This is a genomic window from Robinsoniella sp. KNHs210 (assembly GCF_000686105.1).
Lineage (GTDB): Bacteria > Bacillota > Clostridia > Lachnospirales > Lachnospiraceae > Robinsoniella > Robinsoniella peoriensis.
In genome coordinates this window covers 4,797,058-4,854,728 of record NZ_JMLZ01000002.1, presented here as the reverse complement: position 1 = coordinate 4,854,728, position 57,671 = coordinate 4,797,058, and the positions used below count along the sequence as shown (strand labels likewise).

52 protein-coding genes (2 of these 52 only partly in view) are annotated in these 57,671 nt (G+C 41.9%); 8 read left to right on the top strand and 44 right to left on the bottom strand.

Annotation, left to right across the window (positions count from 1 at the left end; all coding sequences use genetic code 11):
- The 12 genes from CD03_RS0127615 to CD03_RS35065 all read right to left on the bottom strand — a co-directional run.
- Positions 1–1,611: the 5' portion of an NAD(+) synthase gene (locus CD03_RS0127615; RefSeq protein WP_027296393.1), read on the bottom strand. The gene continues 309 nt to the left of window position 1, outside the view; only the first 1,611 of its 1,920 coding nucleotides appear in the window; the start codon lies at positions 1,609–1,611; the stop codon falls past the left edge of the window.
- A gap of 55 nt (positions 1,612–1,666) precedes the next feature.
- Entirely contained in the window at positions 1,667–2,545 is an 879-nt protein-coding gene (hslO, locus tag CD03_RS0127610) for an Hsp33 family molecular chaperone HslO (RefSeq protein ID WP_027296392.1), read from the bottom strand.
- 125 nt (positions 2,546–2,670) lie between these two features.
- A complete protein-coding gene (locus tag CD03_RS0127605) occupies positions 2,671–3,429 on the bottom strand; it encodes a class I SAM-dependent DNA methyltransferase (RefSeq protein ID WP_027296391.1) in 759 nt (252 codons plus the stop codon).
- Between the two features lie 196 nt (positions 3,430–3,625).
- Entirely contained in the window at positions 3,626–4,126 is a 501-nt protein-coding gene (locus tag CD03_RS0127600; RefSeq protein WP_027296390.1) for a COG2426 family protein, read from the bottom strand.
- Between the two features lie 3 nt (positions 4,127–4,129).
- A complete protein-coding gene (gene hisC / locus CD03_RS0127595) occupies positions 4,130–5,191 on the bottom strand; it encodes a histidinol-phosphate transaminase (RefSeq protein WP_027296389.1) in 1,062 nt (353 codons plus the stop codon).
- Positions 5,188–6,384, bottom strand: coding sequence for a pyridoxal phosphate-dependent aminotransferase (locus tag CD03_RS0127590; protein ID WP_027296388.1), 1,197 nt, complete (start codon positions 6,382–6,384; stop codon positions 5,188–5,190). Before CD03_RS0127590 ends, hisC begins: the two co-directional genes overlap by 4 nt.
- Before the next feature lies 1 nt (position 6,385).
- The gene (locus tag CD03_RS0127585) at positions 6,386–7,285 is read right to left on the bottom strand and encodes a DUF2156 domain-containing protein (protein ID WP_027296387.1); all 900 of its coding nucleotides are present in this window, start codon (positions 7,283–7,285) and stop codon (positions 6,386–6,388) included.
- A 14-nt stretch (positions 7,286–7,299) separates the two neighbouring features.
- Positions 7,300–9,024: an ABC transporter ATP-binding protein gene (locus CD03_RS0127580; RefSeq protein WP_027296386.1), complete on the bottom strand. Its 1,725-nt coding sequence runs from the start codon at positions 9,022–9,024 to the stop codon at positions 7,300–7,302.
- Positions 9,025–10,371: a phosphoglucosamine mutase gene (gene glmM / locus CD03_RS0127575; protein WP_027296385.1), complete on the bottom strand. Its 1,347-nt coding sequence runs from the start codon at positions 10,369–10,371 to the stop codon at positions 9,025–9,027.
- A gap of 48 nt (positions 10,372–10,419) precedes the next feature.
- Complete coding sequence (prfA, locus tag CD03_RS0127570; protein WP_027296384.1) at positions 10,420–11,493, bottom strand: peptide chain release factor 1; 1,074 nt, start codon at positions 11,491–11,493, stop codon at positions 10,420–10,422.
- Between the two features lie 11 nt (positions 11,494–11,504).
- The gene (gene prmC, locus CD03_RS0127565; RefSeq protein WP_027296383.1) at positions 11,505–12,335 is read right to left on the bottom strand and encodes a peptide chain release factor N(5)-glutamine methyltransferase; all 831 of its coding nucleotides are present in this window, start codon (positions 12,333–12,335) and stop codon (positions 11,505–11,507) included.
- The gene (locus CD03_RS35065) at positions 12,332–13,546 is read right to left on the bottom strand and encodes a DUF1385 domain-containing protein (protein WP_334291705.1); all 1,215 of its coding nucleotides are present in this window, start codon (positions 13,544–13,546) and stop codon (positions 12,332–12,334) included. Before CD03_RS35065 ends, prmC begins: the two co-directional genes overlap by 4 nt.
- Between CD03_RS35065 and CD03_RS40215 the strand changes: the two genes are divergently transcribed.
- Positions 13,496–13,642, top strand: coding sequence for a DUF6783 domain-containing protein (locus tag CD03_RS40215; RefSeq protein WP_442969749.1), 147 nt, complete (start codon positions 13,496–13,498; stop codon positions 13,640–13,642). The two genes, CD03_RS35065 and CD03_RS40215, sit on opposite strands and share 51 nt — an antisense overlap.
- 45 nt (positions 13,643–13,687) lie before the next feature.
- On the opposite strand, the gene rpmE is transcribed toward CD03_RS40215, so the two are convergent.
- The 4 genes from rpmE to CD03_RS0127540 form a co-directional block, all read right to left on the bottom strand.
- Positions 13,688–13,897, bottom strand: a complete 210-nt coding sequence (gene rpmE, locus CD03_RS0127555) for a 50S ribosomal protein L31 (protein WP_027296382.1) — start codon at positions 13,895–13,897, stop codon at positions 13,688–13,690.
- Between the two features lie 250 nt (positions 13,898–14,147).
- Positions 14,148–15,863 carry a transcription termination factor Rho gene (gene rho, locus CD03_RS0127550; RefSeq protein WP_027296381.1) on the bottom strand — a complete coding sequence of 572 codons (1,716 nt, stop codon included), beginning with the start codon at positions 15,861–15,863 and terminating at the stop codon, positions 14,148–14,150.
- A 213-nt stretch (positions 15,864–16,076) separates the two neighbouring features.
- Positions 16,077–16,451: a TIGR04086 family membrane protein gene (locus tag CD03_RS0127545; protein WP_027296380.1), complete on the bottom strand. Its 375-nt coding sequence runs from the start codon at positions 16,449–16,451 to the stop codon at positions 16,077–16,079.
- 283 nt (positions 16,452–16,734) lie between these two features.
- A complete protein-coding gene (locus CD03_RS0127540; protein ID WP_027296379.1) occupies positions 16,735–18,762 on the bottom strand; it encodes an LPXTG cell wall anchor domain-containing protein in 2,028 nt (675 codons plus the stop codon).
- A 206-nt stretch (positions 18,763–18,968) separates the two neighbouring features.
- Here CD03_RS0127540 and CD03_RS35060 point away from each other — a divergent pair, with 206 nt between their 5' ends.
- Positions 18,969–20,288, top strand: coding sequence for an HlyC/CorC family transporter (locus CD03_RS35060; RefSeq protein ID WP_044289713.1), 1,320 nt, complete (start codon positions 18,969–18,971; stop codon positions 20,286–20,288).
- A 99-nt stretch (positions 20,289–20,387) separates the two neighbouring features.
- On the opposite strand, the gene CD03_RS36570 is transcribed toward CD03_RS35060, so the two are convergent.
- From CD03_RS36570 to CD03_RS0127505, 6 genes are all read right to left on the bottom strand, one after another.
- Complete coding sequence (locus CD03_RS36570; RefSeq protein ID WP_052378011.1) at positions 20,388–27,125, bottom strand: Ig-like domain-containing protein; 6,738 nt, start codon at positions 27,123–27,125, stop codon at positions 20,388–20,390.
- 142 nt (positions 27,126–27,267) lie between these two features.
- The gene (locus CD03_RS0127525; protein ID WP_156043046.1) at positions 27,268–28,173 is read right to left on the bottom strand and encodes an RNA polymerase sigma factor region1.1 domain-containing protein; all 906 of its coding nucleotides are present in this window, start codon (positions 28,171–28,173) and stop codon (positions 27,268–27,270) included.
- Positions 28,174–28,256: 83 nt separating this feature from the next.
- Entirely contained in the window at positions 28,257–29,513 is a 1,257-nt protein-coding gene (locus CD03_RS0127520) for a S41 family peptidase (protein WP_027296377.1), read from the bottom strand.
- 247 nt (positions 29,514–29,760) lie between these two features.
- Entirely contained in the window at positions 29,761–30,849 is a 1,089-nt protein-coding gene (locus CD03_RS0127515) for a PucR family transcriptional regulator (protein WP_027296376.1), read from the bottom strand.
- Positions 30,850–30,996: 147 nt separating this feature from the next.
- Entirely contained in the window at positions 30,997–31,875 is an 879-nt protein-coding gene (locus CD03_RS0127510) for a YitT family protein (RefSeq protein WP_027296375.1), read from the bottom strand.
- 4 nt (positions 31,876–31,879) lie between these two features.
- Positions 31,880–32,560, bottom strand: a complete 681-nt coding sequence (locus tag CD03_RS0127505; RefSeq protein WP_027296374.1) for a WecB/TagA/CpsF family glycosyltransferase — start codon at positions 32,558–32,560, stop codon at positions 31,880–31,882.
- Positions 32,561–32,855: 295 nt separating this feature from the next.
- On the opposite strand from CD03_RS0127505, the gene galT reads away from it, so the two are divergent.
- Positions 32,856–34,349, top strand: a complete 1,494-nt coding sequence (galT, locus tag CD03_RS0127500; protein WP_027296373.1) for a UDP-glucose--hexose-1-phosphate uridylyltransferase — start codon at positions 32,856–32,858, stop codon at positions 34,347–34,349.
- Positions 34,349–35,080: an elongation factor P 5-aminopentanone reductase gene (gene ymfI, locus CD03_RS0127495; protein ID WP_027296372.1), complete on the top strand. Its 732-nt coding sequence runs from the start codon at positions 34,349–34,351 to the stop codon at positions 35,078–35,080. Before galT ends, ymfI begins: the two co-directional genes overlap by 1 nt.
- 196 nt (positions 35,081–35,276) lie before the next feature.
- Here ymfI and CD03_RS0127490 read toward each other — a convergent pair whose 3' ends face one another.
- The 3 genes from CD03_RS0127490 to CD03_RS0127480 all read right to left on the bottom strand — a co-directional run bounded on the left by CD03_RS0127490 (position 35,277) and on the right by CD03_RS0127480 (position 39,635).
- Positions 35,277–36,092 (bottom strand): MerR family transcriptional regulator, encoded by an 816-nt coding sequence (locus tag CD03_RS0127490; protein ID WP_027296371.1) that lies wholly within the window; start codon positions 36,090–36,092, stop codon positions 35,277–35,279.
- A gap of 235 nt (positions 36,093–36,327) precedes the next feature.
- Positions 36,328–37,290, bottom strand: coding sequence for a C39 family peptidase (locus tag CD03_RS35050; RefSeq protein ID WP_081820393.1), 963 nt, complete (start codon positions 37,288–37,290; stop codon positions 36,328–36,330).
- Positions 37,291–37,373: 83 nt separating this feature from the next.
- Positions 37,374–39,635 carry a glycogen/starch/alpha-glucan phosphorylase gene (locus tag CD03_RS0127480; RefSeq protein ID WP_027296370.1) on the bottom strand — a complete coding sequence of 754 codons (2,262 nt, stop codon included), beginning with the start codon at positions 39,633–39,635 and terminating at the stop codon, positions 37,374–37,376.
- Positions 39,636–39,789: 154 nt separating this feature from the next.
- Here CD03_RS0127480 and CD03_RS0127475 point away from each other — a divergent pair, with 154 nt between their 5' ends.
- Positions 39,790–40,785 (top strand): LacI family DNA-binding transcriptional regulator, encoded by a 996-nt coding sequence (locus CD03_RS0127475; protein ID WP_027296369.1) that lies wholly within the window; start codon positions 39,790–39,792, stop codon positions 40,783–40,785.
- Between the two features lie 3 nt (positions 40,786–40,788).
- Here CD03_RS0127475 and thiD read toward each other — a convergent pair whose 3' ends face one another.
- Genes thiD through thiE form a run of 4 tightly spaced genes read right to left on the bottom strand, consistent with a single transcriptional unit; the run spans position 40,789 to position 43,114 of the window.
- Positions 40,789–41,568: a bifunctional hydroxymethylpyrimidine kinase/phosphomethylpyrimidine kinase gene (gene thiD / locus CD03_RS0127470; RefSeq protein ID WP_027296368.1), complete on the bottom strand. Its 780-nt coding sequence runs from the start codon at positions 41,566–41,568 to the stop codon at positions 40,789–40,791.
- Positions 41,565–41,807: a DUF6783 domain-containing protein gene (locus CD03_RS39665; RefSeq protein ID WP_334291704.1), complete on the bottom strand. Its 243-nt coding sequence runs from the start codon at positions 41,805–41,807 to the stop codon at positions 41,565–41,567. Before CD03_RS39665 ends, thiD begins: the two co-directional genes overlap by 4 nt.
- Positions 41,808–41,825: 18 nt before the next feature.
- A complete protein-coding gene (locus CD03_RS0127460) occupies positions 41,826–42,482 on the bottom strand; it encodes an HAD family hydrolase (RefSeq protein ID WP_027296367.1) in 657 nt (218 codons plus the stop codon).
- Positions 42,470–43,114: a thiamine phosphate synthase gene (thiE, locus tag CD03_RS0127455; protein WP_027296366.1), complete on the bottom strand. Its 645-nt coding sequence runs from the start codon at positions 43,112–43,114 to the stop codon at positions 42,470–42,472. Before thiE ends, CD03_RS0127460 begins: the two co-directional genes overlap by 13 nt.
- A gap of 352 nt (positions 43,115–43,466) precedes the next feature.
- Here thiE and CD03_RS39065 point away from each other — a divergent pair, with 352 nt between their 5' ends.
- Both CD03_RS39065 and CD03_RS40210 read left to right on the top strand, forming a co-directional pair.
- Entirely contained in the window at positions 43,467–43,589 is a 123-nt protein-coding gene (locus tag CD03_RS39065; protein WP_255348096.1) for a hypothetical protein, read from the top strand.
- A 351-nt stretch (positions 43,590–43,940) separates the two neighbouring features.
- On the top strand, positions 43,941–44,159 hold the full coding sequence (locus tag CD03_RS40210; RefSeq protein WP_442969730.1) for a DUF6783 domain-containing protein: 219 nt from the start codon (positions 43,941–43,943) through the stop codon (positions 44,157–44,159).
- On the opposite strand, the gene CD03_RS0127440 is transcribed toward CD03_RS40210, so the two are convergent.
- The 13 genes from CD03_RS0127440 to CD03_RS38105 all read right to left on the bottom strand — a co-directional run bounded on the left by CD03_RS0127440 (position 44,146) and on the right by CD03_RS38105 (position 55,934).
- The gene (locus CD03_RS0127440) at positions 44,146–45,138 is read right to left on the bottom strand and encodes a hypothetical protein (protein WP_027296364.1); all 993 of its coding nucleotides are present in this window, start codon (positions 45,136–45,138) and stop codon (positions 44,146–44,148) included. The two genes, CD03_RS40210 and CD03_RS0127440, sit on opposite strands and share 14 nt — an antisense overlap.
- Before the next feature lie 264 nt (positions 45,139–45,402).
- Complete coding sequence (locus CD03_RS0127435; protein ID WP_027296363.1) at positions 45,403–46,080, bottom strand: D-lyxose/D-mannose family sugar isomerase; 678 nt, start codon at positions 46,078–46,080, stop codon at positions 45,403–45,405.
- A 92-nt stretch (positions 46,081–46,172) separates the two neighbouring features.
- Entirely contained in the window at positions 46,173–47,102 is a 930-nt protein-coding gene (locus tag CD03_RS0127430) for a carbohydrate kinase family protein (RefSeq protein WP_044289710.1), read from the bottom strand.
- 130 nt (positions 47,103–47,232) lie between these two features.
- Positions 47,233–48,402: an ROK family protein gene (locus tag CD03_RS0127425; RefSeq protein ID WP_052378009.1), complete on the bottom strand. Its 1,170-nt coding sequence runs from the start codon at positions 48,400–48,402 to the stop codon at positions 47,233–47,235.
- Between the two features lie 55 nt (positions 48,403–48,457).
- Entirely contained in the window at positions 48,458–49,333 is an 876-nt protein-coding gene (locus tag CD03_RS0127420; protein ID WP_027296360.1) for an EamA family transporter, read from the bottom strand.
- Between the two features lie 32 nt (positions 49,334–49,365).
- Positions 49,366–50,748: an MATE family efflux transporter gene (locus CD03_RS0127415; protein WP_242849164.1), complete on the bottom strand. Its 1,383-nt coding sequence runs from the start codon at positions 50,746–50,748 to the stop codon at positions 49,366–49,368.
- A 73-nt stretch (positions 50,749–50,821) separates the two neighbouring features.
- The gene (locus CD03_RS0127410) at positions 50,822–51,589 is read right to left on the bottom strand and encodes a MerR family transcriptional regulator (RefSeq protein ID WP_027296358.1); all 768 of its coding nucleotides are present in this window, start codon (positions 51,587–51,589) and stop codon (positions 50,822–50,824) included.
- A 68-nt stretch (positions 51,590–51,657) separates the two neighbouring features.
- Complete coding sequence (locus CD03_RS0127405; protein ID WP_027296357.1) at positions 51,658–52,614, bottom strand: DUF1848 domain-containing protein; 957 nt, start codon at positions 52,612–52,614, stop codon at positions 51,658–51,660.
- Between the two features lie 125 nt (positions 52,615–52,739).
- A complete protein-coding gene (locus CD03_RS35045) occupies positions 52,740–53,441 on the bottom strand; it encodes an ABC transporter permease (protein WP_052378008.1) in 702 nt (233 codons plus the stop codon).
- The gene (locus tag CD03_RS0127395) at positions 53,438–54,328 is read right to left on the bottom strand and encodes an ABC transporter ATP-binding protein (RefSeq protein WP_330377411.1); all 891 of its coding nucleotides are present in this window, start codon (positions 54,326–54,328) and stop codon (positions 53,438–53,440) included. Before CD03_RS0127395 ends, CD03_RS35045 begins: the two co-directional genes overlap by 4 nt.
- 290 nt (positions 54,329–54,618) lie before the next feature.
- The gene (locus tag CD03_RS0127390; RefSeq protein WP_027296355.1) at positions 54,619–55,101 is read right to left on the bottom strand and encodes a hypothetical protein; all 483 of its coding nucleotides are present in this window, start codon (positions 55,099–55,101) and stop codon (positions 54,619–54,621) included.
- The gene (locus CD03_RS0127385) at positions 55,102–55,542 is read right to left on the bottom strand and encodes a LytTR family DNA-binding domain-containing protein (RefSeq protein WP_027296354.1); all 441 of its coding nucleotides are present in this window, start codon (positions 55,540–55,542) and stop codon (positions 55,102–55,104) included.
- 221 nt (positions 55,543–55,763) lie between these two features.
- Positions 55,764–55,934, bottom strand: a complete 171-nt coding sequence (locus tag CD03_RS38105; protein WP_156043045.1) for a hypothetical protein — start codon at positions 55,932–55,934, stop codon at positions 55,764–55,766.
- Positions 55,935–56,079: 145 nt separating this feature from the next.
- On the opposite strand from CD03_RS38105, the gene bcp reads away from it, so the two are divergent.
- Entirely contained in the window at positions 56,080–56,544 is a 465-nt protein-coding gene (gene bcp, locus CD03_RS0127375) for a thioredoxin-dependent thiol peroxidase (RefSeq protein WP_027296353.1), read from the top strand.
- Between the two features lie 141 nt (positions 56,545–56,685).
- Here the strand turns inward: bcp and CD03_RS0127370 are convergent, their stop codons facing one another.
- Positions 56,686–57,144 (bottom strand): hypothetical protein, encoded by a 459-nt coding sequence (locus CD03_RS0127370; RefSeq protein WP_027296352.1) that lies wholly within the window; start codon positions 57,142–57,144, stop codon positions 56,686–56,688.
- Between the two features lie 93 nt (positions 57,145–57,237).
- Positions 57,238–57,671, bottom strand: partial view of a MerR family transcriptional regulator gene (locus CD03_RS0127365; RefSeq protein WP_027296351.1) — the 3' portion only. The gene runs 385 nt beyond the window's last position; the window shows 434 of its 819 coding nt (coding positions 386–819); the start codon falls outside the window, past its right edge; it ends in the stop codon at positions 57,238–57,240.

Here is a 57,671-nt window from a genome sequence, read left to right as displayed (position 1 = left end):
TTCTGTCTTCTGGGAAATTTCTCCATCCTTTGGCGGCAATAACTCCGGGCTTACCGGTGTATCCAGGACATCCAGCAGTGTACGGCTTAATACTTCATCTCCGCAGGTGTCTGCATAGTAGCGCACCAGATGCCTAACCAGCGTCTTGGGAACGGAAGCATTAACCCCATACATGGACATATGATCCCCATTGTAGGTTGCCCATCCAAGTGCCAGTTCTGACATATCCCCTGTGCCGATCACAAGGCCTCCGCACTGATTTGCAATATCCATCAGTACCTGGGTCCGCTCTCTCGCCTGGCTGTTTTCGTAGGTTACATCATGGGATTCTTTGTCGTGTCCGATATCCGCAAAATGCTGGTTTACCGCTTCCTTAATATCTACTTCCCGGAGTGTAGCCCCCAGTTTCCGGGTGAGATCACATGCATTGGTATAAGTCCTGTCTGTTGTTCCAAAGCATGGCATGGTTACCGATATAATCTGGCTTCGTTCCATCCCCAGCATGTCAAACGCTTTAACCGTTACTAAAAGTGCCAGTGTGGAATCCAGACCACCGGAAATACCTACTACCGCAGATTTACAATTCGTATGTTTCAAACGTTTTTTCAGCCCCATTGCCTGAATGCACAGGATTTCTTCACAGCGTCTGTCTCGGTCAGCCTTGTCACTTGGTACGAAGGGACAGGGAGCAAAATTCCGGGTAAGCACTACTTCAACCGGCTGAAGGGAGAATGCGATCTTCTCATACTCATTCATTTTCTCTGCCATAAATGTAGTGTTTTTCCGGCGTTCACTACGTAGCCTTCGGATATCTATTTCTCCATATATTGTTTCATTTTGGAAACGCTTTGACTGGCTTAAGAGGGAGCCATTTTCTGCAATCAGGTTATGTCCTCCGAATACCAGATCCGTAGTAGACTCCCCTTCCCCTGCACTGGCATACACATATCCGCAGATAAGTCTTGCAGACTGTCCTCCAATTAAAGACTGGCGGTACTGGTCTTTCCCTGTTGTCTCATCGCTTGCAGAAAGGTTAACGATAATTGTGGCTCCCGCCAGTGCATGACCGGTACTTGGGGGATTGGGGGACCATAAGTCTTCACAGATTTCCGCTCCAATTCGCAGCCCTTCCATTTCCTTACAGCAAAAGATCTGCTTTGTACCAAAGGGAATAGGCATACCTTCGAACTCTACCCACTCTACTGCTTCGTTCCCCAATGCAAAATGGCGCATTTCATAGAACTCCCCATAGTTTGGCAAATGTCTCTTGGGTACCAGGCCAAGCAGCCTGCCATGGCTGATGACTGCAGCGACATTATAGAGTTTATTGTCTTTTTCCCAGGGAAGTCCTACAAATATGATGGCATCTCTATCTGCCGAATGGAAAATAATCCGATGCAATTCATGCTTCGCTTCATCCAGCAGCGTTTCCTGCCAAAAAAGATCCCCACAGGTATATCCGGTAATACAAAGTTCTGGAAAAACAATAATTTTAGCTCCATTTACACATGCTTCATCAATCAGCCTGCATATTTCCGATGCGTTTATGATACAATCCGCTACTTTTATCTCCGGCGTAGCGGCAGCCACTTTTATAAATCCGTGATGCATCCCTGATCCCGCCCTTCTTCTTTCTCTGATTTACTGTTCCATACATCGCTTCTGACTATTTGCTTTTTTTGAGGATCTGTTTTAATTCCTCCACAGAAAATTCATAGTTTGTATTGCAGAAATGACAATTTACTTCAATTGGCTTTTCATCATCAATCATTTCCTGAATATCTTTTTTTCCAATGCTGATAATCGCTTTTTCCACTCTGTGTTTTGTACAGTTACAGCAGAAGCTGGTCGGTACCTTGTCCGTGATCTGTACGCCGAAATCTCCCAGCAGTTTATCCAGGATCATCTCAGGCGTATCTCCTGCATCCAGCATTGAAGTAACGCTCGTCACCTCTGAGAGCTTTTTTTCCAATGCATCAATGACTGCATCATCTGTAAACGGCATTAACTGGATGATGAATCCTCCTGCCTGTTTTACCGTATTGTCATGTTCCATTAAAACTCCTAATCCAACCGATGACGGCACCTGTTCGGATGTGGCGAAATAATAAGTCAGGTCTTCTGCAATTTCACTGGTCTGCAAAACAGTCTGGCCCACATATGGCTCTTTTAATCCCATATCCTTGATTACCTGAAGTAATCCTACTCCTACAGCGCCCGCCACGTCTAATTTACCTTTTGCGTTAGGCGGAAGCATCACATCCGGTTTACCAACATAGCCTTTTACATTTGCTTTGCTGTCTGCCGTTACCGTAATTCCGTTTATCGGACCTCCCGCCTTTATCTGAAGGGTCAGGATATCCTTTTCCCCTTTCATCATGGTTCCCATCATCGCCCCTGCAGTTAACAGTCTGCCCAGTGCCGCAGTAGCTACCGGACTCGTGTTGTGGACACTCCTTGCCTTCTCAACTAAGTCCCTTGTAGTTGCTGCAAATGCCCTGATCTGATTATCCGCTGCAGTAGCTCTTACAATATAATCTGCCATTTCCATACTCCTTATTCCTGCTGTTATCACAGCAATTTATAAATTCATGTTGTCGGGTATATCATCCTTGCTGTTCCTATTTGATTGCCTTTTATTTTAGTTAGCTGTTGATTTTGGCTAGGTTTTTATTTTCGCTTGCCCTTTTCCCTGGCAATCACATAAATACGCTCACTGTCGTCACGGGGCTGTTCCCGTGTAAATGCATCATAAGCGCATATGTACTCCATTCCCGCATCAGCCAGTAACTGCTTCACGGTTTCCAGCTCATAAGCCTTCTGGTAATGGGTTTCTTCGTACTTTTCATAGAGCCCGGATTCTTGCCTTATGAATAGTGTTAAGTCATATTCATTCATCCGGTCTTCTTCATAATAGCTGTTTTCCCAGATAAAACTTCCTTCTTCCCTGTTTTCGGCAATCGTAGTATCCCCCATCAGACAGCTGTATTTATATATGGTATTTAAATCAAATATAAAAATCCCACCCGGATCCAGATAGTTATTTACCAACTGAAACACCCTGGTTAGTTCCTCTTCCGATAAAATGTAATTCATGGAATCACAGATGCTGACCACTGCCTTTACCGTTCCATAGAGTTCAAAATCTCTCATATCCTGCAATAGATAAAGAATATCCAGCCCGGATTTTGATTTTTTATCCATGGCTATTTCCAGCATTTCTGAGGAATTATCTACACCAATCATATCATAGCCTTTTTCTGCCAGTTCCTCTGTCAGGCTTCCTGTTCCACAGCCCAGATCCAGTACCAGGCCATCTTCTATCCGGTACTCCTTAAGAAGTGAGACCAGATAGCCGCTCCACTGCTCATAGGGCACATTGTCCATAAACAGGTCATAGACCGACGCAAAACTTGTATATGCATCCATTTCTTTCACCCCTTATTCTCTTTCCTTACCCAAAGTATAAAAATAACCGGGCAATCTGCATTGGTTGCCCCTACACATTTTACCCGATTATCGGTTAACTTTCACAGCATTGATCATGCCATAAATAGATATGCACATACAGTCCATAAATCAAAACACACACTTTGGTATAGTTTTTTAACTTTTGAATGATAAGCTAGCTTACAATTTTTCCAAGTACACCAAATGATAATATAGTCATAATAACACTTGCCAGGGCAATGCCCAGTATAATTGCCGGAAATGCTTTTTTAAATTTAATGCCCAGTAAAGAAGCTATTAATGCTCCTGTCCATGCGCCGGTTCCCGGTAAGGGAATTCCAACGAAAAGAACCAGACCCCAAAACTCGTATTTTTCTATTTTATCTTTCTTCCCAAGCGCTTTTCCTTCAAGCTTGTCCACCAGTGGCTTAAACAGCTTCGTCTGCTTCATCCAGTTAAAAATCGGTGTAATGAGAAGTAAAATAAATGGAATTGGAATGATATTACCTGCTACGCACAGCCAGATCGATCTCCACATATCCAGCTTTAACAGTGATGCTGCCAATAATCCGCCCCTCAGTTCCAGAATGGGAATCATGGAAATAATAAAAACAATTGCTTCTCTGGATACTACACCGGACAGATTGGTGGTAAACCATTGTACTAAAGATTCCATATATTAGTTCTCCTTCATGTATTCTTTGAAAAATCCAATAAGAGCATCCATCTCCTCATCGGTACCGATCGTAATACGCAGGTAATTGTCGATACGCGGACGATTGAAATATCTTACGTAGATATGTTTCAGTTTCAATGCCTGGAACAAATCTCTCGCCCAGTACTTTTCATGGGTTACAAACAGGAAGTTCGCCTGGGAGTCTGCAAAATGGAATCCCAGTTCTTCCATCTCCACTTTCACCCGTTCCCTGGTGGCAATAATCTTCCCAGTGACTTCCCGGAAATATACCTCATTCTTTAACACTTCGGCTCCGATTTCCAGTGACGGACGGTTCATGGTATAAGAATTAAAGGAATATTTTACATCATTTAAATATTTAATCAGTGTTTTATTTCCCATGGCATAGCCTATGCGGATTCCAGCCATGGAACGGGATTTGGAATAGGTCTGTACTACCAGAAGATTCTCATATTTGTCAATGAGAGAAAGTGCCGAAACACCTCCAAAATCTATATAGGCTTCATCAATGATCACAATTACATCTGCGTTCCTGCGGATAATATCTTCTATGTCTGCAAGATCCTGTAAAATACCGGTTGGGGCATTCGGATTTGGAATTACAATTCCGCCGTTTGGCTGCTCATAATCCTTTTTCTCAATCTCAAAATGTGCATTCAAAGGCTGGCATTTATACGGAATGCGAAGCAGGTCCGCCCAGACATCGTAAAAGGAATATGTAATATCGGGAAATAAAATCGGCTGCCTGGAATTAAAGAAGGTCATAAATGCCATTGCCAGTACATCGTCTGATCCTACTCCCACAAATACCTGGTCTTTATCTAAATGATAATAATCAGCAAGTGCGGAAACTAATACATCCGCAGAGGGATCCGGATACAGACGCAGTTCCTCCGGGTTTAATTCCTCCATCATCCTGGCTGCTTCCGGTGCAGGCGGATAAGGATTTTCATTGGTATTCAGTTTAATCATATCCGGCTGGTTTGGCTGTTCCCCCGGCGTATAAGGTATTACTTTTCTGATGTTCATCTCCCAAGCTTTCATACGTTCCTCCCGAAAAATTCCTGTGCAAGTTTTTCAAAATAAGGCAAAGCATTGACTATGGTATCCAATGATACGCAGTATGCGATCCGCACATATCCCGGACACGCAAAACTGCTTCCCGGCACAATCAGTATGTGGTATTTCTTAGCGGCTTCTACAAAAACCTTTTCATCTTCTACCGGTGATTTTACAAACAGATAAAAAGCACCTTCCGGCTTAATGCAGGAAAAGCCGAATTTTTTCAAGCCATCATAAAGTGTCCTGCGGTTTTTGTCATAAAACTGCACATCAATTTTTGCATCAATACATTTTCCGATTACCCGCTGAAACAGCGAAGGTGCATTGACATATCCCAAAATACGGTTTGCTACATTAGCTGCAGCGATTACCTGTTCACTGTCTGAGACCTGATCCGGAATAACCAGATATCCAATACGTTCACCCGGAAGAGACAGGGATTTACTAAAAGAATAGCCCACAATGGTATTCTCGTAATATTTGGTGACAAATGGTACGGCAACACCGTCGTATGCCAGTTCCCTGTATGGTTCGTCTGTCACCAGATAGATTACAGTCTGCAGTTCTTCCTGCTTTCTTCTTAGTATATCTGCAAGCTTAATCAGGGTATCTTCAGAATATACCACTCCGGTTGGATTATTCGGGGAATTGACAATCACTGCTTTCGTTCTTCCCGTAATCATCTCTTCAAACTTCTCCAGATTCGGCTGAAATGTATCGGTATCTGGTTCTACCGCTTTTAATATTCCATCATAATTGGAAACGTATGCACGGTACTCTCCAAAATATGGTGCAAAGGTAAGTACTTCATCTCCCGGATTCAGAATTGTCCGGAAAATGACATTCATGCCGCCGGCAGCGCCTACGGTCATGATGATATTTTCTTCATGAAAGGCGGTATCGAAACGGCGGTTTAAGGAATTTGCCACCGCTGTCCTGACGTCTTCAAAGCCTGCATTGCTCATATACCCGTGAACCATAACAGGATCTTCTCCTGTTATGATCTCTTCGATTGCCTGCCTGACTTCCACGGGTGCGGCAACATTGGGGTTCCCAAGGCTGAAATCGTATACATTTTCTGCTCCATAAACTGCTGCCATCTTTCCGCCTTCTTCAAACATTGCGCGGATAACGGAACTGTTTTCTACATAAGACTTCATCTTTTCTGCTATCATGTTATGCCTTCTTTCTTCTCACCAATCCCTTTTCAACCAGAAATACGGGATGATAGGATAACTTCGCCCGACGCAGACCTTCTTCGCCAACATCGTCTTCCCTGTTTACATATTTAAACTCCATAGCCTCATGCTGTACAAACTGCTGGTTGATCATGGGATAAGCACCTTCAATATCCGCATAAGCTTTTTCGATATGAACCACAATGGTATCGTCGCAGATTGGTTCAGCAAGGCAAAATGCCACCACTTCTCCATGTACCCTCAGAAGTCCGCCTCTCAATTCCAGTTCTTCGAATAGCCGCAGGGAATTCAGCGTTACACAGATTTCCGCATGTTTCTCCGGATCGGCTTCACAGCCGTTTAAATTTCTCCACTTAATTGCCATCTGGAAACAGTCCTCCAGATTATCCTTTGTAATGCTTTCATAAACCCAGTCCGGATAGAGACGCTTGAATTTATTTACATGGTTTTTCTTTCCATGATATTTCTTGCCGGAGAGATTTGCCAGCTTCTCGGATTCATATACATAATCCGCTTCGTCCCGGTTGTATTCTATTTCAAATTCGCCCGGGTATAGCGATTCTAAAACTTCAAATTGTTCCGGGGTTACCAGATGCATATGGAAATTTCTTCCCAAATCCGCACTGTGCGCCATAATGCTGTCTATCGCTTCTTTTACATTTTCCGGTTCTCCTACCGGAAAACAGTATGTGGGGTCGTGTTCCATGCTCTTAAAGACCAGTGTATCACAGACGATGGCATATTCCACCGGATAATGTCTGGACCATAAGTAAACATTCGCAAAAGTAAGTTCACAGCTTCTTGTCTTTTTCCTTCTGAGATATTTGTTGATCTCATCTCTGTTTTCTAACGTCGGCTGTTTAAATTCTATTTCCATAAAATCCTCTTTTCTTATTTGTTATAGAGCTTGGCATATACACCATTTTTTGCCAGAAGCTCCCTGTGAGTACCTTCTTCCTCGATTCCTTTTTCTGTCAGAACCAGGATTTTCTCTGCATTTTGAATCGTTGAAAGCCTGTGGGCAATCACAAAAGTCGTTCTGTCTTTTGCAAGTTCTTCCAGTGAGTCCTGAACGATCTTTTCGCTTTCATTGTCAAGCGCTGAAGTAGCCTCATCAAAGATTAGTATGGGCGGGTTCTTCAAAAATACTCGTGCTATTGATAATCTTTGTTTTTGTCCTCCGGAAAGTTTGACACCACGCTGACCGATGTCTGTTTCGTAACCATCCTGCAAAGACATGATAAATTCATGGGCATTTGCTCTGATTGCTGCCTTTATTACTTCTTCATCTGTTGCAGACGGTTTGCCGTAACGGATATTTTCCATTACATTTTCTGCAAATAAATAAACATCCTGCTGCACAATTCCGATATGATTTCTCAGATCCTGAAGCTTAATATTGCGGATATCAGTTCCGTCTAACAAAATTCTTCCTTCCGCAACATCATAAAATCTCGGTATCAGGCTGCATAGGGTGGTCTTTCCTCCTCCGGAACTTCCCACCAGGGCAATATAAGACCCCGCCGGAATGTCCAGGTTAATGTCATGCAGTACCTTATCCTGGTTCTCTTCGTACTGAAAAGAAACTTCTTCAAATCGGATATTTCCCTTTACATTCTTTAATTCCACAGCATTCGGTGCATCTGCAATATCCGGATCTACGTCCAGAATTTCAAGGAAACGTTCATATCCCGTATAACCGTTCTGGAACTGTTCCGTAAAATTCACCAGCTTCTTCACCGGTTCGGTGAAATTATTTATATAGAGCAAAAATGTGATTAAGTCCGTTACCGCTATTTTCTGTCCGGTTATCAAAATGGCTCCGGCAACCAGCACCACAATTGTTACCATGGTAGTCAACGCACCAAGACCGGAATGATATCCCCCCATATAACGGTAACTGGTTTTTTTACTCTCTACAAAACGGCTGTTGCCTTTTTTGAATTTGCCCATTTCCACATCTTCATTGGCAAAAGATTTAACCACCCGGATACCATTCAGACTGTCTTCAATCTGGCTGTTAATATCTGCAATTTTCGCTCTGTTTTCTTTAAATGCCCGCTTCATTTTGAAGTTAAAGTAAAAGGCGTAGGCTGCCATTATGGGAACAAACTCAAAGGTGATTACCGTCAGAGTCACATTAATATTCACCAGAATAATAATGGAACCTATAATCTTAATTGCAGAGATTACAAGATCCTCCGGTCCATGATGGAGCAGCTCACTGATATCAAATAAATCGCTGGTTACGCGCGACAAAAGCTGACCTACCTTCTGATTGTCATAGAAGGTAAAGGACAGCTTCTGGTAATGAGCAAATATCTCGTTTCGCATATCATGTTCCATACTGGCTCCCATTACATGTCCATAGTATGCGATATAATAATTACAGAAAAATTCTAGGGCTACCATCCCTAACATCAGGATTCCCAGCTTCAGTATCATATGAAGCGGCTCATTTCCCGGAAGATATACCACTACATTCGTAATGTATCGTACAATCAGAGGGATCGCCAGCGTAACGCCGGCGCCCAGGATTGCAAACAACATATCGGACCAGAACAGTCCTTTATATGGTTTATAATACTTCAATAACTTTTTTAATTTGTGATCCATTTATCCTACTATTAAGCCCTGCTGATTCATCACGTCGATCACCTGATTTACATATTTCTCACATAAATCATCATCTGCCGCTTCTACCATAACACGGATTACCGGTTCTGTTCCGCTTTCACGCACCAGAATTCTTCCGTCATCACCAAGTGCTTCTGATACCGCATCTACTGCCGCAATAACCGCAGGATTCTCCCTCGCTTCCTTCTTATCTGCTACTCTGACGTTCTTAAGGAGCTGTGGGTAAATCCGGACTTCTCCCGCAAGAGTTCCCAGGCTTACCTTTTTCTCTGTTACCACTTCCATGATCATAAGCGCTGTCAGAATGCCGTCACCAGTTGTGGCATGTTTACTGAAAATAATATGTCCGGACTGTTCTCCGCCCAGGCAATGGCCATTATTAACCATATTTTCATAAACATATTTATCTCCTACTGCTGTTTTTTCATACCGGATGCCAATCTTGTCACATGCCTTGTAAAGGCCTAAGTTTGACATAATGGTCGTAACAATAGTGTCATTATTCAATTTGCCTTCTTCTTTTAAATATTTTCCACAGACATAGAGGATTAAATCTCCGTCTATAACATTTCCCTTTTCATCAATTGCAATACAGCGGTCTGCATCACCATCAAAGGCAAAACCGATATCCAGTTTATTGTCTTTTACATAGTCCTGCAAAATATTGATATGGGTAGATCCGCAGTTTGTGTTAATGTTTGTTCCATCCGGTTCATTATTGATGACATAGGTTTTGGCGCCCAGTGCATCAAATACGCTCTTTGCAATTGCGGAGGAACTTCCGTTAGAACAATCCAGCCCAACCTTGAAGTTCTTAAAGGAGCGGGTAGCCAGTGATATCAGATAGCCGATATAACGGTTTCTGCCAGCTACAAAGTCTACGGTACGCCCGATATTTTCTTTTACAGCCAACGGCAGCTCTTCTAACTTGCCATCGATATATTCTTCGATCTGATTTTCGACCTCTGCTTCCATCTTCTGGCCCAGACCATTGATGATCTTGATACCATTGTCATAAAATGGATTATGGCTTGCTGAAATCATAATGCCGCAGTCAAATCCTTCTGTACGGACTACATAAGAAACGCTGGGTGTGGTGGTTACATGGAGTAAGTATGCATCTGCACCGGAAGCAGTCAGACCTGCCACCAGGGAATACTCGAACATGTAACTGCTTCTTCTCGTATCCTTGCCGATTACAATCTTTGCTTTGTGGTCTCTTCCGTAGTACCATCCCAGAAAACGGCCTACTTTAAATGCATGCTCTACTGTTAAATCAATGTTTGCTTCTCCTCTGAATCCATCTGTTCCAAAATATTTTCCCATACTTTAATCCTCCTCATTATCAGGGTTAACTTCGTTAATTCACACTGCTTACTGATCCTGCAGATTGGCAAGCTTCGCTGCCTGGTCTGCTGCTATCAGACTGTCTATTACCTCAGAGATATCTCCATTCATGACTCCATCCAGTCTGTGTAACGTCAATTTGATACGGTGGTCTGTAACACGCCCCTGAGGGAAGTTATAGGTTCTGATCTTCTCAGAACGGTCACCGGTACCAACCTGGCTTCTTCTGGCTTCTGCTTCCGCATCATGCTGTTTTTCCAATTCCATTTCGTAAAGTCTGGAACGTAGTACTTTCAATGCTTTATCTTTATTTTTAAGCTGTGATTTCTCATCCTGGCATGAAATTACAATACCGGTAGGTATATGGGTCAGGCGCACTGCAGAGTCAGTTGTATTGACACACTGTCCTCCGTTACCCGACGCACGGAAAACATCAAATTTACAATCATTCATGTCCAGATGGAAATCAATTTCTTCCGCTTCGGGCATAATTGCTACTGTAATTGTAGAGGTATGGATACGACCGCCGGATTCTGTTTCCGGAACACGCTGTACGCGGTGAACACCGCTTTCGTATTTTAATTTGGAATAAGCGCCCTGTCCATTGATCATAAATGTTACTTCTTTAAAACCGCCGATTCCATTTTCGTTAAAGCTCATCATATCTGTTTTCCAACGTTGGGACTCCGCAAATTTCACATACATACGATAAATCTCAGCTGCAAACAGGGCTGCTTCATCACCGCCTGCGCCTGCACGAATTTCAACAATAACGTTCTTGTCATCATTAGGGTCTTTGGGCAATAATAGAATCTTTAATTTATGCTCTAATTCTTCTATACGCGCTTTAGCGTCATTTAATTCCTCTTTTAACATTTCCCGCATTTCTTCGTCAGACTCTTCATCTAACATGGTGAGACTGTCCTCTACGGTCTGCTTACTGTCTTTATACTCCTTATAAGCATCTACGATCGGCTGTAAATCACTTTGCTCTTTCATTAACTTTTGAAAACGAGCCTGGTCATTTACCACAGAAGGCTCATTTAATTCGCCCATAATCTCTTCAAAGCGGATTAATAAATCCTCCAATTTATCAAACATGTTGTTTCCTCCTAATTCATTCTTCCTAAAACTACCCGGTCAAGTCCGGCAAGATCCTTTACAACTCTGACATCTGTATAATCTGCGCTTCGCATCATGGATGTCACCATCGCCGCCTGATCATAACCGATCTCAAAGAGCAGCCAACCGCCCGGATTTAAAAATGATCTGCTTTTTGTTACAATTTTCCGATAAAAATACAGACCGTCCTCTTTTCCGTCCAGCGCTGCCATGGGTTCAAACAGACGTACTTCTGCCATCAGTTTCGTGATTTCAGAAGTTGCAATATAAGGCGGGTTGGAAACGATAACATCGAATTTTCCTTCCACCTGACTGAACAGATCGCTTTTTCTGAAATCGATGCAGACTCCATGCCGCCTGGCATTTTCCCCTGCTACTTCCAAAGCATCCTGGGAAATATCAACCGCCATGCCTTTTTCTGCGCCCGACATCTTCATCAGACTGATAATAATACAGCCGGAGCCGGTACAGACATCCAGTACCTTCATCCCCGGCCTCAAAACTTTTAACGCTTCCTCTACCAGAATCTCAGTATCCTGTCTGGGAATCAGTACTTTATCATTTACCAAAAAAGACAATCCCATGAATTCCTGTTCCCCGGTAAGGTGCTGCAGCGGCACGCGCTTACCCCGGGCTACCAGCATTGTCTGATAGCGGGCGTACTGTACCGGCAGTATTTCCTCATCGCGGTTAAGCAGAAAATAGGTCTTGTCAATATTGCAGACGTTCTCCAATATATACCAGGCATCAAGAGCCGGATTGTCAACGCCCCGTTCCCTCAGATACGCTTCCCCTTTTTTAACTACTTCCTGCAGTGTCATGATATTGCTTCCTTGGTATAGGTTCCTGTCATTGTCTGACCAGGTTGATTGTCTTCTTTATCTTCTATATCTTCTTTTTCTTCTTCAAAAGACATTCCAAAATTCTCTGCCAGATATGCCTTCCAGTCAAATACTGCTTCTACTGAAGCAATCGCAACTTCTGCCATCTTGGCATCCGGTTCTCTTGTGGTCAGATTCTGCAGCAGCATTCCCGGTTTACTGAGCATGGTTACGAAACCATTATCGCTTCTCCCCGCCAGTCTGATGAATTCATAAGAAACACCGGCAATTACCGGTACCAGAAGAATCCGGACTACTACTCTCAGAATCGGAGAATCTACTCTTATAAATATGAAGAAGATCACACTTATGACCATAACGATCAGCAAAAAACTGGTGCCGCAGCGTTTGTGCTGCTTGGAACTTTTCAAAACATTCTCTACGTTTAATTCCAGCCCGTGTTCGATACAATTGATGCATTTATGCTCTGCACCATGGTACATGAATACACGCTGGATATCTTTCATTCTGGAAATCAGAAGAATATATCCCAAAAATAGTAAAATACGGACAACGCCCTCTGCAACCGCAATCAGCGTCATGGAATCCGTAAACTTATGAAAAAACAGGGAGATAAAATAAGGAAGAACCATAAACAGCCCAACTGCCAATATAATCGACAGCGTAACCGTAATTCCCATAAGCAGAGAATCTCCCTTTCCCTTTGTCGCCTTCTCAAGAGCCTTATCAAACTTCGTAGGCTCCGCTTCCTCATCTTCTTCAAAAAAGCTGGCCGAATATGTCAATGTCTTCATACCAAGCACCATAGAATCTACAAAATTAAAAACTCCACGGACGATCGGCAGAGACAATATTTTCTTGTTTTTGATAATACTCTTATAGTCTTCTACTTTAACTACAATTTCGTCATTTGGCTTTCTGACAGCGACTGCATACCGGTCGGCGTTTTTCATCATAACACCTTCCATAACCGCCTGTCCGCCGATATTTGATGATTTCATATTAACCCCCTTGGATATCGCAAGCTTACTTGTGATAACTCTAGAGCGTGTCGGAAAATTGCTTTCTGACAGCTGCGCTTCACAGTTTGCGGGAGATTTATCCCGAATAAAGGGTGCGCAGCTGGCTACGTAACCTGAATTCGGGGCAAATATGCCGCAAAGTGGGGCGTGCAGATGGTTGGAACGAATTCTAAGACACGCTCTGGCACCTTATGCCGCATTTTTCACGGCCCCTGTCGGGTAAATGCAAAATTTTATTTATCTTTCACAGTTCCCAACATTTAAAAATAGGTTGAGATTTCACAACCTCAACCTTATCTTTGTTCATACCTATTTGTCTGCATCAATACCATATTTCTTGTTAAACTTATCAATACGTCCACGAGCTGCTGCTGATTTCTGCTGTCCTGTGTAGAACGAATGACATTTAGAACAGATTTCCACGTGGATATCTTTCTTTGTTGATCCTGTTACAAATGTGTTTCCACAGTTGCATGTTACTGTTGCCTGATGGTAATCTGGATGTATTCCGTTTTTCATGATGGTTTCACCTCTTCTTCTTATTTTGTGAACTGCTTATCTATGCACATTTACCTCCCTACGCCGCCTATCGGTCGTGGTCTGCACAAATCAATTCCCGGTCAATGCTGCTCCTGGTGTTTCCACAGCAAGGTAACCCGGGCTAACCCTGTAAGTCCCTACAGTTTTAAAACAACGTTTGAATTATATCACACCGCATGTCAAAATGCAAGATATTTTAGCTAATTTCTACCATGATTTCTACCATGATCTAAATGAATTTTTGCTTTTTGACCATCTGTACGAATTCCTGATTATTTCGCGTACGTACGAACATATTCAGTATATTTTCTACCGCATCATCGGATTTCATACTATTAAGTGCTTTACGCATGATATAAACTGCTTCCTGTTCTTCCGGATCCAAAAGAAGATCTTCTCTTCTGGTTCCCGATTTTGGAATATCAATTGCCGGGAATACACGTCTTTCGGACAGTTTACGGTCCAGAACAAGTTCCATATTACCGGTTCCTTTAAATTCCTCATATACTACATCATCCATCTTGCTTCCGGTATCTACAAGTGCTGTTGCCAATATGGTAAGGCTGCCGCCTTCTCTCATATTTCTTGCTGCTCCGAAGAAACGTTTCGGCATATGGAGCGCTGCGGGATCAAGACCACCGGATAACGTTCTTCCACTTGGCGGAACAGTAAGGTTATAAGCCCTTGCAAGCCTTGTAATACTGTCCAGGAGAATCGTAACTTCTTTGCGGTGTTCTACCAGCCTTTTTGCACGTTCCATTACCATTTCGGAAACCCTTTTATGGTGTTCCGGCAGTTCATCAAAGGTAGAATAAATTACTTCTACATTACTGCCGCAGATTGCTTCCTTAATATCCGTAACTTCCTCAGGACGTTCATCGATCAGAAGAATGATCAGATGCATGTCCGGATTATTTTGTAATATGGATTTTGCTACGTCTTTCAATAAAGTAGTCTTACCTGCTTTAGGTGGTGATACGATCATTCCCCTCTGCCCCTTGCCGATAGGCGATATTAAATCTACAATTCGCATTGCAGTTCCTTTGGATGTGCGTTCCATACGCATTCTTTTATTTGGGAAAATAGGGGTCATATCTTCGAAGTTTAATCTTTTTGTTGCTTCTGAGGGATGGAAACCATTGATACTCTTCAGATATAAAAGAGCGCTGAATTTTTCCTGCTGGGTCTTGACTCTTGTATTGCCGGTGATAATATCTCCCGTTTTCAGATTAAATCTGCGTATCTGGGAAGGTGATACATAGACATCATTTTCTCCCGGAAGATAATTGGCACATCGGATAAAGCCATATCCATCGGGCAGTACCTCCAGGATTCCATTTGCCGTTATGCCGCTGTCAAGCTGTGACATATCCGTGCTTTTGCCTTCTGCACCTACGCTGCTGTCTGTTCTTTGCACGCTGTCTGTGCGCTGTACATTATCTGTTCTCTGCATATTTTCGGATCTCTGATTATTGTCCGTTCTCTGCATGTTTTCTGCTCTTTGAGTGTTGTCCGTTCTCTGCATGTTTTCGGATCTCTGATTATTGTCCGTTCTCTGCACGCTTTCTGCTCTCTGAGTATTATCCGTTCTCTGCACGCTTTCTGCTCTCTGAGTGTTGTCCGTTCTCTGCACGCTTTCTGCTCTCTGAGTGTTGTCCGTTCTCTGCACGTTTTCTATTCTCTGTACATTCTCTGTTCTCTGGGAACTTTCTGCTCCCTGCACATTCTCTGGCTTCTGAGATGACTCCATTTTTGATTCTTCTATAGTGGCAGACGCACCTTCTGTATTTTGAGCTGCATCGTTCACTGCACCTTTTTTTTCATCTTCTGCAAGCATGAGTTCTATCACCTGGCTTTTTTTCAGGGCTGAAATGTTTTTAAGTCCCCTGGATTTTGCCAATTCCTTCAATACCGCTACTGATAATGATTCATATTTTTCTCTCATTTAAGTACTATTTATAACCTTTGTTACAAATATCTCCTTTCCATATGCGATTTTTTTGATTCACAATTAAAATTCATAATCTGCGTTGATTTGGGGTTCGCGTCTGAAATGACTTTGATTCTTAATTAGACTCTCATATACTATAACACAATTTTTACCAAAAATCAAATTAGAGACGATGTTTTTTAAGCGTCGTCTCTAATTCCATATTTCTTACGATAACATGCCGCCCAGCATACCGCCTCCCATACAGAGCAGCAGCGTGGTAAACAGCTGTGGAAGCTCAGATTGCAGGCTCCCATTTGTAATCAGAGAAATCGCTGTGAGCATTAAGAAATATGCGCTGCCAATGAGAAGCCCCCATAGGAACTTCTGCTTTCCGGCACCTTTTCCCGCGATCCATCCCCCAATGAAGCTGGCAATTATGTAGATACCGATTATGCCAATGGACACTTTGCTCTGATTTAATTCCATTTTAAAAAGCAACAGAGCTAAAATCAGCAGCAGAATACCGGTTGTGAGGTAAGATACTACCAGGGATTTGATAACCAGCATGACTCCGGATTTTTTTGTTGCAGTGTTATCCATAGATTCGCCTCCTCCTAGAGCGTGTTTTTAAATTCATTCCCGCCATCTGCATGCCCCGCTATGCGGCATATTTGCCCGAATTCCGGTTTCTGCAACAAATGTGTCAGCTTCGGGCAGTACAACGGGCTGCAATGACGAAATTGGGCACATTCATACCACAAAACCAGGACATACTGGTTGATGCAATGAATTTTAAATCATGTTCTAGAGTAATATATGTGAAAAGAAGAGGTTTTATGCCGGTTTGATTGTGAATAAACAGGATAAACGCTATCGCAATTTACTATTGCATTCTTCTTTTGCCTCTCAGCACCAGGAAGATTACTCCTGCTGAAAGCAAAAGCCCAAGTACCATTACCGCTATCGGTGTGGCATCTCCCGTATTCGGGGACGCAGCTAGTGTACTACCTGCCGGCTGCGGCTTCAGATTTGTTGTATTACTGCCGCTCGTTCCGTTGTTGTTCCCATTGCTGTTATTTGATGTATTATTTGGTGTGCTGTTCGTATTATTGTTTGTGGATGGCGTGGAGGAAGGTGTACTTCCCCCTGTATAGTTATTGCTGTTATTGACTCCGATACCCGAGAGTAGTGTACCTCCTGCCACATCAAAAGGACTGAATGAGCTTGTTTCAAAACTCATGGTCTCTCCATTTATGACCGGGTGCAGAACTTCTGTTGTTCCATCTGCTTTATAGTGATAGATGGTCAAACCATTTGATAGGTCTGCATCCGGCACCGGCATGGTCACCGTAACTTTCTCTCCCGGTTCCAGTACATATGCCACGTTGCGGTACATATCCCACAACTTCAGGTCGTAAGGAACAATAATCTGGCCGCTTTCGCCGTTGTCTCTGGAATCGTTGATTTCAGCTGTAAACTGCACATACCAGGGAAGGCTGCCGGATACAGTGACACCGTTATGAGCGTGATTTAATTCACCTGCTGTATTCTGGGCCTGAATCATAAGATTATAAGCTTCTTCTGTAACCTGGCTTTTTTCATATTCGCTCAATGCTTCATATATTTTTGTAATTTCTACTGCACTGCTGATATCCTCTCTGCTTTCTACCTGCAGGGAATATACCATTTCGTTGAAAGTAGCAAAGTTATCAATCGGGTCTTCTGTTGGCGCAGTTGTCTGTGTCTCTGGCTGGCTTTTACTTTTCTGATTCCCCGCCTTTTTTACCGTTTTTTTCTTGCCTGTGCTGCCTTGCTCTGCAGATTTTGCCGTTTCCGTTATGGTTGTTTCCGGCTTGGAAACGGATGGTTCTGAGGCAAATGGCTCCGTTGACGGCGTTGTTGTTACCGCCTGGGATTCGCTCTGCTCTGTGATATCGGAATCCGCAGATGCTGATTCCGTTGCAGCCGTCCCGGTTAAGTCCGTTGATATAATTTCCGTTGCTGCAGTTTCTGTTGAGGCAGGTTTCGTTGCAGCTGTTTCTGTTGTTGTAGATTCTGTTGTTGTAGTTTCTGTTGACGCAGCCCCGCTTACTGCTGTTTCTGTTGTTGTAGGTTCTGTTGACGCAGCCCCGGTTGCTGCTGTTTCCGTTGTTGTAGTTTTATCCGATGCTGCTTCTGTCGACGTTGTATCTGATCCTGCTGTATCTGATCCTGCTGTATCTGTGCCCGGTGCTTCTGTTACAGCTGTATCTGTGCCCGGTGCTTCTGTTACAGCTGTTTCCGGCACAACAGCTTCCGAGTCTTTTATGTACTCTGTTTCTATTTTATCTGTACCGGATTCACTGGATGCAGTTTCTTTTTCGCTTTTTTCTACTCCGGCAATAAGGACACCGTCTTTCATCGTCGTTGCTTCTTTGGCCGTATATATTGCCGAATCGGCGCTGATCCTGCTGCCGGAAACCTGTAATGTTACATTGTCTTTCAGCGCCAAATAGCCGCTGTTTGATATTACATTGCCTTTTTGTCCATCTATTACAAAATTGTTAAGAGTCAGAGATCCGTCTTTAGTCACTGCTATTACCGGTCCTTCCAGACCAGATGCAGCTTTTAAAACACTTCCGGACGGCATAGACCAGGTTGTTTCCCAGGACACGCTTAAGGTTCCTGTCACGATAATTGTTCCGCCGTTTTCACCCATCAGTTCTTTTGCTTTTGTTAGTGTAGAAACCGCACTTTCGCTGCTTTGTCCGGAATTCTCATTTGAACCGTCCTGTCCATTTAAATAAACGGTTTTTCCCTCGGCTGCTTCTACTGTCTGCATCGGCAATATATTTACCGCAGCCAGTACAAATGCCAGAATCATGCTCAAAATACTCATTTTCCGTCTTTTCTTTTGTTGACTTGATTTCATATCTCTGCTTCCTCCTAATATTTTGTCTATATCTATAATTGTATGCTATTAATCAATCCGGCTCATTATAACATATTTGTGTCATATTTATCAAGTATTTATTACAGAATTATTAACAATACTTTTCAATTTCTTTGAATTCTTGCAATTAACCCGGAAATATTGTATATTCACTTTAACTATATTGATTTAAGGAGATGATGTATTTGGATTCGAGTGATGCCATACAATTGGGCGTGCTGATCGCCCTGATAGGATTATCCGCATTTTTTTCTTCCGCGGAGACCTCATTGACAACAGTAAATAAAATCAGAATTAAAACTCTTGCAGACCAGGGAAACAAAAAGGCAGTTACCCTTCTTAAGGTAATTAATGATTCCGGTAAAATGCTCAGCGCTATTTTGATCGGAAATAATATCGTTAATCTGTCCGCTTCCGCTCTTGCGACTACACTTGCACTTAATATCTGGGGCAACGCTGCCGTAGGTATAGCAACCGGAGTTTTAACGCTGTTAATCTTATTATTTGGAGAAATAACTCCTAAGACGCTGGCTACTTTATATGCAGAGCAGCTGTCTATGGGATATGCCGGTATTATCCTGTTTATGATGCGGGTTCTGACGCCGGTAATCTTTCTGATCAACAAGCTGTCTTATGTATGTTTACGCATATTGCGGATAGACCCTTCTGCTAAAATGAACTCTATTACAGAACACGAGTTACGAACGATCGTGGATGTGAGTCATGAGGAAGGTGTAATCGAAAGTGATGAGCGCCAGATGATCTACAACGTATTCGATTTTGGAGATTCTCAGGCAAAAGATATCATGGTTCCCCGTGTAGACATGGTTTCCATTGATATTAACAGTACCTATGATGAGATTATTGATGTCTTTGAACAAGAAAAATTTACGAGGCTTCCGGTATATGAAGAAAGTCCGGATAACGTAATTGGCATCATTAATGTGAAGGACCTGCTCTTTTGCAAGCCTTCCGAAGAATTCCATATACGCGATATCATGCGTGAACCTTATTTTACCTACGAATATAAGAAGACTTCTGAACTGATGGTAGAAATGCGCCAGGATTCCATTAATTTTACAATTGTGCTGGATGAATACGGTGCAACAGCCGGACTGATTACCCTGGAAGATCTTCTGGAGGAAATCGTTGGGGAAATCCGGGACGAGTATGATAAAGATGAAGAAGATCTGATCCGCTGCATCAATAATCTGGAATATGTAATTGAAGGATCCATGAAACTGGATGATGTAAACGATGCCTTAGGCCTGGACTTCGATTCCGAAGACTATGATTCCATCGGAGGCTATATCATCGAGCGCCTGGACCACCTTCCCCAACAGGGCGAATTTGTAGTTGCAGAAAACGGCATACGCCTTGTGGTAGACGCGGTGGACAAAAACAGGATTGATAAAGTCCATCTGTATCTTCCGGAGCAGGAACCCGGCTTTGAGGAACGGGATGGTGATATTCCAGCTGACGAAGACGAAACTGAAAAAGAATAAACCTCTTTGGAGATAACATTTTTGTCTGCCAAACATAATACAAAAGCAGCATCCTGTGGATTACCGCCGATGGCGAATCACACAGGATGCTGCTTTTTCCTATTTCACTTCATACTTCATTGCCTTAGAATATTTACCCCAATAGGTCTGATCCCCATTTTTCACATATGCCCGAACTTTATAAGTATATGTTTTTCCTTTTTTCATGCCTTTTCTGATCAGCATATTTTTAGATTTTGCCGTCACTTTTTTGTATTTGCCCGGTTTTACTCTTTCGTATAAAGCGTATCCGGTGCAGGACTGTTTCACACTGGTGATCTTAGCCGAGGATTTCCCATATTTTTTAATGGATTTAATCTTTGCTTTTAACGGCCGGGTAGCTGTCTTAACGGATAAGGATTCTACACCTAGTCCGCTTTCATTCAGCGGTGCGATCTTTACACTGTATTTTTCACCCGGTGCCAGATTTCGAATCTTCATACTGGTACCTGTCGTCTCGCCTGCAACACTCCATTTCTTTGAACTGTAGCGGTAAACGGAAACGCGGTACTTTTCTGCGCGCGGTGCTTTCTGCCAGGTCACGTTCATGGATGCTGTATATGTCCTGGTGACTTTCACACCATTTACGGCACCCGGAACCTGCACTTTAACATCCGGTTTTGCTGCATTTGCCATTACCAGAAGACTTTCCGCAGATTTCAGTGATTGATACATATCATCCACCTTTTTCTGGTCGTTTATGGAAATATTGCCGTCTACCAGCAGATGCTGCGCCTGTGCAAGCACATTTTTAAATGCTGCCGCACTTTCCGGTGTATATTTGCTCAGGTCTTTTTTCTCTACTTCCTGTACCAATGCTGTCAGATTCTTTTTATCTGCCTTTTTGAGTACTTTTTGTATTTCTGCATTTAATGCCTTAACCGCTTCATTCACTTCCTTCTGGGCAGCTGTATCCTTATCCCTTATTTTCTGGGCATTACTAATTGCTGCCGGAAGTCCGCTTAAGGAATCCGGTGTATAGGCGTCAGACATTTCTATCATCTTATCTGCTGTTTGAAGAGCCTTCACCAGATCAGTTACATCTGCTTTCTCCGCCAAACCGTCGATGGCAGAGTAAATTGCACGTACGGCGTCATTAATCTCTCCTTGCAGTGCATCTGCTTTTAATTCACCGGCATCTTTTAATGCATCCGCCAGATATCGGTAAGATGCTTTCGTATATTTTCCTTCTTCCACGGACTTTGCATCTGCAACGGCTTTATCCAGTTTTGTCCTGTCCGTAGGGATATCAAATTTAACCGTGTAGATTTTCTGTGTATCCGGCATTCCGTTTTCTGCAAGCGTTATTACTTTTGCAATAGGATTTGCCTTTGTTGCCTGTAATATTGTTACTGAAGCATTTTTAGTCCCTTCAGTCCATTCAGCCGAAATCTGAGGAATCGTATCGTTGTCCAGTTTCATGACATAATTGCTGATTTCGGGATCAAAACCTTCAATGGATGCTTCCCCTGCCTTTAAATCTTTTACCTGGTAGTCTGTCTGTGGCAGTACATTCTTTCCAAATGCCTGAATCTCTGTAATACCAAAAGCCTTTGATGTGTCAGACTCCATATTTACACGTACGACACAGGTTTTAACTGGAACAAAATCAATATTTGTCATGTCTTCCGACACAATTTCCGGCGGTGTATCCATCACTTCTCCGTCTGCATTCAGATAAGTAACCTCCGTCCAGTTTGCATCATCATTAAATGGATGATCCGCTATTTCTGCAATATGTCCTCTTGGATTTTTCACCTCTGAAAATCCCGGAATCTCAAAGTCCGTAGGACCTGTGTAGTATTCTATTTTTAAGGTCGTAGGATATTGAATTCCGTTGGAACCCGACTCTTTGAAAAATCCAACTTTCAGGTTGTCGGCAAACCGCTCTACCACATCACCTTCTTTAGCCATGATTACACCAACCCAGTCACCAGGCCTTCCGACACGCTGCCAGTTACACCAGATGTTTTTACCATCTGCGTCCTGCTGTGCAAAACTAATGTTTCCATCATTGAGTTTATATACACGGTCTGTAGAGTCAGCCCCGTCATTGGTAAAGGATGCAACCGCAAACGGCAGTTCATATCCGTTTCTAAGCTGGTAATAATTTTCTGAGGTTTCCACATCCGTGGATGTTACACGAATCTGTGCCGTTACAGGAACTGTGGTACCATCTTTCTCTGCCGTACCCTGTACGGTTACAATGGTATCATCAGCCACATTAAACTGCTCCTGGTTCATTTCTTCCCATATCACGGGAACTTCTGAGACTGCCGTTCCATCGCTGTAATAAACGGTAGTTGTCTCAGGCATGGATGGTATTACATTTACCGGTGTGGCAAGGGCGTACTGCATAGCGGATACCACATCTTTCACTTCAATTACTGCTGTAGGACGCAGGCTCTGCCCTACCACAAATCCCCGGATTCTGATGCTGCCGAATTCTGAATAATCCGCTTCCGGGATACTGTCCCAGGTTACTTCCACGTCTCTTTCAAAACTGCCTTCTACAGAAGCTTTTACGGTACCCGGCAATACAGGTGCAATCCCCGGTTTTGTGGTTACCCTCACTTCTTCGTAAGAATTAATCTGTACTTCTTCTTTATTTTTTTCTATGGTGACTTTCACCGGACTGGCTTTTATTACTGCTCCGTTATAGGTCACTTCTGCCTGAATTGTTACGGTTCCTTCTTTGATCGCATTTAATTTACCTTTGCTGATCTCAGCCTTTGCCCCATCTCTGGAGGATAACTTATACTCCACTGCTGCAAGGCTGCTGTCAAGAACGGTTCCGTCTTCTAATATTGCTTTGGTTGTAATAACTTCGGAGGAATTTTCCAAAATGGTTGTATTCGCCACAGCTATTTCAGCCTGACTCAATTTCAGCGGCATTTTTTCAAAGCTTATAGTATAAACTGCCTCTGTTTCTCCTGATTCACTCTTTACCAAAACTTTCGTCTGATCATCAATAGTCTGTGCCGGTATAACAAAGACACTTCCATGATCTGCGGCTGCTGCCGTAACCGTTGGGATTTCATATGGGTATGCCGATGTAACCATGTAATTAAACTGATCTGCCGCAAACCCTTCTATTGATTCATCATTTACCTTTAAGTCTTCCAATGCCGCCGTTTCACCAACTGCAGCAACTCCGGTGTATACTTTTAACTCAGAAATTCCTACCGGTTTAGAACCACCTTCTTTTGGCTGGCCTTCCATCAGGATACGGATAAACTTCGCATTTACCGGATCGAAATTAACCGGATATTCTTTTGCCCAGTCCTCTGCTGCATCACCAAAATCATCTACGTGATCCTGATTAGCCACATTTGTCCAGGTTGTTCCGTCCATACTGGTCTGAATTGTAACCTTTGCAGGTTTTCTGGTCTGTCCGTCGGTATAGAAATGAATTCCGGCCTTTCCGATCTGAGCTGCTTGTTCAAATTCCAGCTGAACCCAGGATTCTTTCTTATCACCGTTTCCATTTACCCAGTTATTCCAGGATGGTGTTCTGGAAATATTGCCGTCATTAATATTGGAGGACATATTATTGTCATGGTTGTTGACATAGTCCTCTACATTATTGTAGGAAGCGGAAGGCTTGGGATATAACGCACTGCCCTCTCTTGTGGCAATATTTTTCGCATAGACAAGCTCCTCTGTTACCCTTACAATGGCTTTGGCACTATGCTTTTCGATCCCTTCCAGAGTTCCCTTAACTTCAAATTCACCAGTCTGAGCAACCTGTTCCGGAGCTATTGCGTCCCAGATCACATTTACTTTCTTCTGGCTGCCATCTGTATATACTAACTCAGCTGTATCCGGAAGCTGTGGTATTTCATTAACACCGGTAACGACTCTCACGTCTTTAATACCGAGAATTCCAATGATCGTAACTTTAATTTCAATCCGGTCACCGGTTTCAACCGTACCCGCTGCCTGGAACACACCTTCTTTTTCCAGAAGTTCTTTGGGAATATCATCCCACTTTACACTCAGTTTCTGTTTGGTTCCATCTCCATATACGGCTTCCACTTTTTCAGGCAGATTTACTTTTTCTCCCAGTATTGCAGTTACCGCTTTTGCATTGTATCCCAGAATCTGATCTGCCGGAACCTGTGTTTCTGTTGTAAATACATTGACTGAATCCCCTCTTAACCCTTCTGATGAAGCTGTCAGGGTGAAACTGCCCGCATCTTTTGTGGATTGCACTAATACTACTGCTTTCCCGTTAAATGCTTTTCTCTTCCACACGCCATTTGTATCTTTATACCGCTCATGACTGGAAGCATCGCCATTATCCACACCTACAATTTTTCCATTTCCGGATACATTGAAAATAACTTCATTATCTGCGGTGGGAACAACATTGCCATTTGCATCCGTGATATCCACTTCGATATAAGAAATGTCCCTGCCGTCTGCAGTAAGTACATTTTTTTCCGGACTCAGGCTGACCGATGCAGGATCGGTGGCACTGGAAACAACATCCTCAGCGATTTTCTGTCCGTCTTTGTCATATGCAACTGCGGTTAAGGTACCAGGTTCATAGTTCAGCCGCCATTCCAGATAAAGTTTCCCGTCTGCCGTCTGCTGATATTCCTTATCCTTATTGTCTTTTACTTCTGCAACATTTTTATAAGGTGTAACCGTCTCAAATGTCTTCTTCTGTTCAACCAGGGTTCCGATTCCGTCACTGGTATCTGATGCCGGTTTAAAATACAGTTCTACGGAACGTGCATTGGTATAAACCCGTACCGGAATTTTGCCGTCTCTGTCTGTTACTTTTGATTTCAGGTTATTGTCTTCCCAGTTCCAATGAGGCAGGATATGAACCATGGGATTTTCTTTTACGTCAGTCCACTGGCTCTGGTAGAGATAATAGGAATCTTTTGGAAGTCCTGCCGTATCTACGATACCAAAGTAAGAACTCTTAGGCGGTGTAGTGGTAGACTGGTTCCATGGTGTAGGTTCTCCGATATAGTCAAATCCGGTCCATACAAATTCACCAGCGATAAACTTTCTGTCCCGGTCTCTTACTAATGAATCCTGAGCCGTTCTTCCCCATCCTACACAATCCGTGTCATAAGAGGACTGCTGGTAGGGTATTGACGCACCGCTGTTGACAGTGTCCGGATGGGCGTAAACACCGCGGCTGCTGGTAGCAGAAGCAATTTCCGAACCATACAGCGCCCACTCCGGTTTTTCCCTGTGCTGGGCATCATAGCGGTTCTCACTATAATTAAGTCCCGGTATATCTACGGCATCAAATACGGCTACCATATTGGAATTACCCAGATTGGAACTGGTATCGCCCATGTTTCCACGGAATTTGTCTTCTCCGATAGTTGTAGGTCTGGTGGTATCAATTTCTTTTACCCATTTCACAAGATTTTTGGCAGTCTGCACTCCCTGTGAACTGTTCGTTGTCCATATCTCATTTCCGATGGACCACATAATAATAGATGGGAAGTTCTTTCCCCGTTCTACCATATTTTTAATATCAAATTCTGCCCAGGTCTGTCCGGGTGCTGCATCCGGATGAGTTGCCTCTTTCGTAAAAAACCTGCCATAATCATAGGTTTTCTTACCGCCCTGCCAGGTGTCAAAGGCTTCATCGATTACCATAAGACCCATCTTGTCACAGATTTCAATCAGCTTATCATCTGCCGGATTATGGGTAACGCGGATAGCATTTACACCCATATCCTTCATAATACGCATCTGCCGCTCTATTGCCGTGTAGTTGGCAACTGCCCCAAGTGAGCCCTGGTCATGATGCATGCAGACACCGTATAGTTTCATCCACTCTCCATTTAGGTAGAACCCGTTATCCGTAGTGAATTCCGTATATCGGAAACCGAATCTGCTTTCACTGGTATCCAGTACCTTGTCCCCTTTTACAATATCTGTCTTCAGATAGTAAAGATTTGGATCTTTTGTTGACCAAAGAGCAGGATCTGCTACTGCAGTGCTCTGGGAAACCGGCTGTGTATCACCGGAAGAAAGTGTTACATCTTCTGATGTCACAGGGTCTGTTACTGCCTGCCCGTTCCCGTCCAATACCGTCTGGCGGACCTGTACGGTCTGTTCTTTTCCGGTATCATTTTTCACCTTGGTAGTAACGTTTACCGTACCGGTTCCATTTGCAATATCCGGTGTAGTGATCTGCGTTCCCCAATGGTCCACATGAACTTTATCCGTCACTGTCAGATGTACATCCCGGTAAATTCCACTTCCGGAATACCATCTGCTGGACTGCAGCTGGTTCACAACTTTAACGGCAATCACATTTTTGGTCTTGCCGTCGCAGACCAGCTCATCTGTAATATTATATGTAAATGGCATATAGCCATATGGATAGTTACCTATTGATTTTCCATTCACATAGGTGGTGCTGTTCATATAGACGCCGCCAAAATCAATGGAAATTTCTTTGTCCTTCATGGATTCCGGCAATACAAATGTTTTACGGTACCAGCCGGTTCCCCCATCCAGATATCCGCATTCCGATGTTGCAGGAGAATTGTAATCAAAATCAAATTCAATGCTCCAATCATGAGGAAGATCCAGACTGCGCCAGGAAGTATCATCAAAATCTTTACTTTCTGCACCGCCTGGATCTCCCAATAAGAACTTCCAGCCATCGTTGAACAACATGCTTCTGTCGGTCTCATTCTCACTGGAAAGCAAGGATACTGCCGGTTCCGGTTCTTCCTTCGCAAAAGCTGTCATACTTATGCTGGAACAAACCATACACAATGTTAACCCCAATGCCACTAATCGTTTTTTCATGTTTTCCCTCCATCTTTTTGATTATTCATCTGAATATCTAATCTTACAAATATTCAAGTGTAAATCTATCTTACCAAAAAGTGTCAGAAAAACTCATATGATTTTCTTATCATTTTATTTGAATTTCTTAATTAAATTCGCTCTATACCCCTTCCGGTTCCTGACCGTGATCACAGCCTTCATGGTGGTGATGGTGTCCTTCATGATGATGATGTCTGTCATCCGTTAATTCAATCTCATCTCCGGCCATTTTCAGGATCGCTTCGATTTCTTCCGCGGGCATTTCAATATAAGCCGACAGTTCTTCCAGACTGACCTTTCTTTCCAGATCCTCTTCCAGATTTTTGATTGCTTCATTTAAATAATTTAACTGCTCCACTATCTGCTGGTCATCGTGCTTGAAATCCTTTTGTTCCTGCTCTGCATCATCTAACACCTGAATGATTTCCTTCTTCATATATTCACGATACTCCGAAAGGGTTTTCTGCTGTTTCAGCGCATCCATTACCAGAATCAGCCCCACATTCCCTTCCTGGATCAGATCGCTCTTTGGAAGCTGTGTATTGTTATATTCCATTACCAGATCATAGACATTTTTCAGGTTCTGTTCAATCAGACGGCTTTTCGCCATGGCATCCCCGCCTGCTGCCTGGTTAAAGAGTACCAGTTCCTCTTCTTCTGACAGTTGTTCGATATTGCTTGCCGCAAGATCTTCCAGATACATTTTTAAAAATGCATCTTCCTCTTCCTGAACCTGCCGCATTTCTTCCTCTGATACCTCTGTATCCGGAGCTTCTGCCATTTCAGGAGCAGTTTTTTGGTACCCTTCCACTGCGATTTTCTGGCTGTTTAAATATTCATAAATGAATTCATACTGTTCTTCTGTCAGATTTGCGTTTTTAAAAAACTCTTTTATTTCTTCTTTATTTAATACATTATTTTTTGTATCCGCATAAGCTTTTAATTCACTGAGCATTTCACGGAATATAATTTTTTCCTGCATATTTATTCCCTTTGCATATTGCAGGCAAGCCTGCAATACTGCCACAATCAAACAGGTTGAAAGAATCACATCGTGGCGTCCTTTCTGCATCGTAATTTTCTTTCAACCTTACACTCCTTTATCCGGTTTTATTTTTTCTCCAATACGGAAATGGCTTTTTGAAGCTGGTTATCTTCCTCATGGTTTAATACCACTTTCTTTTCCAGTGATTCATCCAGCTTCACCTCAACATCCGGATCAATGCCAACCCCATGGATATTATTTCCTTTTGGTGTATAATATTTTTCAATCGTTAACTTCAAAGTCGTACCATCACTCAATGCTTTATATCCCTGTACGATTCCTTTTCCAAAAGTAGTCGTGCCAACCAGAGTTCCGAGTCCATAATCTTTTACTGCACCGGCAAATACTTCTGATGCACTGGCACTGTTTCCATTTACCAGTATAACCATTGGCTTGGTAAACTGATGCTCTGCATCAGATTTATATTCTTTTTTATTTCCATATTTATCTTCCGTATATACAATTAAGCCCTCGGGCAGAATCTGATCCAGCATCTTACAGGCAACCTGAAGCACGCCTCCCGGATTATTACGAAGATCAATAATGAGTTTTTCCATTGATTCGCCTTGTAGTTTTTCCAATGCATTGGAGAACTGCTTCTCCGTTACACCGTCAAACTCTGAAATGGCAATATATCCGATTTTATTATCCAGCATTTCACTGCTTACCGTAGGCATCTCTACTGCGCCCACTTTGACCTCTGCTTTAACTGGTTCTTCGCTTCCTTCTCTTTTTAATTCCAGATTTACCGAACCGTCTTTTTTCTCTTTAATCAGCGCAACTACCTGGTTCAGATCCAGTCCGCTGACGTCCTGGTTTTCCACTTTGTATAAGATGTCTCCCGGCAGAATCCCTGCTTCGGCAGCCCCAAACCCATCATAGCACCTGGCAATAGTGATCAGTTTAGTTACTTTATCCTGCATCATAACAGCACCGATGCCACTGTATGTACCTGCATTTGACTCCTGCAGCTGTTCCATCTCTTCCTTTGTATAATAATTGGAATAAGGATCTTCCAGCCCCTTCACCAAACCCTTGTATAACTGTGTCTCAACCAAATCTGCATCGGCTTCATTTAAATAATACTGGTTGATCACATCCTCTATCTCATCGATTTTCTTCAGGACTTTCCCGTCGTCTAATTTTAAAATTTCTTCAGACTGTTTCTCTTTCTGCGATGTCTCTTCCTGGGATTCCTGCCCGGGATCAAACAATTTACTGTTCACAATCTCACCGGAAATAAAATATGCTGCCAGTCCTAATACCGCAGTCACACACAACCCACACAAAAACCCCTTAAAAAACCGCTTGTCATCTTCCATTATCCGTCTCCTTTAAAAGAAAGATCTTGAAACAGTACCCTCCCCTGTTCCAAAACCTTCTGCATACTTGACACCTTGCATGTCGCAGGCTATCCTGCGATTCTGCCCAAAAAGTGTGTAAAAGCATATTTCTTTCACAACTATCTTATTCCAGATTTTGTAAATTATTCATTCCCGCCATCTACACGCTCCAGGCAAAGGAAGAACCCTCTGTCAATTCTACCAGAGAGTTCCATATACCCTTCTATTAATAATCCTGAGTCTCCATATATTTCATATATTTTACAACCATCAAAGCAATCTTAAAGGTAATTGCATCTTCGAATACCCGCAGATCCAGTCCGGTACTTTTCTGAAGCTTATCCAGACGGTAAACAAGCGTATTTCTATGAATATAGAGCTGTCTTGAAGTTTCTGAAACATTCAGGCTGTTTTCGAAGAATTTATTAATCGTAGTTAATGTTTCTTCGTCAAAATCATCCGGTGATTTACCATCAAAGATTTCCCGGATAAACATCTTACACAGTGGAATGGGCAGCTGGTAAATGAGACGCCCGATCCCAAGGGAACTGTACGCAATCACATTTCTTTCACTAAAGAAGATCTTACCTACATCCAGTGCCATTCTGGCTTCTTTATAAGACCTGGATACTTCCTTGATTTCTCCAACAATTGTTCCATAGGCAATATGTGCCTTTTCCCGTTTTTCCAGTCCCAGGCAGTCAATGATACTTTTGGCCACTTTATCCATCTCCGGATAGCCTTCTGTATTCACCAGCTCTTTTACTACGATGATGCTTTTCTCGTCAACCGCAGTAATAAAGTCTCCGGATTTGCCTCCCAGGAAAGTACGTACATTCTCTAAAGAAGTATTATCTTTCTCATAACTGGTTTCCAGGATAAATACCACACGTCTTACATCCGTTTCAATATGTAGCTTCTTGGCACGGTTGTATATATCCACCAATAAAAGGTTGTCTAAAAGCAGGTTTTTAATAAAGTTATCTTTATCAAACCTCTCTTTATAAGCAATTAACAGATTCTGGATCTGGAAAACAGCCAGTTTCCCGATCATGTACACATCTTCACTGCTGCCATCTGCAATCAGCACATATTCAAGCTGATGCTCATCAAAAACCTTGAAGAACTGATGTCCAGCCAGCACCTGACTGTCTGCCGGAGAGGATACGAACGCCATTGCTGACTCCCTGTATTCCTCTGCCTCCGGAAATGTAGTTGCAAGCATGCTTCCTTCTGTGTCTACAATACACAGATCTACTCTTGCGATCGCCTTCAGACCATCGAGAGTATTTTGTAAAATTTGATTTGATATCACTAATGTCACTCCTTTTTCCCATAATTTAAGAAACCTGATAACGATTACGCTCCCACTCTTCTCCCTGTAAACGCTAATACTACTTGTATTCTAATATAAAACTACCAAAAAAGAAAGAGAAAAATGATACTTTTTTGTAAAAAAGTATCATTTTTCAAAATGACGCTCTAAAAAACCCAATCCAAGCACCTCTTTTGCATCGCTAACTACCACAAAAGCACCCGGATCTACGGATGCAACTCTCTCTTTTAATAGAATGATTTCTTTCTTAGAGACTACGCAGAACAGCATATCTTTATGCTCTCCGGAATACATTCCCTTTGCATCCAGTCCGGTCAGTCCCCGTTCTAATTCATTCATAATTTCATGTGCCACTTCATCCCTGAGGTTTGTAATAATAAAAGCAATCTTTGAATAATTAATTCCTTCTATCATATGGTCAGAAATCCAGGAAGTAACCAGTATTGCTATTATAGCATACAGGGCACGGCTGATTCCGAAGACATATGCACCGATCAATACGATAAATGCATCAATCACCTGCATGATCTGGACAATAGAATAATGGCGAAGGTAATTCTGTATCAGAGATGCAACCATATCCGTTCCGCCTGTTGTTCCCCTTGCCATGAACACAAGTCCGATTCCCACGCCCATAATCCCGCCGCCAAACAATGCGGAGAGAATATAATCTTCGTTCATTAATGGAAATACCGGCATAATATATAGCCAGAATGACAGGGTAAATGTCGCAAATAATGTCCGCTTTAAAAAACGAACCCCCTTAATTTTCATTCCCAGGATAAAAACCGGAATATTTAAAGCTATATTTGTGAGCCAGAGAGGTATGCCGCCCTTTAAAAACGGATCTGTCACGGCCTTCAGTAAAATTGCCGCACCCGTAAATCCGCCGGTTACCATATCTGCCGGCTCATAGATAGAGTTAATGGCAACTGCCATCAGTGCAGTTCCCACAAACATCATTAAATAATCAAGATATACCGGTCTTTTCCTGTGAAATTCCATGGGATTACTCCCCCTTTTCGCTCTGATATTTTGATACTTTTCTCTTAAATATCCTCTTTTCTATCAGTTTGCCCAAAAAGTTAACCTTTGATTCCACATTCATTAATGATGTTGCAGTTTGTCCCATTCCAATCCAGACTCTGGCACCCAGTTTCTGTCTGCACCCCATCAGAAATTCTTCTTCATAAGGGCTTGGAATTGCTGCTATGATAATGTCTTCCGCCGAAGCGTTCAGCAGATTTACGATGCTGTCTTCATCCTCCGTTGCATCATCCAGAGAAAAAGTACCCACGATATTTAATCCCCTGTGCTGCTTTTTCATATGCTTTTGAAAAATCAACCTTTCCGAATCTTTCTCTGTTAACAATGCGACTGTCTTATTATGTTCCATCGCATAGCTGCATATGCCTTTTAGAAAACTGTTATCTTCTATCTCTTCTAATGACTGTTTTAATTCTTCGCCGCAGACCTTCCAGACTTCCTTGTCTCCGATGATATTCAAATCCATCGTCCCCATCTTGTCTGTCCATCCCGGCTCTTTTACCGCTTCCACCAGAACATTTGCAAATATCATCCCTACCGTGCTAAGAGAATCTCTCTCCAGAAATCCTGCCACTTTGTTCACTGCTTCTTCTACACTGTCATTATCGATCTTAATGCCCAGTATTTCTATATTCTCATTCATCTTATCACCTACTACCTTAAATCCGATTTAGCAAATTGCATAATCCTGCATCGTAAAACAATGATAACAGACTTTACTTTTAATTTCAAGCAATACCTATTTTGTTAACATGTAATTAATGAATGTGTAATTTTTTTCTCCAGACTCTAAACAATTTCCTATTTCAAATCATAAAATTTTATGTTAATATTTATATATTGTATTTTCGCCTGTCTGCCCTTTTACAGGTGTGATATATACTTATTTTACCTGCCTATAGAATTTATTCTAAATAATAATAAGCGGAGGAAAGAAAATGATCTACAATGACATTAAGAAACTGGTTACCTATGGACTTCAGACGGGACTGATCGAGGAGACAGACCGCATCTACACTACCAATGCCCTATTGGAGTTGCTGGAGATGGAAGAATATGATGAACCACAGGAAGATTACACTGATATTAACTTGGAAGAAGTGCTTTCTAACATCATGGATTATGCTTACGAACATGGTATTATGAAAGAAAACAGCGTTGTATACCGTGATTTATTTGATACAAAAATTATGGGACGTCTGGTTCCGAGACCCTCGGAAGTTGTAAAGAAGTTCCTGGATCTGTATGCAAAAGATCCCAAAGCTGCAACCGATTATTTCTATAAATTAAGTCAGGATACTGATTACATCCGCAGATACCGCATTAAAAAGGATATGAAATGGGAAACCCCTACTCCTTACGGAGATCTGGATATTACAATCAACCTTTCCAAACCGGAAAAAGATCCTAAGGCTATTGCTGCCGCAAAACTTGCAAAACAGAGCGGATACCCAAAATGTCTTCTCTGTCCTGAAAACGTGGGCTATGCCGGAAGAGTGAATCATCCTGCAAGACAGAACCACCGCATTATACCTGTTACTATTAATAACAGCCAGTGGGGATTCCAGTACTCTCCTTACGTTTATTACAATGAGCACTGCATCGTATTCAATACCAAACATATCCCTATGAAAATTGAACGGGATACCTTTGGAAAACTTTTGGATTTTGTTAAACAGTTCCCGCACTATTTTGTAGGATCCAATGCAGATCTTCCGATTGTTGGCGGATCTATTTTGAGCCATGACCATTTCCAGGGCGGCAACTATGAATTCGCCATGGCTAAGGCTCCCATTGAATCCTCATTCAGCATAAAAGGATTTGAAGATGTCTCAGCAGGAATCGTAAAATGGCCTATGTCTGTAATACGTATCAGCTGTACCGATGCCGGCCGTATTATTGATCTGGCTGACCACATTTTAAATGCCTGGAGAGGATATACGGACGAAGCGTCTTTCATCTTCGCAAATACAGAAGGGGAACCTCATAATACCATTACCCCAATAGCCCGTAAACGCGGTGATGCATATGAATTAGATCTGGTTCTGAGAAACAACATTACTACAGAGGAACATCCTTTGGGTGTATATCATCCTCATACAGAACTTCATCATATTAAAAAAGAAAACATCGGACTGATCGAGGTTATGGGACTTGCCGTTCTTCCGGCACGTTTGAAATCAGAAATGGAACAGCTTGCAGATTATATTACTGCCGGTAAAGATATCCGTTCCAGCGAGGATCTTGAAAAACATGCAGATTGGGCAGAAGCATTTTCTGCAAAATATGAAAAAATCGATGAAAGTAATGTCAAACAAATCCTGAACGATGAAATCGGTCTGGTATTTATGAAAGTTCTGGAGCATGCCGGAGTCTACAAATGTACAGCAGAAGGCCGGGAAGGCTTTATGCGCTTTATAGGTACTCTGTAATGCCAAGAACCGCACTAATCACCGGGGCTTCCAGGGGCATCGGACGCGCCATTGCCGTAAAACTTGCCAGCGAAGGATATCAGGTTATTATTACCTGTTTGAAGAATGACCGTCTTTTAGAAGAAACCCGGAATATCATTGAACAAACATACGGTGTGACCTGTTTCCCCTTTGTGGGAGACATGGGCGACGCAGAAACTGTAGGAAACCTTTTTTGTGAGATTACTTCCCGTTTTCAAACGCTGGATGTAGTTGTGAATAACGCAGGCATCTCCTATGTAGGACTTTTTACCGATCTTTCTCCTGCAGAGTGGAACCGCATTTTGCAGACAAATCTGTCTTCTGCCGTTTACTGCAGCCAAAAAGCAATTCCTCTGATGCTTTCAAACAAGAGAGGTAAGATCATTAATATTTCTTCCGTTTGGGGATGTGTTGGTGCTTCCTGTGAAGCTGCATACTCTGCAGTAAAGGGCGGGCTGAACTCTCTTACGATGGCGCTGGCAAAAGAACTTGCACCCAGTAATATCCAGGTGAATGCCATTGCCTGCGGAGCAATTGATACGGAAATGAATCAATTTTTAAGCCAGGAAGAGCGTGCCGCCCTGATTGAAGAGATACCTGCGGATCGTTTTGGAAAACCGGAAGAAGTTGCCGATCTGGTGTACGATCTCTGCCGGAGCCATTCCTACCTCACCGGTCAGGTCATTAAGTTTGACGGGGGCTGGATTTAGACCAATCGTTAATCCTAAAGAACAACTGTTTGAAGCGTAACGATTCGAGGAGTGCCAAAACCGGCACTCCTCTTCTTTAACTTATTTTAAGGTATATGTTTTCGTACTGGAATATTTACCATAGTAAATTTTAGATTCAACTTTACGATATGCCTGTACAGCAGGAAATGTACAGGCATATTGTTTGATACTATTATTATATTTTTTCTAATGGTATTTGTATTTCTGTGAGGAAATTATCACTGTTTTTCTCATTCCATGGTCCGCGATGGACAATCTGTCTGCTTTGTCCCAGCATTTTATACTGGCTGTGTTCTTCCAGCCAGCCTGCAAAGGAAAGAAATACACCAGAAATATTTTCAAAAGACCCGTAGACCATAGTGCTTGCCATGATTGGTACGGGTTCTATATTCCGAAATGTAAAGCCATCTTTATCCTTATCCATCCGTGAGACAGGTGCACATATTTCAATATCCACATTTTTTTCTCTGTAATCGCTATCATGATAAATAGCAAACGTATTGCTAGAAACCGAAATCTTATTCACCGCTGCAAAAGCGGTCATTTCTTTCCACAACTGACCTTCCGAATAATAGGAAGGAACAACCCGTCTTAAAGAAAGCACCTGAGCGCCAGGAACGGATTTTATGGAAACATTATAATGTATCTCTATTTTTTCCTGACGTATATCTTTTTTTGCCTGCTCTATTTTGGATAACTTATCCTGTTCAGCTTTAATTGTGCGTTCAATTTCCTGACGTTTGTTGTCAAGCTGGTTTACAATAAAGTTATCATCCCACTGGCTGAGTGCAGCTGCAATGTCCGAAACATGAAATCCTAAATCCCGCAAAAATACGATTTTGTTCAAAGCAGAGATCTGATCAGCAGAATAGAATCTGTAATTAGTAAAATGGTCGGTTCCCGCTGGTTTTAACAAGCCTGTCTCGTCGTAATACCTTAACATTCGGATTGATACCTGCGTTAGCTTTGAAAACTCGCCTATTTTAAACATTTATATGCCTCCTGTGCTTACTCTGTCTGCCCAATCTTCTGATTGCTGATGCGGTACTGCTCTAATTTTTCCGTCACCTCATCTTCCCCCTGTCCCAGGATCAGATCCGGTATTAATTGATACCAGCATCTGACTCCATTTTATCATGTATAACAGCATGTAACAATATAAAAAGGACTACAGAATATAAAAAGCCAGGCTTCTTACATTCCATAGTCCTCAATTACCAATTTCTTTATTTAATCACTACTGCCATCTTGTCCATCTGTTTGAAATGTCTTTCAAAGGAATCGAAATCATACGTCTCTACTTCCCGTAACGGATCACATACAGTGACGGTCTCATTATTTAAGTCAAATCCGCTTAATACCATACAGTGTTCATTGCCAGGCCAGCGCAGCAGCTTGCCGTCAATTTCCCATTCGTCTGTATATTCAATATCTACATCGATATTCATAGAGCCCCAGATAATAACCGGATTTCCAGATCGGATCTCATCAAATAAATCTTCCAGTTCTGTGCCGCTGACATCATACGCACGCTTTGCGCTGTTCTGTTCTGTCAGATACTTATTAGCTGTTCTGACAATTACCGGTGCAAAGCATCCATAAGAATCTTCTTCTCTTGGATTTCCAAGAAATGCATCTTCATAACTATTTACACCCGGTCTTCCCTTGGTGAGATAGTTGTCCGCAAGATCTTCTTTATCAATATCATAGCCTTCATAATTAAGTGCCATAGTCAGTGATGTAATCTCACAGCCTGTGGGCAGTTCCGGAAGCTGACTTATCGGTTCTACATAAAGCATTTCCGAATCTGTCTTAGCTGCTGATACAGCGGAATCATCGTTAACGTCTGTCTCGGTTTCGCTTTCTGATTCCATCATCTTTTCTGTAGCAACCGTATTATAATTATTAGAAACCTGTGCGGTTCCCGCTGTCTTCTGTTCATTCACCGGAGAAGTAATATTCTTATCCTGATTTGTTCCTGCCTGGAGACTGCTTTGTTTTTCTGCTCCTGCATTTGTTTCTTTTGTTCCTAATGTGACATTTTCCTGATATGTTCCCTGATTCTCACTCTCTCCTGTCCCACGAGCGTATATCATCACCAGGCAGCCACTGAACAGCAAAACTTCTGCTCCTATGACAAGTGCAATCTTAGTAAGCCTTTTGGTAAATTTATTTTTCTTCTTCATCATAATTTCTATAATACCACAATTTTCTAAAATGTGGTATCTATTTTTGTAAAAAAAGTATGAACTTTTGTGATGTCCAAACTATTTTACAATTTCCAGATCTCCTCATTATATTGCCTGATCGTCCTGTCAGATGAAAAATAGCCTGCTTCGCTGATATTTACCAGCATCTTTTTAGCCCATGCCATTCTATCTTCATAATCCGTAAACGCTTTATCTTTTGTCTCAATATAATCATTGATATCCAGAAGTGTCATAAACCAGTCTTTATGAATCAATTCCTGATGAAGTCTGCTTAAGTTTTCTTCACAGCCAATCTTTATCATCTCTTTGCTCACAATAAAATCCACCATTTCTCTAATGGCTGCATCGGTATCATAGAGATCTTTTGATACATAATCGGCATTCTCGTAGTGGGCAATGACTTCTTCACTTGATTTTCCAAAAATATAAATATTGTCATCACCAACCAGCTGGTGAATTTCCACATTAGCCCCATCTTCAGTACCAAGGGTTACGGCTCCATTTAACATGAATTTCATATTTCCGGTTCCGCTGGCTTCCTTGGACGCCAGTGATATCTGTTCAGATACATCGCAGGCCGGAATCAGTTTAGACGCTTTGGTTACATTATAGTTTTCCACCATTACCACGTTTAAGTATGGTCGAACACTGGCATCCCTGGAAATCATTTCCTGAAGGCATAAAATAAGATGAATAATATCTTTTGCTATCACATATGCCGGAGCAGCTTTTGCACCAAAGATCATGGTAATCGGTCTCTTTGGAAGTTTTCCTCCCTTTATTTCCAGATATTTGTGAATGATATAAAGTGCATTCATCTGCTGTCTTTTATACTCGTGCAGACGTTTGATCTGAATATCATAGATGGAATTTTCATCAATTTCTATCCCCTGAGTTTCTTTCAGATACTCCTTTAATGCTGCTTTGTCTTTGTTTTTAATCTCCAGAAGGCTTTTTAAAACTTTTTCATCTTCTGCAAATTTGCGTAATTCTTTCAGACAGTCCGCATCCTCTTTAAAGCCTTCTCCGATAAGTCCGCTAATCAGTTCTGTCAATTCCGGATTACAATGCATCAGCCAGCGGCGGAATGTAATTCCATTTGTCTTATTATTAAATTTTTCAGGATAAATATCATAAAAATGCTTCAATTCAGATTCTTTTAAAATCTGTGTATGAAGAGCCGCAACCCCATTTACGCTGAAACCATAATGAATATCCATATGTGCCATGTGTATGCGGTTGTCTTTGTCAATAATTGCTACTTTTTCATCCGTATATTTTTCTTTGATTCTTCTGTCCAGTTCATCTATAATCGGAAGCAGATGTGGTACGGCTTTTTCCAGATAGTATCTTGGCCATTTTTCCAGAGCCTCAGCCAGAATCGTATGGTTGGTATATGCACACGTTTTGCTGACAATGCAGATGGCTTCATCCATTGAGATCCCTTCTTTTATTAACAGGCGGATCAATTCCGGAATTACCATAGAAGGATGGGTATCATTTATCTGAACCACTGCGTGTTTGTATAAATCATGAAGGCTGTAGCCATTATCCCTGCATTCCCGGATAATCAGCTGTGCTGCATTACTGACCATAAAATACTGCTGGTAAATACGAAGCAGCTGTCCCTTTTCATCACTGTCATCCGGATACAGAAACAACGTCAGATTGTGAAGGATATCATTTTTATCAAAATGAATCCCCTCTTCTACAATGGATTCATCCACTATGTCGATATCAAATAAATGCAGTTTATTAGCGTGGTTATGATATCCGGTTACGTCAATATCATAAAGGCTGGAAATCAGCTTAAATCCTTTGAACGGAACTTCAAAATGCGTATCTGTCTTTGTCAGCCAGCTTTGCTCTGTAATCCAGGGATTTGTCAATTCTTTTTGCTTATTATTTTCAAAAATCTGGCGGAACAGTCCATAATGGTAATTCAGTCCGATTCCATCGCCATTTAAGCCAAGGGTTGCAATCGAGTCTAAAAAGCAGGCAGCCAGTCTGCCCAGTCCGCCATTTCCAAGGGAAGGTTCCAGTTCTGCTTCTTCTATCTGTGTCAGATCTTTTTTATTTTTGCAAAGAATCTCTTTTACCTGGTCATACAAACCCAGATTAATCAGGTTATTGGATAAAAGCTTTCCAATTAAAAATTCTGCTGATATATAATACAGTTTCTTTTCCCCACTGTTTTTACCTGATTTTTTTATGTGATTCTTCGTAAGTTGTAAGAGTCCAAGATAAATTTCTTCATCAGAGCATTCTGCAATTGTCTTTTGAAATTTTTCTTCCAGGTATCCGTTTAATTCTTTTTCTAACATTCTATTACCTCCTGATTCATAAATGGCTCTCGTAATTTTCATATCAGTTTTTCGAAACTTTTCGAAACTTTTCATTGCCATATTATCATTTTTATGGTATATTGTCAATATAATTTTCGAACTGCCAGAAAGTTCGTTACTCGGAGGAAATCTTATGGCGACAATTAAAGATATAGCAAAAAAATTAGGCATCTCACCCGCCACCGTTTCCAAAGGCCTGAACGGTGCAAGCGACATTAGTGAAAAAATGCGTCAGTCCGTACTGGACGCCGCGGTGGAACTGGGATATAAACCAAAATCCCTGCAGGGCAAAGTAATGCGCAAAATCTGCATTATGGTTGAAGATATGAACTATGATAATGTAGACCAGTTTGGTTATGAAATTATCTCCGGCTTTGAACAGGCTGCAGTCCGCAACGACTATGAGGTTACGATTGTTCCCACCAACCTTTCTATGCAGACCCGTGAGAAATATGATACCTTTATGTTAAAAAATGGCTATTCAGGAGCATTTCTTCTTGGTTTCCGCCTTCACGATGACTATTTAAAACAGCTGAACCATACCAAAGTTCCTACGGCGCTTTTAGATAATTACATTGAAGACAATCCCTGGGTCGGATATGTAGGTACCGATAATTTTGAAGGCATGAAAGGTGTGGTTAACCATCTCGCCGCAAAAGGGCACAAACGGATCGCCATGCTCTGCGGTAACCAGGATTCTATGATTACGGAACGCCGTCTGAATGCGTACAAACATTTTCTGTGGGTAAATAAAATAGATCTTGATTTAGACCTGATTGCTTATGGTGATTACCATGTAGACTGCGCTCCCTTATATGTACCTCATTTTCTGGAAAAAGGAGCAACTGCGATTATCTGCGCCAGCGATTTTATTGCATCCGGCGTAATTAAACAACTTTATAATATGGGGAAAAAGGTTCCCGAGGACATCAGTGTTACCGGATATGATGACCTTCCCCTAGCCAGATATCTGACCCCGGCATTGACTACGGTCCGCCAAAACCGGGTAGATCTTGGTAAAAGTGCATTTATTCTTGTGGATAGCCTGATCAAAGGTGTTCCCATCAGCCGGATTGAAATGCGCCCTGCCTTCGTTGAACGTGATTCCACTTGCTATATCATGCATTAATTATTAAATACGGTAACAGTGGTTCAAAGGTCCTGCGCCCTGTCCCAAATCCAGATTTGCCCGGATAGCACCGGATAGATACTCCTTCGCGCGCCTCAGGCTGCCTTCCATATTATATCCTTTTGCCAGCTGGCAGGCAATTGCAGATGACAGAGTACAGCCAGTTCCATGGGTGTTCGGATTATCCATATGCTTTTCGTAAAACCAGGTTGCTTTTCCATTTTCATACAAAAGGTCATTGGCAGTCTCTTTTTGATGCCCGCCCTTAATCAGCACGGCACCATCATAGAAACCGGAGATCACCCTGGCTGCTGTCTCCATATCGCCTGGACTTTCTATTTTCATCTGACTCATCTCTTCTGCTTCCGGTATATTCGGTGTAACGAGAGCAGCCAGCGGCAATAATTTTTTCATGAACGCATCTCTTGCCTCTTTTTCTAATAACGTTCTGCCGCTGGTTGAGACCATAACCGGATCCAGAACAATACGAAATGCTCCATATTCCGCAAGTTTTCCTGCTGCAGACTGAATCAGTCCGGCATCCGGAATCATTCCGATTTTAACCGCATCCGGAAAAATATCCCGGAATATGCAGTCCAGCTGCTGTTCCAAAAATTGGGGTGTACATTTTTCTATTCCAAATACCCCCATCGTATTTTGTGCCGTCAACGCTGTAACAGCGCTCATGGCATACATTCCATGTACTGTGATTGTTTTAATATCTGCCTGTATCCCCGCTCCGCCACTGCAGTCCGAACCTGCTATTGTAAGTATTTTCTTCATTTTGTTGTCCTCTGTCCATTATATATTTTCATTGCTGCACTGCCCACTTCCAGATTTCCTGTCTCCTTGGGAAACCCGGGTTCATATTCTCCAGAGCGTGTCTGATAATTGCTTTCTGACAGCTGCGCGTCACAGTTTGTGGGAGATTTGTCCCGGATGAAGGGCACATAGCGGGCTACGTAACCTGAATTCGGGGCAAATATGACACAAAATGGGGCGTGCAGATGGCGGGAATGAATTCTAAGACACGCTCCAGGTCATCCTGAAATAAATTCTCCCATAGATACTGCTGAAATATCTGCCAGCCCTGTAATCTCTTCCCAATCCTTTTTGGAACTTTCATCATAGAGAGCCGCCACCGGAAATCCCGCCTGTTTTGCAGTCTTAACTGCATGAAGAACGTCTTCAAAAACAAACGTCTTTTCCTTACTCGTTCCCAGTTCTGAGAGCGCCGCTTCATAGATATCAGGCCGTTCTTTCCCCGCCCCTACTTTTCTGCAGGTAAATATTTCCTTAAAATATTTCAGAAGATCTAATCGTTTCAGACAAGTTTTCACCAACGGCTCATCCGTCGCCGTTGCTACACACATGGGAACCCCCTTTTTTCTCAAGCTCTCCAAAAACTCTTTTACAAATGGCTTCCCCTGAATTTTCCCCTGATAATTCTCCTGCACCATTAGATTCACTTCATCCATCATTGTCTTAATATCTTCCTGGAACTGATATTGCTCCTTTATATATCGGGCTGATTCCTCAAAGCTCATATCTTTTATAACTTCATCCAGATCCGGAGCAGGTACTTTCCCTTTCTTTTTCACATAAATACTGCCCATATTTTCCCACATGGCCATGGAATCCAGTAGTGTTCCATCCATATCAAAAATAGCTCCTTCGATTTCTCCTAATCTGCCCATAGATTTTCTTCCACCTCTTTTTTCAGACTTTTCACCGCCCCGGTAATGTCCTCGCTTGCAAATATCGCTGATACCACAGCGACTCCGGCAGCTTTACAGTTCCGAAGTTCCTTGATCTTCTCTTTTGTAATGCCGCCGATCACCACAACCGGAATCGGCACTGCTTCACAGATCTCCCGGATTGTCTCTTTTGTAATCACTTCCGTATCGTCTTTGGTAGATGTGGGAAATGCAGCCCCTACTCCAAGATAATCCGCGCCCTGCTCCCATGCGCTTTTCGCCTGTTCTAATGTTCTGGCGGTGACCCCAAGTATTTTATCTTCTCCTAGAAGTTCTCTTGCTCTTTTGGGCGGCATGTCTTTTTGTCCGATATGTACACCGTCTGCACCGCAGGCAATTGCCATTTCAACATCATCGTCAATTAAAAAAGGCACCTGATGACGCTTTGCAATCTCACCTATGCGCTTCGCTTCTTCCAGAAGTTCGTCCTTTTCCATATGTTTTTCCCTGAGCTGTAAAAAAGTAACCCCGGCAGCCAGCGCTTCCTCTATCTGTTCTTCCAGCGACTGCTCTCCCACCCATTTACGGTCTGTTACTGCATACAGTTTCAGATCTCTTCCACTAACTTTCATAATCGGTATCTCCTTATTTCTTCTTATATTAACCACATGAATCATAGAATCCATGATACATCTGCAAATAATCCTGCAAAATAAAAGAAGTCCTGCAGGAAGATGCAAGACTTGTCCCTGATACTGTTTCCTAAAATCAGGTCACCGGTCGAAGTTCATAACTTCCTCTCAGCCTGTCATACAAGCTCCCTGGATATCGTATCAAGGTTTCATTTGTTACCATATTTAATTAGTTTATCATAGGATTTCGAGAGCGTCAAATTATATCCTAAATTTTTACTTTAGAGCTATAGCGAATAATTTTATCTTAAATTTGGGTTTAGCTGATTAAGACGCTTTGTAGATGTAGGTAGTGTACGGAAAGATGGGTGTGGGAAACTGGCATGGGCTCCGTCAGCTGGCCGCAGAACTGGTATTTTCTAACCTTTCCGAAGCGCTTTTTGGCGGCACGCGGGCATTCGCTCCGAAATCCTGATGCATTTCGCAGCTCACTGCCCGCTTAGTATCCGATGGGAGCCAGTCGAATACTATCCGCCAAAAAACACTTCGAAAAGGTAAGTAAAATACTCAGCTCTGCTCTACGCTTCCTCCGCCCATGCCAGTTTCCCACACCCATCTTTCCGAGATAGCATTCGTTGATACAAAGCTGGTTTTCTCAGCCGGTTGGAACCCCTGGGCTGTTACGGGCTGTTCTTTATTGGATGATGCTCAGTATGTTTGGGCTGTTTGCGTAAAAGAAGATGGAAGTTTGCTCCTTTTTCTGGTTAGAGAATGAAAAACAAATTCCGTTCTCAAGATCAGTTGCTTTACGTCAATCGCGTCCGGCATGCCACAACCCCGGGGGTGCATCATGCTGAGAAAACCAGCTTTGTATCAACGAATGCTATCTCGGAAAGAGAAGGGGGCGGACCAGAGCTTATCTGAAAATTGCTTAACCTGTATTCATGGCAAATATGCCGCAAAGTGGGGTGTGCAGATGGCGGGAATGAATTTTAAGACACACCATGGTGAATTTCAAGGCACTGCATTTATTAGCGCCTCCTGATTAAAAATCCATATACGACAAAATCTTCTCCCCACTTTCCGGTGACTTCATACACATACCCGACTTCTCCTTTTGGGATCATCCATATTTTGTCTCTTCTTGTGGCCAATACCGGCTCACCGGGTTTAGCCTGGTCCTGTCCTCTGTCTTCTGCCTTCCATCTTTGGACAATTATTTCCTCCGGGTCTTTACTGAAAACAAGTTTTAGTTCCTGGGTATCTGCGGAAATTTCGACTTCTTCCAGATTCTCATATTGAATTGCCGGTTTACTATCTGCTTTTTCAACATTTTCCGTTCCATCTTCATTGGTAACCGTCCACTCATAAGCCCTGTAGGAAATATTGGAAGAGGCTTCCATTCCCTCCGCCGGAATGTATTGAATCTGCAGCCCCGGCTTCTCATTTGGATCCGGCTCACAATAAAAATTCTTTGCCTGTTCCAGATTGGCAGCAGCATCTGCCTCACTGCCTTCCTTTACGACCTGCATTTTTATAACCCTGTCGCAAACCATGGGATAAGATTCCATCATACCTCCTGTATAATAGATATCTACAATATTCCCTGTCTTAAGTTCCTCAAAAGAAATCTGTTCACCATTCAGGTTATGGATTTCATTCTCATCTGTCATGACCAGACTAAATAAGGAATTACTTTCTACATCTGCAAAATAATAAGCACTTTCACTAAGCTGCAAATACATGCCTTGTATCTTTGCCGGTTCACGAGGGATCGCCTCCAGGTCATCATCGTCTTCGTCTTCTTTCTCTTCCGGTAAAATCCCCAGCACGGTCTGTGGTTCCTGATCCGGATCACCTTTTCCTGGCTCATATCCCGGCATAATCTGAGCAATCACCCCTATTCTTTCCTTTTTAACCTCTTCCTGCTTTTTTTCACATCCATTCATCCATAATCCGATGCCAATTACCAATACGAATGCCCACACCGCCATACGAACGATCTTCTTACAATTCTTTTTCATTTTTCTTCCCCCTTGTTTGAATTTGTATTTAAAATACAAAACTTTTGTTTTATAAATAAGTGTATAAATTTTCCTCTTCTGTTGCATGGTTTATTAAAAAGATTCACTCGAGCAAAATAAAAACGGATATAGTAAAAAGGTATTGCATTTTATTTAAACGCAATACCTTTTTACTATATCCGTATACCTTATTCTCTACTTTATTCTCTACTTTATATTCCTATAAATTTATTATAAAATCTATTATATTTTGACTTGCTGGCTCTATGCCTTTGGATATTCCGTACAAAGTAATCTGTAGGCAGGTTCATCTTCGTCGATTGTTGGGAATCTGCCAATCGGATCGTAGAAACGATTGTCATTTTCATCATCGTTGCACATAGATACTTCTCCCAGCAGCACGGCGCCTGTTCCTTCTTCTACATTGAAATCATGATACATATATGGATAAATGGTAATACTTTCTCCCGGAGTCAGGCGAACCTGGGTTCCGGCAGGTACTTTAAATTCTCTGCCATCGCAGTTGACTGTAACATCCGTATCTGCAAATGCTCCGTCTTCCGTTGAATTATAAACACGGATCAGGACATTTCCGCCGCCGCGGTTGATAATATCTTCCATCTTATTCCAGTGGAAATGCATAGGAGCCATCTGGCCTTCATTTACCATCAGAAGCTTTTCTGCGTAGGTTTTCGTATACTTATCATTTTTTAAATTACCGTTACGGATAGTGATTAAAGCAAAGCCTACTTCATCAAATTTTCCGAGTCCGTAATCTGTAATATCCCATCCCAGCATATTGTCGCGGATTTCATCGTATTCCGCTCCTTTATCTTTCCATTCTTCTGCTGTCCATTTGCAAAATGGCGGGACTTCAAAACCATGTTCTTTGATTAATGCTTCCATGTCTTTAATAACTGCATTGATTTTTGATCGTTTCATATTCTGCCTTCTCCTTATACTTATCCGCGGATCATTTCCGCTATTTATTTTGTTGCCAAATGTGTCAAACCCCTCTAACAGATCATTTTATATTACAAATATTCCTCAATCTGAGCTCTTGTAGGAAGGGAATCAATTGCCCCCTTAGTCTGTACGCAGATCCATCCTGCAACATTTCCATATTCCATTGCTTTTAAAATATTCTCTAAGGCAATATCCTCTTTTTTCTCCGCACCCTGTATCAGGATACTGGATAAAAATCCGCCCCAGAATGCATCGCCGGCGCCGGTAGCATCTACTGCTTTCGCTTTTCTGCCGGGAATCTCGCGTACTTCACCGCCAAAGAAGCATTTTGCCCCCTTTGCACCTAATGTCTCAATTACAACCGTAATTCCATTTTCCTTCATAAGCGCCAGAATATTTTCTTCACCGCCCATCATATCTACTTCTTCTTCCGAAATCTTGAGCAGATCCACATAAGGCAGTACTTCCCGAACTTTAGCCGCACATGCATCAATATCATCATCCCACATTACATTGCGGTAATTTACATCAAAGCTTACCAGCTTGTTGTTCTCATGAGCCGCTTTCATTGCATAGACGGTAGCGTCCACTGCGGTTCCCTGGGACAGGGAACAGGAACCTGCATGTACCATTTTGCTGTCTTCTATATTTGCGTTCTTAACATCATCTATCGTAAGCAGGGTATCTGCCCCCGGCTTTCTTGCAAATGTAAAGGAGCGGTCTCCATCTTCCGCCAGAGTTACAAATGCCATAGTCGTAACGGCATCCTTTGTCAACTCTTCACATAAAACTTCCACATTATTTTCTTTTAAAGTATCTACCAGAAAACGTCCAAAATCGTCATTTCCCATTTTGCCGCAGAATCCGGCCTTTAAACCATTTTTCCCGATTGCAATAGCAACGTTTGCCGGCGCTCCGCCAGCCTTTCTGATATAACTAAACGGCTCGTTTCCCGGAATAAAGTCTATTAACATTTCTCCAACACAAATAACATCCATTTTTTTACCTCCAATTGTTTTAAGGTTATTTATAGTAATATTATATATGTAAATCGCCTTTACTAATTACATTTATTATAATTAATTAAAATAGTAAAGTCAATATACATTTCAACTAAAAAAATATTTTTTAAAATAGCAGTTTTCCTAAAAATGCCTGCTGCAATACCTGGCATGCTCCTCCCAGCAATTGCGCATCTGCCCCAAACTGTGTTTTTTTGATTTCAATTTCCTGCGCATTGTGAAAAAATCTGCGGCTGTTTACTTCCTCTTTCAGGACTGCAATGGCATTCCCAGGCAGATAAATCCCATCATGCCCCAGAAGAATCAGACCCGGATTTAAAATATTTACATAATTTACCAACGCTGCGGCCAGTTTCTTCATCACATCGGCGAATACTTCTTCCACCGCCGGATCATTGCTTTCCCTGCAAAACCGGGTAAAACGGTAATTGTTGTTTGTTTCTCTCTGCAGACGTTCTTCCACTACCGGAGTGGTTGCATATAATTCCAGACATCCTTTATTTCCACAGGTACATTGCTCCCCCTGGTAATCAATGCTGGTATGTCCCACTTCAGACGGAAGTCCGCTCTGGTTTTCATACAAATCTCCGTTCATGACCATCCCGCATCCGATTCCCCGTCCCAGACCCAGAAACAGGAAATCCTTATACTCATTTCCATATCCATATAACAGCTCTGCAAGTGCTCCGCTTTGATTGTCATGGTTTAAAAAGACAGGGAGATGATACCGCTCTGCCAATAGTTCCACAATGGGGATATTTTTAATATCCCAAAAATAGAGGGGTTCCAGGATCATTCCCTTTTTCACATCTACCGGACCAATGGATGCCACGCCGATTCCCAGTATGTTCCTCTCTTTCTTCCTCAGCCTGTCAATCATCTCATATAACTGTTCCATCAGCTCATCGCTGTTGGTCACACAGGCTTCCTTCATGACTCTGGTCTCCCGCCTGATGATATTTAAACTAAAGTCACACATAACAACTTCCAGACGGCTTCTGAATACCAGTACGCCAATGATTTTCGGGCATTGTCCGGATATTTTCAAGCGGATCGGATTCCTTCCGACTTCCTCATTCTGCACAACACTGGTTTCCTCAATCAAATGCTGTTCCAGCATTTCCGATACAATATTTGTAACTGCCATTTTCGTAAGACCTGTTCTTCTTGCAAGCTCTGCCCTGGAAGTACAGACTCCCGTAGCAACCAGCTTTAACATCAGTCCCCTGTTTAACTGTCGGTATGTCTTGCTGTTTCCGCCTTTTCCACCGTTCACACTAATTCTCCTTGCTGATTTATTTCTGATTCTACCCATATTTTAATCCATTTTTCTAGATAAGTAAAGCAAGTGTACCAAGTACAATCAAAATCAGTCCTGTCGCAGCCCTTTTCTTTAATTTTTCCTTTAAAACAAAGTAAGCAAAAAAGACGGTCACTAAAATACTCAGTTTATCGATGGGCACTACAACGCCTGCCGGTCCGTCCTGCAATGCCCGATAGTAACAAAGCCAGGACAGTCCTGTTGTAAGCCCGGATAAAAAAATGAATATCCAGGATCGTCTATCTATGTCTTTTATTTCTTTTTGTTTGTGCAGTCCGAAAACTATGATCCATGCCATGATTAATACAACCATAGTGCGGATTGCTGTTCCCAGATTGGATTCTACACCAGTTATCCCAATTTTGCCAAGTATCGCCGTAAGACTTGCAAATACTGCTGAGAGAAGAGCATATATCAGCCAGGCTCTGCCTTTTTGGGTTTTAGCACGGGGCAGCCCATGATCCTTATGTTTCTTCTCAATCATCAGATAAGTGCCCGTTCCGATCAGGCCCATTGCAAGCACCTTGATACCGCCAAGCCCCTCTTTTAAAAACAGAAATGCAAAAAGCATTGTCAGTATTGTACTTGATTTATCAATAGGTACTACCTTATTTACATCTCCCAGCTGCAGCGCCTTAAAATAGCATATCCAGGACGCACCGGTAGCCATTCCGGAAAGGATTAAAAACACAAAAGTTTTTCTGCCGATCTCTCCAATTGTATGAAAAGATCCCGCCACAAAAACCATGAGCCATGCAAAGATCACTACAATTACCGTTCTAAGTGCAGTTACCAGGTATGAATCTGTCTTCTCAATTCCAAGTTTTGCCAGAACTGCCGTTATGCCTGCAAAAAGTGCTGATCCAAAAGCAAATAAAACCCACATCCCACACACCTCCCATACATTCTGATGCCTTTTTATACATTAGTTTCCCGCCTATGTAAAATTTTCTTTATCATTGCAAAATAGCAGGTTCCCGTAACCACCGCACTAATCACGTCTGCAACAGGCTCTGCCAGAAACACCTGGTCGATTTCATATATCAGGGGAAGCAGGAATACTGCGCCAAGATACACAACCTTTCTGAAGGTAGACAATGGTAGTGCCATTTTTGCAATGCCCATACCGGTAAATCCATCCACAAAGGTGTACTGAATTGCTAGTGGTATGATACCTAAAGTATATACCCGGATGGCTCTTGCTGCAAACTGAATGTATGTTTCGTTTTGGGTAAATATCCCTACAAAAGGTCTGGCAAAATTCTGAGCCGTCACAAACATGATAGTAGTAAAGATCAGGCATAAAATAACAATCCACTTCTCCGCTTCCAAAACCCGGTCCGATTTGCGTGCTCCATAATTATATCCAAGTATCGTCTGGGTTCCGGCCGTGATTCCTCCAAGCGGCATCGTTACCATAAGCATAAAGCTCTGTACAATTGTTGCACAGGTAATCAGCATATCTCCCCTGTCCGGACCGCCGTACTTTTGCAAAACGGTATTCAGGGCGATCAGCAGAACGTTGTCCATAACAATAATGATAAATGGCGTAAGTCCCAAAAAGGAAATCTTCCTTATAATCCCAAGACTGTATCCTCCAAAACTGATTGCTATGGGAACTTTTTTCCCAAACAAAAATTTAAGTACGAAACCGCAGGATACCATCTGGGAAATGACCGTAGCAATTGCCGCACCCTTTACTCCCATACCAAAAACGAAGATAAATACAGGATCTAATACCAGATTCATAACTGCACCGATCATCACGGACATCATCCCGACTTTTGCATATCCCTGACAGATGATAAACTGATTCATACCGATGGACATCAGCGCAAATACGGTACCAAGTAAATAGATGGTAAAATAATCATTTGCATAGGGAAAGCTTTGCTCACTGGCACCGAACCACAGCAGCAGATTTTCTTTGAGGGGCAACAATATGATCGTCAGTACCACCGATACCACTAGCAGCAGTAAAAAGCTGTTTGCCAGAATCTGCTTTGCTGATTTTTCATCCTTTTCTCCCATGCGGATACTCATAAGGGGGGAGCCGCCCACTCCCACAAATGACCCAAATGCGGACAAAAGTGCCACGATCGGCCCGCAGATGCCGACTCCCGCCAGGGCAATCTCTCCAATCTGATCAATATTCCCAATATACATACGGTCTACCACGCTGTATAACACATTAATAAACTGCGCCAGCATGGAAGGAATTCCAAGGCGCAGTACAAGTTTTCTAATACTATCTTTTTCTAGATTATTTTCAACCATTTTCTCTTCTCCAATACGGTACATGATCATTTGTACGCACTGAATATTCTATCTGGTTTATGTGAGAATTTCAATAGAATTTTACTTTGTTTTCATACTATTTTTTACTTTGGTTCATTGCCTGAACTGCGTCTCTTAAGAAACGGGCACATCCCTTTACATTCTGGTCATAATAATCCGTAAAACGCTCATCCGCCACATACATTTCAGCTACTCCGTTATGGGCCTCCGGTGTATAATGGCTCCAGGTGTATGACAACCATTCTTTGTGAAGTCCGGCAATTTTTTGTCCCAGTTCTCCCCAAGGATTTTCCTTCTTCTGAACCGCTTCCTCCAGCAGACAGTTTATTTCTTTTCCTGTCATCTGCATTTTTTCATATTCTTCCATGGTCAGATTCATCATTTTGGCATTACTCTTATTCACTGCTTCTGTTCCATAGGCTTTTCTGATCTCTTCACCATACCGTTTTTCATTTTCCTGTATCATTTCTTTTTTTAAGCCTTCAAATTTTTCTCTGTCAGTCATGCTTCTATTCCCTTCTTCCTTTTCAATTGTTTTAGTAACATTTTTAATCAGGAGATCAATTTGCTGCTGACGTTGTTTTAAAACATCCAGATGTTCCCTCAAAATATTCACCCGGTTAAAGGAAACATCTGCAGTGATCGCTTTTATTTTGGACAGTTCCATTCCCATATCTCGAAAAAACAGGATCTGCTGAAGTGCGTCCACTTCCTTTTCTCCATATATGCGATATCCGGATTCATTCACATATGCCGGATGCAGCAGACCAATTCCATCATAATAGCGCAGTGTCCGGGTAGTGATTCCCGCCAGTTTAGCCAGTTTCTGAATGCTATATTCCATTTTCTATCCACCTCCTGATAAATCCATGTTAAACCTTTACGCTGCGTCAATGTCAAGCACTTTTTTCTCTAGGACAGGATTATCGATTCACGTGAGAACAAGCTTAACTGTCTTTCCTTCAAACTTTTTACATTTCGGTCCTTTACAATATCTTTATCCCCCAGTTTACTGCAGAGCAAGGGCGAATCCCTATCATACTTTGCATTATTTTCTAAAGTAAGTTCGTGGTTTAAATTAGCATAACAATATACGCAGCCATTTTTACAGGTATTATATAATCCGATATCAATGCTGGCCGCACATCCACATTCCAGCCTCTGGTTCTTATCCTTTTCCACCTTCAGGGGACAGTCTATGATCTCTGACAACAGTCTGTCATCAATGCATCTTCCGTGAGCAATACCGAATTTATGAAGATCGATATCTTCTGCACATGTTTCCAACGCAATTCCATAGCGGGATGCCGCCTTTGAAAATGCTTCTGCCAGATATTCTTTTTCTTCTCTTACTGCCGGCCGGATCCCCATCTGCTTCATCCTGTTTTTCATTTTTGTGTAGAAATCCAAATAGCTGAAGACACATTTATTGGTATAGGGAGCAAGCATTTCAGCCATACTGGAAAATTCCTTTAAATGGTACTGCACCGTATAAGTATCATTTAGTATAACCGGATCATAACGCCAGATTACACGCTCCTTTCCGATCATTTCCGAAAGGCACTGAAAGCTATTCATCCGATCCTTAAGCAGTGGAAGGTGTTCTTCTATTTCCCTTCCGTAGGGGTTTAACGTATATTGAAAATAATAAGCATATTCTTTCAGTTCATTCAGCCTTTTCAGCATTGGTCTTGGATTTTTGGTCCAGAAAACAATGCCGTCCACTACTTCCGGAGATAAATCAATCCGGCTGATCTGGTGGGCATTCATGGGATTCCTGACCCAGACCTGTTTTTCTTGGATCCGGTTTAAAAACCAATCGGTATAATACGATGGAATATCGGTTCTTCTGCTTGCACTGATTATCATAATCATCCCTCATTTCATAAGTAGTTAACAGTATTTTTATATACTGTACTATTTTATAGGGGATGCGTCAACCTGCCGGGGATAGTAAAAGCCTGGATTATTTACCGTCCAGGCTTTTATACAGCTTATCCATCTAACCGGTTTCTGCGGAACACAATTACAAATCCAACAAGCATTATTGCAAAATTTACCACTATCACCAGTACACCTTCCCAGCTGATCCCTTCCATTTTTTCCACAAAACTGCTGATTTGATGTCCATAAGTGAATTTTGCAATCTGTCCTATCTTGTCATTAAACTTTGCAAGCATAGGTAAAAAAGCAAAGATCATCCCAAAGGGCAGTGCGAGACCGTTTGCCGACGTCATATTTTTGGCATATGCACCGATCGCCATGCCTAAAACAACTGATAAAATGCTTCCTATTCCCAATGCCGCCATAAATTTTACCATTTCAGCCGCTGAATATCCTCCCAGTGGTAAAAAGAGCACACCGGTAACCATAGTACAGAGAAACACAAATCCACCGGTACTAATCAGATACTCTATTGGGTTAACGTTGGACATTAGCAGCATTCTCAGTGTATTTTTTTCCTTTTCTTCCGCCATCATTGAAGAAGTTGCTACGATGGGTGTGAAAATCCCATGCATAACACCAAAAATTGATATAAAAAATGCGCTATTCCCCATCTGTTTTCCCATGCTCTGGGTCATAACCATTGCAATCACCGGAAATGTAAAAAATAATATCAGCACCTGCATATTATGTGCCGTGTCTTTTATCTGTTTGCTAAACAGTGCCTGTAATACTCTTGCATGTATACTCATAGCAGCCTCCTTCCGGTTAATTCCATAAATACCGTTTCCAGATCCGGTTCTGAAGAATGAATAGATTCCACGCATTCCCCCTGAAAATATTCCATAATTCTGTCCGCATTTTCCCTTGTATTTTTCAGTTTTACAATTGATTTATCTTTACACAGAATTGTGATGATATTCTGGGTATTGTATTTTCTGCAAAGTTCTTCCGGTACCCCGTATTCTACGATTCCACCGTCATTTAACAGGGCTACGTGGTCACAGAGCTTGTAAGCCTCCTCCATGTTATGGGTAGTGAGGAATATCGTTGTCCCCTCCTTTTTCAGTTCCAGCAAAAGCTCATGAATTGTCTGTGTCACCGACGGGTCCAGACCGCTTGTAGGTTCATCCAAAAATAATAGTTTTGGCTGATGAAGCATCGCTCTTGCCAGTACCAGCCTCTGCCGCATTCCCTTTGACAATTTTTCCACAGCTTTTTTCTCCGCATCTTCCAGCCCCACACGTTTTAACAGTACTCCAATTCTCTTTTTTTCTACTCCGTATATCCGTGCCGGCAACAACATATTATCATAACAGCTCAACCGTTCATACAATCCGCTATTATCCAGAACCATACCGATCATCTTATAATCTTCTCTGTCCAGCTGTACGCAGGACTTTCCAAAAATGGTCCCTTCCCCCAGATCCGGCTTTAACTGTCCGGTCAAAATTTTAATTAATGTAGTTTTTCCTGCGCCTGACGGTCCCAAAAGACCGAACACTTCTCCTTCTTCTATCTTTAAATTCACATTATTCAAAACACATTTCTCATTGAACGATTTCGATATATCTCGAATTACAATCTCTCCCATATTTATACCCATTGCATATTGCAGGCAAGCCTGCAATACTGCCACAATTAAACAGGTTGAAAGAATCACATCGTGGCGTCCTTTCTATATCATAATTTTCTTTCAACCTTATACCCATTGCATATTGCAGGCTTGCCTGCAATACTGCCACAATAAAACAGGTTGAAAGAATCACACCGTGGCATCCTTTCTATATCATAATTTTCTTTCAACCTTATACCCATTGCATATTACAGGCTTGCCTGCAATACTGCCACAATAAAACAGGTTGAAAGAATCACACCGTGGCATCCTTTCTATATCTTAATTTTCTTTCAACCTTATCTGCCCTTCTTCTAATTTTCTTTCTTTTTCTCTTTATAAACTTTTAACAGTCTGTCGTATTTCTTTTGTTCCAGCTTCGTCTTAATAACCATAAGTATGGTACTGCCAAGGAAGCAGAGACCAAAAGAAATGAAAAAGCCTACCCAAGCCGGCCAGAAATCCAAAGGAAACCACCCAAAGCAGATAACAAAAATCAAAATCACAAGCACACTCAGCACAACCATTATTACCGTACGCCAAAGCATCATGACATTTTGAAATATTTTAGCAGACATACTGATACTCTGTACCAGATTAAGTACAATGGAACACATAAAAAGCTGTAAAATTGTGGTGTTCGCAATCCCTTTGCCCCCCAGCTGATACAGATTTGAAAAATCCATTGACTCTTCTCCCCACAAAGCACCTGCAATCGCAATAACCAGGATTTCCACCGCAAATATGATCATTACCTGAGCAGCAAATTTGTATTTTGAAAGAATTTTATCACTCATTTATTTCACCCCCAACTTCTCTCTGATTGTCCCTGCATACTGTCTGGAAACAAATACTTTTTCTCCGTTATTCATAGTAACCAGAATTCTTCCATCAATATCCGGGCGCAGCGATTTAATCTGATTAAAATTTATAATACAGGATTTCCCTGCACGGAAAAAATCCATGTCCGCAAGCTGTTCTTCCAGTTCATATAATTTCATCGGTGTCTCATAGACTGCTGACTCCGTATAAAAAAAGGTCTTTTTATCTACGGTATCAATATATAAAATTCCGGAAGTATCCAATATATAGGTTTGTTTATCTTTGATACCGGTAATTTTATGATCCATCATTTGTAACACGGCAATTATTTTATCTATTTTTTCATTTGCGCTTGGACAATTAATTGTAATCTCCATATCACTTAAACTGCTGTCCTCCCTGACATGTATCTTCACCCTTCCACCTCCTGCCGCAAATCTCTCTTTGATCTATTCCCACTATACACACTGGCATTTTTTATTTCAACCTGGTTTTTCTAAGTTGCGGAAATTATAGTCTAAGTTGTATCCTTTTATAACTGCAAAATAAAAAGCCATAGATCAATTACTTTTGACCTACAGCTTTATATTATTTCATTTTTTAGTATATACTACTGCCAGAGAATGTGACTTGAATTTTAAATATCGTTATTCTTAGGCGGGCAGAAGGAATCTTTTATTTCCAGCTCACCCGGTAAAAATGTCTGACTATGAGATTTTTTCCCATCCAGAAGCCTTAAAAGCTTGGAAGCTGTCACATGTCCCATTTCTTCAAACGGATAATTCATCGTAATAATACTCTGCTTCATGTATTCTAAACTGATTTTATACTCTTTAAAATATTAATTTCTAAAATTGTCCATAATATGTTAGAATAAGTATTATTATAATAAGTAATGTTGTAATTTTCAATACTCGAAAATAATACAGATGAACAAACAAGGAGGTTTTATTATGTTATCAGCAGGAACAAAAGCACCTGATTTTACTTTAAATGACAAAGACGGCAATGCCATCACCCTTTCCTCTTTCGCCGGAAAAAAAGTAGTCCTTTACTTTTATCCAAGGGATAATACACCTGGATGTACCAAGCAGGCATGTGCATTTGCCAGTGCATATCAAGGTTTCCAGGAAAAGGATGTTGTTGTAATCGGTGTAAGCAAGGACAGTGAAAAGTCCCATATCAAATTTGCCGAAAAATTTAATCTTCCTTTTATTTTATTATCCGACCCGGATCTCGTTGCCATACAGGCTTACGATGTCTGGAAAGAAAAGAAATTATATGGAAAATTGGGCATGGGTGTAGTACGCAGCACCTATATCATCGACGAAAGCGGAATTATTGAAAAGGTCTTTGAAAAGGCCAAACCGGACACAAATGCCGGTGAAATATTGGAATATCTGGACGGAATGGCATAAATTTCCAATCTTTGTATCAACAAATGATATCCCGGATAGAGAATGAGGTGGCGGGAATGAATTTTCAAACACAAACACTCTGGCAAAATTCACATAAAACCTGCTATGATTAGAATGGTCTGCTACGATTTGAATGGTCTGCTATGATTTAAACCTAGCATTATCATAATTATAAGGAATACTTGTTCCCACTACTACATCCTCAATCTTCTGAATGATCAGCCAGTCATCCATATTTCCCTGCCTGTCAAAGTCCATAGGTTCGATTGCTTCAACGTTTTTAAATTCAACCAGGCAGAGACACTTTTTATGCCATCTTTCTTTTTGTTTCTCTGTAAGGTCTAACTTTTCCTGATTTTCCGCAAGCACTTTTATAATCTGCTCTTCCGAAAGCTTTAAATAATTATCCACATGTGCGACTTCTGCTTTTGCAGTTATCTTTCCTGTTCCCTTTTTCATAAAATACAGCGTTTCCCCTTCAAATACACGGCTGTGAGGAATCTTTCTTCCCGCTGCCCCCCGGACAATCATACGCTTAGTTCCTTCCATAATTTTCTCCAAAACCTTTGCTTTATCATCACAATAAACTAAATGTACCATTTTCTTCTATATCCTTTCTATTTTCATGTAACACTATTTTCTTTCACATAAAAAGAATAAACCCTACAGTAACTGTAGGGTCAAGCTTTTTTCTTAACGTTTTCTTACCGGAATTAATAATTCTGTTATAAACTCTTCTTCATGCTCTGTCAGAACCGGATCGATGAGATACTTTTCTATCGCATTTCCACACATTTCAAATCCTTCTTTTTCCATCCATTCCATCATAAGTCCATACGTCTGGTACTCATTGCGGTATGGTCCGTAATGTATGGCGGAAACAACTTCCACATTTCCAAAATCGCGGATATAATCAGATCCTTCCCCTGCCTCCTGTACCGGAACACAAACTTCAATATCCGCATTCATCGGATCATAAACATGGTAGTCATCATAATAGACAGCCATAACCGGTCCAACTGCATTACACTTTTCTTTCTTTATCAGCGCCTCCAGACCTGCAAAGCGCTTCATGAAACCAACCGGGTCAGCCGCCCCTTTATTTCTGATGAAAAGGACCTTCATGG

Coding starts and splice junctions, on each gene's coding strand:
- hslO (WP_027296392.1), bottom strand. CDS start 2,545: ATGGCAGATTATATTGTAAGAGCTACTGCAGCGGATAATCAGATCAGG.
- CD03_RS0127605 (WP_027296391.1), bottom strand. CDS start 3,429: ATGGATGCATATACAAGTTTTGCGTCGGTCTATGACCTGTTTATGGAC.
- CD03_RS0127600 (WP_027296390.1), bottom strand. CDS start 4,126: ATGGAATCTTTAGTACAATGGTTTACCACCAATCTGTCCGGTGTAGTA.
- hisC (WP_027296389.1), bottom strand. CDS start 5,191: ATGAAAGCTTGGGAGATGAACATCAGAAAAGTAATACCTTATACGCCG.
- CD03_RS0127590 (WP_027296388.1), bottom strand. CDS start 6,384: ATGATAGCAGAAAAGATGAAGTCTTATGTAGAAAACAGTTCCGTTATC.
- CD03_RS0127585 (WP_027296387.1), bottom strand. CDS start 7,285: ATGGAAATAGAATTTAAACAGCCGACGTTAGAAAACAGAGATGAGATC.
- CD03_RS0127580 (WP_027296386.1), bottom strand. CDS start 9,024: ATGGATCACAAATTAAAAAAGTTATTGAAGTATTATAAACCATATAAA.
- glmM (WP_027296385.1), bottom strand. CDS start 10,371: ATGGGAAAATATTTTGGAACAGATGGATTCAGAGGAGAAGCAAACATT.
- prfA (WP_027296384.1), bottom strand. CDS start 11,493: ATGTTTGATAAATTGGAGGATTTATTAATCCGCTTTGAAGAGATTATG.
- prmC (WP_027296383.1), bottom strand. CDS start 12,335: ATGACACTGCAGGAAGTAGTTAAAAAAGGGGAAGCGTATCTGAGGGAA.
- rpmE (WP_027296382.1), bottom strand. CDS start 13,897: ATGAAAAACGGAATACATCCAGATTACCATCAGGCAACAGTAACATGC.
- rho (WP_027296381.1), bottom strand. CDS start 15,863: ATGAGAGAAAAATATGAATCATTATCAGTAGCGGTATTGAAGGAATTG.
- CD03_RS0127545 (WP_027296380.1), bottom strand. CDS start 16,451: ATGGATAACACTGCAACAAAAAAATCCGGAGTCATGCTGGTTATCAAA.
- CD03_RS0127540 (WP_027296379.1), bottom strand. CDS start 18,762: ATGAAATCAAGTCAACAAAAGAAAAGACGGAAAATGAGTATTTTGAGC.
- CD03_RS36570 (WP_052378011.1), bottom strand. CDS start 27,125: ATGAAAAAACGATTAGTGGCATTGGGGTTAACATTGTGTATGGTTTGT.
- CD03_RS0127520 (WP_027296377.1), bottom strand. CDS start 29,513: ATGGAAGATGACAAGCGGTTTTTTAAGGGGTTTTTGTGTGGGTTGTGT.
- CD03_RS0127510 (WP_027296375.1), bottom strand. CDS start 31,875: ATGGAATTTCACAGGAAAAGACCGGTATATCTTGATTATTTAATGATG.
- CD03_RS0127505 (WP_027296374.1), bottom strand. CDS start 32,560: ATGAATGAGAATATAGAAATACTGGGCATTAAGATCGATAATGACAGT.
- galT (WP_027296373.1), top strand. CDS start 32,856: ATGATCTACAATGACATTAAGAAACTGGTTACCTATGGACTTCAGACG.
- ymfI (WP_027296372.1), top strand. CDS start 34,349: ATGCCAAGAACCGCACTAATCACCGGGGCTTCCAGGGGCATCGGACGC.
- CD03_RS0127490 (WP_027296371.1), bottom strand. CDS start 36,092: ATGTTTAAAATAGGCGAGTTTTCAAAGCTAACGCAGGTATCAATCCGA.
- CD03_RS35050 (WP_081820393.1), bottom strand. CDS start 37,290: ATGATGAAGAAGAAAAATAAATTTACCAAAAGGCTTACTAAGATTGCA.
- CD03_RS0127480 (WP_027296370.1), bottom strand. CDS start 39,635: ATGTTAGAAAAAGAATTAAACGGATACCTGGAAGAAAAATTTCAAAAG.
- CD03_RS0127475 (WP_027296369.1), top strand. CDS start 39,790: ATGGCGACAATTAAAGATATAGCAAAAAAATTAGGCATCTCACCCGCC.
- thiD (WP_027296368.1), bottom strand. CDS start 41,568: ATGAAGAAAATACTTACAATAGCAGGTTCGGACTGCAGTGGCGGAGCG.
- CD03_RS0127460 (WP_027296367.1), bottom strand. CDS start 42,482: ATGGGCAGATTAGGAGAAATCGAAGGAGCTATTTTTGATATGGATGGA.
- thiE (WP_027296366.1), bottom strand. CDS start 43,114: ATGAAAGTTAGTGGAAGAGATCTGAAACTGTATGCAGTAACAGACCGT.
- CD03_RS40210 (WP_442969730.1), top strand. CDS start 43,941: ATGCCACAACCCCGGGGGTGCATCATGCTGAGAAAACCAGCTTTGTAT.
- CD03_RS0127440 (WP_027296364.1), bottom strand. CDS start 45,138: ATGAAAAAGAATTGTAAGAAGATCGTTCGTATGGCGGTGTGGGCATTC.
- CD03_RS0127435 (WP_027296363.1), bottom strand. CDS start 46,080: ATGAAACGATCAAAAATCAATGCAGTTATTAAAGACATGGAAGCATTA.
- CD03_RS0127430 (WP_044289710.1), bottom strand. CDS start 47,102: ATGGATGTTATTTGTGTTGGAGAAATGTTAATAGACTTTATTCCGGGA.
- CD03_RS0127420 (WP_027296360.1), bottom strand. CDS start 49,333: ATGTGGGTTTTATTTGCTTTTGGATCAGCACTTTTTGCAGGCATAACG.
- CD03_RS0127415 (WP_242849164.1), bottom strand. CDS start 50,748: ATGTACCGTATTGGAGAAGAGAAAATGGTTGAAAATAATCTAGAAAAA.
- CD03_RS0127410 (WP_027296358.1), bottom strand. CDS start 51,589: ATGGAATATAGCATTCAGAAACTGGCTAAACTGGCGGGAATCACTACC.
- CD03_RS0127405 (WP_027296357.1), bottom strand. CDS start 52,614: ATGATAATCAGTGCAAGCAGAAGAACCGATATTCCATCGTATTATACC.
- CD03_RS35045 (WP_052378008.1), bottom strand. CDS start 53,441: ATGAGTATACATGCAAGAGTATTACAGGCACTGTTTAGCAAACAGATA.
- CD03_RS0127390 (WP_027296355.1), bottom strand. CDS start 55,101: ATGAGTGATAAAATTCTTTCAAAATACAAATTTGCTGCTCAGGTAATG.
- CD03_RS38105 (WP_156043045.1), bottom strand. CDS start 55,934: ATGAAGCAGAGTATTATTACGATGAATTATCCGTTTGAAGAAATGGGA.
- bcp (WP_027296353.1), top strand. CDS start 56,080: ATGTTATCAGCAGGAACAAAAGCACCTGATTTTACTTTAAATGACAAA.
- CD03_RS0127370 (WP_027296352.1), bottom strand. CDS start 57,144: ATGGTACATTTAGTTTATTGTGATGATAAAGCAAAGGTTTTGGAGAAA.